The sequence below is a fragment of the Mesorhizobium sp. BR1-1-4 genome (assembly GCF_020165375.1).
Lineage (GTDB): Bacteria > Pseudomonadota > Alphaproteobacteria > Rhizobiales > Rhizobiaceae > Mesorhizobium > Mesorhizobium australicum.
The window spans coordinates 228,100-283,757 of sequence record NZ_JAIUIB010000005.1 but is presented as its reverse complement, the minus strand read 5'-3'; the positions used below and the strand labels follow the sequence as shown (position 1 = coordinate 283,757).

Sequence of the window (55,658 nt, the reverse complement as noted above, 5' to 3'; positions counted from 1 at the left end):
TCGCTTGTTGCCGGAGCGGCATTGGCGGCCGGCGCGGTGGTGGCGGCTTCCCTGGCTGCGATATCGGTGACTTCCTGGGCGAAGGACTGCGCCTCGGCAATCATCGTCTTCGCGGTCGCCCGCGCCCTGATGGACGACGAGTTCGCATCCTCGAATTGCTCGACGCGTGCCTCGAAATCCTCGATCAGCGGCTGCATGAGGCGTTGTGATGCGTCGGCGGCCCCCGAAAGCGCGCCCATCCAGACGCCGAACGCATGATTGGCGAGCCCCATGCCAAGCGCCGACATCGCCGCCGCACCCGCGACAGGGTGCGCGAAAAGGTTGACGGCGCTGGCCATCTCCTTCGGCATCATCCTGGTCAGGTCCTGGTTCATCTTCTCGATCTGGTCCAAATTGGGCATCAATGGGTAGGGTGTCGAATACGGCGCCATAGAGTTCTCCTGGTCGTTTCTTCGTTCGCCCCGCCCCGTTTCTTCCCGCGTTCAAAAGTTTCTTGTTATTCCGCCGCCACCATCACCGGTTCGGCCCGGTGCGCGTTGCGCGAAAACTCGTCGATGCGCCGCTCCACCTCGCCGCGGAAATGCCGCATCAGGCCCTGGATCGGCCATGCCGCCGCATCGCCCAGCGCGCAGATCGTGTGGCCTTCGACCTGCTTGGTGACGTCGAGCAGCATGTCGATCTCGCGCTTCTGAGCCTCGCCGCGCACCAGCCGCTCCATCACCCGCCACATCCAGCCGGTGCCCTCGCGGCACGGCGTGCACTGGCCGCAGCTTTCATGCTTGTAGAAGTAGGAAAGCCGCGCGATCGCCTTCACGACATCGGTCGACTTGTCCATGACGATGACGGCGGCCGTGCCGAGGCCGGACTTGAGATCGCGCAGCGCGTCGAAATCCATCGGCGTATCGATGATCTGCTCCGCCGGCACCAGTGGCACCGAGGCGCCACCCGGAATGACGGCGAGCAGATTGTCCCAGCCGCCGCGGATGCCGCCGCAATGGGTTTCGATCAGCTCGCGGAACGGGATCGACATCGCCTCTTCGACGGTGCACGGATTGTTGACGTGGCCGGAAACGCAGAACAGCTTGGTGCCGACATTGTTGGGCCGGCCGAAGGACGAGAACCAGGCAGCCCCCCGGCGCAGGATGGTCGGCGCCACCGCGATCGATTCGACATTGTTGACAGTGGTCGGGCAGCCATAGAGGCCGACATTGGCCGGGAATGGCGGCTTCAGCCGGGGCTGGCCCTTCTTGCCTTCGAGGCTTTCCAGCAGCGCCGTTTCCTCGCCGCAGATATAGGCGCCGGCGCCGTGATGCATGTAGATTTCAAAATCGTAGCCCGACGTGTTGTTCTTGCCGATCAGCTTGGCCTCGTAGGCCTCCTCGATCGCCCGCTGCAGCGCCTCGCGCTCCCGGATGAACTCGCCGCGCACATAGATGTAGGCGGCAATCGCGCCCATGGCGAAGCCGGCCAGGAACGCGCCCTCGACCAGCGTGTGCGGATCGTTGCGCAGGATGTCGCGGTCCTTGCAGGTGCCGGGCTCGGATTCGTCGGCGTTGATGACGAGATAGCTCGGCCGGCCGTCGCTCTGCTTGGGCATGAACGACCATTTCAGCCCGGTCGGGAAGCCGGCGCCGCCGCGTCCGCGCAGTCCCGACGCCTTCATCTCGTTGACGATCCACTCGCGCCCCTTGGCGACGATGCCGGGCGTGTTGTCCCAGGCGCCGCGCGCCATGGCGCCGGCCAGCGACTTGTCGAAGAGGCCGTATATGTTGGTAAAGATGCGGTCTTTGTCCTGAAGCATTTTTCGTCCCTCAGACCGGCTTCTTGGTCGGCTTGGCGGCAGGCTGCTTGGTCTCCGGCGCCTTGAAGGCGCTGCCCGGTTCGGCCCGGTTCTTCGGCCCATTGCGTTGTTTTGGAGTCGCCTCGACTTCAGGAGCGGCCTTGTTGGCGTTGGCGGCCGAGTGAAGGGGTGGCGCAACGCTAGCCGCGTTCTCGGTGACCGGCGCGACCTTGGCCGGCGACGGCGTCTTCAACGTCGGGTTGGTCTCTGGCGCGGCGGTCTTCGGCCTGCTGGATTTCGACGGAGCAACCGGACCAGGCGCAGCTGGGGCGGCCGGTGCCGGCACAGGCGCAGCGATGATCGCGTCGGGCGCTGCCTTCGCGGCCCTGGCCGCTTCCCGGGCTTCACGGTCGCGGGTCGACTTGAGGATCGCCTTTTCGCTCTTCAACGTGGTCAGGCCGGAGGCCGGCTCCGAGCCGGTGCGGCCGTTCTGCGGTCCCGGCGTCACCGAGGCGCCCTTGCCCGCATCGTAGAGATCGATGATTTCAGCCAGCCGTTCCGGTGTCAGATCCTCGAACGTATCCTTGAACACCATGACCATCGGCGCGTTGACGCAGGCGCCGAGGCACTCGACCTCTTCCCACGACAAGGTGCCCTTGTCGTTGGTGTGGAATTGGTCGTGATGGATCTTCGAGCGGCACACATCCATCAGCGCTTCCGAGCCGCGCAGCATGCAGGGCGTGGTACCGCAAACCTGGATGTGCGCACGGGTGCCGACGGGGTTCAACTGGTACTGCGTATAGAAGGTCGCGACCTCGAGGCCGCGGATACGCGGCATGCCGAGCATGTCGGAAATCGTCTCGATCGCCGCCTTGGTGACCCAGCCTTCCTGCTCCTGCGCTATCATCAGCAGGGGAATGATCGCCGACTGCTCGCGGCCCTTGGGATACTTCTTGATCCATTGCTTCGCCGCTGCCGCATTCGCCCGGTTGAAGGCGAAGGAGGCTGGCTGGACGCTGGCTTCTGCGAGACGGCGGACTGACATTTAGCGATCGACCTCACCAAACACGATGTCGAGGGAGCCGAGGACGGCGGTGACGTCGGCCAGCATGTGGCCGCGGCAGAGGAAGTCCATGGCTTGCAGATGCGCGAAACCGGGTGCGCGCAGCTTGCAGCGGTAGGGCTTGTTGGTGCCGTCGGAGACCAGGTAGACGCCGAACTCGCCCTTTGGCGCCTCGACCGCCGCATAGACTTCGCCGGCCGGGACGCGGTAGCCCTCGGTATAGAGCTTGAAGTGATGGATGAGCGCTTCCATCGAACGCTTCATCGCCTGGCGCTTGGGCGGCACCACCTTGCCGTCGAGGTTCGACACCGGGCCGGTGCTTTCCTTGCCGAGCAAGAGATCGATGCACTGGCGCATGATCCGTGCCGACTGGCGCATTTCTTCCATGCGCACGAGGTAGCGGTCGAAACAGTCACCATTCTTGCCGACAGGAATGTCGAAATCCATTTCCGAATAGCATTCATAGGGCTGCGACTTGCGCAGGTCCCACGGCGAGCCCGAACCACGGACCATGACGCCCGAAAAGCCCCAGGCCCAGGCGTCGGCCAGCGAGACGATGCCGATGTCGACATTGCGCTGCTTGAAAATGCGGTTGCCGGTGAGCAGCCTGTCGAGATCGTCGAGCGATTTCAGGAAAGGGTCGATCCACTTGCCGATGTCCTCGACCAGCTGGCGCGGCAGGTCCTGGTGGACGCCGCCCGGACGGAAATAGGCCGCATGCATGCGCGAGCCCGAGGCGCGCTCATAGAACACCATCAGCTTTTCGCGCTCGACGAAGCCCCACAGCGGCGGCGTCAGCGCGCCGACGTCCATGGCTTGCGTCGTCACATTGAGGATGTGCGACATGATACGGCCGATTTCGCAATAGAGCACGCGGATCAGCTGGCCGCGCCTCGGCACCTCGATGCCGAGCAGGCGCTCGGCGGCCAGCGCGAAGGCGTGCTCCTGGTTCATCGGCGCGCAATAATCGAGCCGGTCGAGATAAGGCAGCGCCTGCAGATAGGTTTTTGCCTCGATCAGCTTCTCCGTACCGCGATGCAAGAGCCCGATATGCGGATCGACGCGGTCGACGACTTCGCCGTCCAACTCCAGCACGAGGCGCAAAACGCCGTGCGCGGCAGGGTGTTGAGGTCCGAAGTTGATGTTAAAGTTGCGGACGGAGGTTTCAGCCATTACTGCTTTGCCTTCTCATCCCCTGGCAGCACGTAATCCGTGCCTTCCCATGGGGACAGAAAATCGAAATTGCGGAATTCCTGCTTCAGTTCCACCGGCTCGTAGATGACGCGCTTGGCTTCGTCGTCGTAACGCACTTCGACGAAACCGGTGAGCGGGAAATCCTTGCGCAGCGGATGGCCTTCGAAACCGTAGTCGGTCAGCAGGCGGCGCAGGTCCGGGTGGCCCGAAAACAGCACGCCATAGAGATCGTAGGTTTCGCGCTCGAACCAGTCGGCGCCGGGATAGACGCCGGTGATCGAAGGCACCATCGTCTCCTCGTCGGTCTGCACCTTGATGCGAATGCGCACATTCTGCTTCGGCGAAAGCAGGTGATAGACGACATCGAAGCGCTTGGCCCGCGACGGATAGTCGGCACCGCAGACATCGATGATCGAGATGAACTGGCAGCGCGCATCGTCGCGCAGGAAGGTCATCACCTCGATCAGGTTTTGAGGCTCGACGTGAACGGTGAGCTCGCCATAGGCGAATACCGCATCGCCGAAGCGGCCAGGCAGCTTCTCGCCGAGATAGGTCGACAGTTCGCTTAAGGAGGCGGCCATGGATTTACCGTTCGATCGTGCCGGTGCGGCGGATCTTCTTCTGCAGCAGAAGAATGCCGTAGAGCAGGGCTTCGGCGCTCGGCGGGCAGCCGGGCACATAGATGTCGACCGGCACAACCCGGTCGCAGCCACGCACCACCGAATAGGAATAGTGATAGTAGCCGCCGCCATTGGCGCAGGAGCCCATCGAGATGACGTAGCGCGGCTCCGGCATCTGGTCGTAGACCTTGCGCAGCGCCGGTGCCATCTTGTTGGTCAGCGTGCCGGCGACGATCATGATGTCGGACTGGCGCGGAGACGCGCGCGGCGCGACACCGAACCGCTCCGAATCGTAGCGCGGCATCGAGGTGTGGATCATCTCGACCGCGCAGCAAGCCAGACCGAAGGTCATGAACATCAGCGAGCCGCTACGCGCCCAGGTGATCAGCGCCTCGGTCGAGGTGACCAGAAAACCCTTGTCGGCAAGCTCATTGTTGATTTCGAGGAAGAAGGGATCGTCCTCCCCTACCGGCCTACCGGTGTTGGGGTCGATAATACCTTTGGGCTTCGGCGCGACGAGGGTGCCTGAACTGTCGTTCAATCCCATTCCAGCGCTCCTTTTTTCCATTCATAGGCAAAGCCGATGGTCAGCACTGCCAAAAACACCATCATTGACCAGAAACCGAGCATGCCGATCTTCGAGAAGGACACTGCCCAGGGGAAGAGGAAGGCAACTTCCAGGTCGAATATAATGAACAGGATCGACACCAGGTAGAAGCGGATGTCGAATTTCATGCGGGCATCGTCGAACGAGTTGAAACCGCACTCGTAGGCGGAAAGCTTTTCGGGATCGGGGTTGCGATACGCCACCAGGAACGGAGCCGCCAGCAGCGCCAGGCCGACGACCAGTGCCACGCCGATAAACAGGACGATGGGCAGGTACGAACTGAGAAGTGCGTTCATGCAGCGGCTTTCCGTTGGCGCCAATCCACTTTGACTACAGCACCGAACCTTAATGCGGAAGCGTGACAGATTAACCGCTGAACCGTTTTAAGGGGCCTATGCTGCAACGCGGCGAGGGTTAGCGCAGCACTTCCAGCGAAGCAAGTCAAACCTTGTTCAAAACACCGAGCTGGACGGCATTCCGGGAGAAACTGGTCCCATCCGCTCCTGTTTGATTTCCTTCGCTTTTAACTCCACTTTTGTCTCCTGACAGGGTTGCCGCCAAAACCCTGCTAGCATGGACGGGAATCACGCCGGGCAATGACGCCAGATAGGTCCATCAGGGACGCATACGCATGAAGGAAAAGATCTCGCTTGCCGCCGCCCGGCGCATCGCCCTCGCCGCCCAGGGATTTCTCGATCCCCGCCCCGCCGGCACGCCGGACCGCCGCCATTTCGCCCGCGTTCTGTCCCGCACCGGCCTGTTGCAGATCGATTCCGTCAGTGCGGTGGTGCGCGCTCATTACATGCCGCTCTATTCGCGTCTCGGCCCCTATCCCCTCGCTTTGCTCGACAACGCCGCCGTAACGCGCAAGCGCACCGTCTTCGAATATTGGGCGCATGAAGCCTCGTTCCTGCCGGTCGAGACCTACCCACTGATGCGCTGGCGCATGCAGCGCGCCGAGCAAGGCGATGAAATGTATCTGGGGCTGGCCAAATGGGGCCGCGAGCACGCCGCCTATATAGAAGAGATCTACCGCGAGGTCGTCGCGCGCGGGCCGATCGCCGCTTCGGCGCTCGAAGGCCAGAAAGGCTCCGGTGGCTGGTGGGGTTGGAGCCATGCCAAGCACGCCTTCGAATGGCTGTTCTGGGCCGGGCGCATCACCACCGCGCACCGGCGCGGCTTCGAGCGCTTTTACGACCTGCCGGAGCGCGTGCTGCCGCAGGCGATCCTCGATCTGCCGGTACCGACGCCTGAGGACGCGCACCGCGAATTGCTGCGCATTTCCGCCCGTGCCCATGGCGTGGCGATATCAGGCGACCTGCGCGATTATTTTCGGCTCTCGCCGGCCGACATGAAAGGCCGGCTGGAGGAACTGGTCGAACTCGGCGACTTGCTGCCGGTCCGTGTCGAGGGCTGGGACAAGCCGGCTTACCTTCACAAGGACGCCCGTATCCCGCGCAAGATCGAGGCCCGCGCTCTGCTGGCGCCGTTCGATCCGGTCGTCTTCGAGCGTTCGCGCTCGGAGCGGCTGTTCGACTTCCATTACCGCATCGAAATCTACACGCCGGCCGACAAGCGCCAATACGGCTACTATGTCCTGCCTTTCCTGCTCGGCGACAGGATCGTGGCGCGCGTCGACCTCAGGGCTGACCGGCCGGCCAGTGTCCTGCGCGTCCATGCCGCCTACGCCGAGCCCGGCGCACCGCCCGAAACCGCAGCCCAGCTCTTCGAGGAATTGAAGCAGATGCAGGGCTGGCTTGGCCTCGAGCGCATGGAAATAACGCCTGCCGGCGACCTCGGCCCGGCGCTGTCCGACATCGCGGTGTCGTAAGCTCGCGTTGACACCGCTGCCCGCAAGAGCCTAAATCCCATCCAGACGGTCTCCTCTCGGCAAAGAGAGGAGCCAAGAGGGAATGCGGTGCGGGATTGAAAATCCCAAATCCGCGGCTGTCCCCGCAACTGTGAGCGAAGAGCCAAGGCCGAAAGCCACTGGGATTGTCCCGGGAAGGCGGCTACCCAAGGCGATGACCCGCGAGCCAGGAGACCTGCCGTCTGGAATGCAAGAATCCGATCGCCTGGCGGGTTTTCCGGGCAAGGAGCCTGATGTGGATCGCGACAGCAGTTTTTCGGCTGAAACAACCGACATTTCGTCCGGCGGGGATCATCCCCTGGCCGGCATCACGGTCATTGTCTGCGCTTCCTGTCGCGACGAGACTGGATCCGACGCCCATCCCCGGGCCGGCGAACTTTTGGCCGAAGATACGCGCCAAGCCGCCTCGGGCGAGAAGATTCGCATCCGCACGGTCGAATGCCTCGGCAATTGCAAGCGCCGGCTGAGCGCCGCGATCCTGCGCGACGGCTGCTGGAGCTATGTGTTCGGCGATCTGACCGCGAGCAGCGGCGCCGATCTCGTCACTGGCGCGAAACTCTTCGCCACCTCGAGCGACGGCCTCATTCCCTGGCGGGGCAGGCCCGACAGTCTCAAGCGCGGCCTCGTTGCCCGCATCCCTCCCCTCGACATGCTGAAAGATTGATCATGACAACATCTCTGTCCCGCGTTCCCTGCACCGTCGTCACCGGCTTCCTCGGCGCCGGCAAGACGACGCTGGTCCGCCATCTCCTGGAAAACGCCGGCGGCAAGCGGATTGCCATCATCGTCAACGAGTTCGGCGACATCGGCATCGACGGCGAGATCCTCAAGGGATGCGGCATCGACACCTGCCCAGAGGAAAACATCGTCGAACTGGCCAATGGCTGTATCTGCTGCACCGTGGCCGACGATTTTGTGCCGGCGCTCGACAAGATCCTGTCGCTGACGCCGAAGGTCGACCATATCCTGATCGAAACCTCGGGCCTCGCTCTGCCCAAACCGCTGGTCCAGGCTTTCCAGTGGCCGACGGTGAAGAGCCGCGTGACCGTCGATGGCGTCATCGCCGTGGTCGACGGTCCCGCACTGGCGGAAGGCCGCGTCGCCAATGACATGGACGCCCTGCAGGCGCAGCGCGCGCAGGACGAGAGCCTCGACCATGACGACCCGGTCGAGGAAGTGTTCGAGGACCAGATTTCCTGCGCCGACCTGATCATCCTGTCGAAGAGCGACCTGATGGACGCCGCCGGTTCAGCCCGCGCCAAGGCCATCGTCAACGAACACTCGGCCCGCGCCGTAAAGATCGTGCCGACGTCTCATGGCAAGGTCGATCCCTCGGTGCTGCTCGGGCTCGGTCTCGCCGTCGAGGACGACATCGAGAACCGCAAGTCGCATCATGACGGCGCCTTCGACCATGAGCATGACGACTTCGACACGTTCATCGTCGACATTCCCTCGATCGCCAATCCGGACGAATTGGCCAAGCGCGTCGCCGCGGCCGCCGAACAGGAAAACGTGCTGCGCGTGAAAGGCTTCGTCGAGGTCGGCGGCAAACCTATGCGGCTCCTGCTGCAAGCCGTCGGCCCGCGCGTCAATCATTACTACGACCGCGCCTGGACCGCTGGGGACGACCGCCGCTCGCGGCTCGTCGTCATTGGCCTCAAGGGGCTGAACCGCCCGGCGATCGAACGTATCCTCGCCGGCTGATTTTCAGGCCCGGGCCGCGATGCACATCCTCACCACGACCTCCGCCTCGCTCGACGACCTCGCCGAGCCTGTCGATCTCAGGCAGGCGCCGGCGGATATCGTAGCCCTGTCCTTCACCGACAGCGATCTCGCCGGACTGGCTGCGGCGTGGAAGGCCGACGCTGGTCGCCTGCCCTCGATGCGGCTGGCCGCACTGCGCGACCTGCGCCATCCCATGTCCGTCGACCTCTGGATAGACAGCGTCGCCCGCCACGCCAAAGTCATCCTGGTGCGCATCCTCGGCGGCTACGACTGGTGGCGCTATGGCTGCGACCAACTGGCGGTGATTGCCCGCGAACGCGGCATCAAACTGGCGCTGCTTCCCGGTGAAAGCCACGACGAGGATCTCAGGCTGGTCGAAGCCTCGACGCTGCCCCGCGCCGAACTGGACGGCCTGCTCGGCTATTTCCGCGAGGGCGGCCCGGCCAATATGGGCGCGCTGGTGCACAGGCTGGCAGGCTTGGCTGGACAGGATGCGCCCGTCGCCAACCCGGTCAGCGTGCCGAAGGCCGGTTACTATCAGGCTGGATTGGGGGTCGCGGAAGAGCCGGCCGGTTCCAATAGCGGCACTCCCATTGTCCCGATTCTCTTCTACCGATCGATGCTGCTCGCCGCCGATGTCGCCCCGATCGATGCGCTGGCCGAGGCTTTGCGCTCCAGGGGATTGGCACCGGTGCCGATCTTCGTTTCCAGTCTGAAGGATCCGGTGTCGCTGGCGTTCGTCGAAAATGCCATCGCATCGCTGAAACCCGCCGCGATCGTCACCGCGACCGCGTTCGCTTCCGGCGCCGAGCCCGGCGTCGAAACCTTGTTCGACCGCGCCGGCGTGCCCGTCTTCCAGGTCATCGTCGCCACCACGCGCCGCGACATCTGGGAAAACAACCAGCGCGGCCTGGCGCCCGCCGACCTTGCCATGCATGTCGTGCTGCCCGAACTCGACGGCCGCATCCTCGCCGGCGCCATTTCCTTCAAGGCCGAGAGCGATATCGATCCGGCGCTTGGCCATCGTGCGTTGGCGAACCGCCCGGAACTGGATCGGGTGGAGCAAGTGGCGGGGCGAGTCGCGGCTTTCATCCGGCTGCGGGAGACGAAGCGGGAGGAGCGCAAGCTCGCGATCCTCATTCCCGATTATCCCAGTGCCCCTGGCCGCACAGGCTATGCGGTCGGGCTGGACGTGCCGTCCAGCGTGCTGGCCATGCTGCGCGACTTGAGCGAACAGGGCTATGCCGTTGACGGGATTCCGCAAACGCCGCGTGAATTGTTGGATTTGCTGGAGCATAGCAACGACGGATTGGCCCTACAGGAGTATTTGAGCTTCTCGAAGGAGTTGCCGCTCGCAGCAATCGCCGCGGTAGAAGCCGCTTGGGGAAACGCAGAGGGGACAGGTTTGCGCGAGGCGCCCCCCTCTGTCCTGCCGGACATCTCCCCCTCTAGTGGGGAGATCGAACTTGCGTCGCGGCTTTCGCCAACTACCAACATTGCAGAAGGAACGTCGGCCTGCGAACTGCCAATCTCCCTCCTAGAGGGGGAGATGTCCGGCAGGACAGAGGGGGGCGTGACAGAACGCCAGCCTCGCCATGCTATCGAAAAGAATTTCCCCTTCCGCGCCGCGCATTTCGGCAATATCACCGTGGCACTCGCCCCCGACCGGGGCCGCTCGGCCGACCGTCGCGCCGACTACCACGATCCGACCCTCCCGCCGCGCCATGCCCTGATCGCCTTTGGCCTGTGGCTGCGCAAATCGCTCGGCGTCGACGCTCTCGTCCATGTCGGCGCCCACGGCACGCTGGAATGGTTGCCCGGCAAGACCGTCGCGCTGTCGCAAACCTGCTTTCCCGAGATCGTCACCGGCGCATTACCAGTCATTTATCCCTTCATCGTCTCCAACCCAGGCGAAGCAGCGCAGGCCAAACGGCGCATCGCCGCCGTCACGCTTGGCCATTTGCCGCCGCCGCTGGCAGGCGCCGGACTGGACGAGGACCAGCACGAGCTCGAACGGCTGGTCGACGAATACGCCCAGGCCGACGGGCTCGACCGCCGTCGCCGGGACCGGCTCGCCAGGCTGATTGTCGAAACCGCGCAAAAGACCGGCCTTGCCTCGGAAGCCGGCGTCGCCCAGACCGACGCGCCCGACGAAGCGCTGCGCCGCATCGATGCCTGGCTCTGCGACCTCAAGGATTTCGCCATCAAGGATGGGCTGCACATCTACGGCCGCGTCCCCAACGACGAACCGGACTCCATGCGCCGGCAAAGCGCGGACGCCGAGAAAGCCTCCCTGCTCGCCGCGCTCGATGGCCGTCACGTCAAGGCGGGCCCGGCCGGCGCACCCGCGCGCGGGCGCTCCGATGTTTTGCCCACCGGCCGCAACCTGTTCACCTCGGATCCGCGCACCATGCCGACGCCGACCGCCTATGATCTTGGCAAAGCCGCGGCGGAAGAAGTGGTGCGCGGCTACATGCAGTCGCATGGCGACTGGCCGCGTTCGCTGGTGATCGATCTCTGGGGCTCGGCTTCGCTGCGCACCGGCGGCGAGGAGATCGCGCAGGGCCTGGCCTTGATGGGCTGCCGGCCGCAATGGGACACTGCCACCGGCCGCGTCACCGGCATCGAGGTACTGCCCCCGGCGGCGCTCGGCCGCCCGCGTGTCGACGTCACCTGGCGTATATCAGGTCTGTTCCGCGACATGTTCCCGACCCAGATTGCACTGATCGACGCCGCCGCCAAGGCCGTTGCCGCGCGCGACGAGGACGATTCGGAAAACCCGCTCGCCGCCAAAACCCGCGCCGACGGCAAGGTCAGCCCACGGATCTTCGGCACTTCGCCCGGCACGTACGGCGCCGGCGTCGAAGACATGCTGTCGAGTGGCGACTGGACGGCGCGCGAAGAGATCGGCCGCGCCTATCTCGACGCGACCTCGCATGCCTATGGCGGTGCCGGCGGCGAAGGCGTCTCGGCACCTGGAGCGTTTGAAGGCCGCATCGCCGAGGCCGATCTTCTCGTCCACACCGGCGACGACCCCGGCCGCGACATTCTCGAAGGCTCCGCCGACGTCGCTTTCATCGGCGGCTTCTCGGCCGCCTTGGCCATACTTGGCAGGAACGCCGACATCATCGTGCTCGACACCACGGATCCGCAGAGGCCGAAACCGCGATCGGTCGCCGAGGCGGTCTCGCGCGTGGTGCGCGCCCGTGCGGTCAATTCACGTTTCATATCGGGCCAGATGCGCCACGGCCCGCGCGGCGCCTCCGAATTCGCCGAAACCGTCGACCGGCTGGTCGGCTTCGCCGAGACCACCCATGCGATTTCAGGCGCGCTGATCGAGGCTGTGCACGATGCCTATCTTGGCGACGCCGACGTCCGCGCCTTTATCCTGCGCGAAAATCCCGCTGCCGCCAAAGTCATTGCCGAGCGCTTCCTGTCGGCGCGGCGGCGCGGCCTCTGGCATCCCTTGCGCAATTCCATCGACGACGATCTCGCCGCGCTGATCGCCGAGGCCAACGCGCTCGGGGTCGCCGCATGAACGCCTTCTCGCGCCGTGGCGCCTGCCCTGCTCTGTCCGCACCGATGCAGACAGGCGACGGCCTGCTGGTGCGGCTCAACCCGGTCGCTGGAGGTCCATCTTCCGGAGGGTTGTCCCCGAAGCTCTTGATCGCCCTGGCTGAGTCCGCCTCGCGGCACGGCAACGGCATCATGGAAGTGACGGCCCGCGGCAGCCTGCAGATCCGCGGCCTGACAACGGAAAGTGCCGCGTTGCTGGCGGCGGAGGTCGATGCGCTGGGCATCGCGGTGCGCACCGGCGTACCGGTCGAGACCGGCCCGCTGGCGGGTATCGACCCACACGAGATTGCGGATCCCCGGGCGATGGCTGAGCGGATCATGGCGGCGATCGAAGATGCCGGACTGGCACCAAGGCTGGGGCCGAAGGTTTCGGTGGTCGTCGACGGCGGCGGGCAACTCACGCTGGATGCGGTGACAGCCGATGTGCGGCTGAAGGCGGTTCGGGTCAGCGCTGGCACCCTTTGGGCCATATCAGTTGCCGGTGACAGCCAAAGTGAGAAGCGACTTGCGACGGCTGACGAAGATGCGGTGCGCGACATTGCTGTCGCAGCGCTTCGGATGGTCGCTGAGAAAGGTCGGGACGCACACACACGGGATTTGTCGGAGCGGCAGTTGGCCTCTCTCGCAGGTTGGCACTCTACGGCGCCCCCCTCAGAGGGGGGCGCCTCGCGCAAGCCTATCGGCCTTTTCTCCTTAGCCGGCGACATTTTCGCCTTCGGCATCGGCCTCCCCTACGGCAGCATGCCGGCGGACAAGATCATCGGCCTCGCGCAAAAAGCTCTTGCCCTCGGTACGTCAGAAATCCGCCTCGCCCCCGGCCGCGCCTTGCTTTTCCTCGGTCAACCGGCGGAAGCCAATCAATCCCTTCAAGATACCGCCGCCACCCTCGGCTTCGTCACCTCTCCCACCGACCCGCGCACGCGCATCGCGGCTTGCCCCGGCGCCCCGGCCTGCGCCTCCGGCCGGATCGCGACCCGCGACATCGCCGAGGCGATCGCCACCGAAAACGCCGACATCCTCGATTTCACGCTGCACGTCTCCGGCTGCGCCAAGGGCTGTGCGCATCCCGGCCCGGCAGCGCTCACAATTGTCGGCGGCGAAAATGGAGCCGGACTTGTCGTGAACGCGACGGCAAAGGCCCTTCCTGCCGGCTACAGGCCGGGTTATGACGCCGCGCGCGGCTTCAGCCGCGTCGCGGCGACGATCCGCGGCGCACGATATCAGGGCGAAACCGCCGCCGCTTGCCTGACAAGGCTTGGCACGGCAGCAATCGCCGAAATGTACCAACAGGAATGAGCATGGCCGCCTACGACTATATCCACGACGGCACGGCGATCTACGAGCGCTCCTTCGCCATCATCCGCGCCGAGGCCGATCTCTCGCGCTTTTCCGAGGCCGAGGCCGATGTCGCCATCCGCATGGTCCATGCCTGCGGCCAGATCGAGGCGGCAAGTCATTTCGTTTTCTCCCCCGATTTCGTCAGCGCCGCGCGCAAAGCTCTGGCGGCCGGCGCGCCGATCTTCTGCGACGCCGAAATGGTCTCGCATGGCGTCACCCGCGCCCGGCTGCCGACCGGCAATGAGGTGATCTGCACCTTGCGCGACCCGCGCACGCACGACATCGCGAGGCAGATCGGCAATACCCGCTCGGCGGCCGCCATCGACCTCTGGGGCGAGCGCATCGCCGGTTCGGTGGTCGCCATCGGCAACGCACCGACCGCGCTCTTTTATCTCCTGGAGAAGTTGCGCGATGGCGCGCCCAAGCCGGCAGCCATCATAGGCATGCCGGTCGGCTTCGTCGGCGCTGCCGAATCCAAGGACGCACTGGCCGAGAATTCCTATGGCGTGCCCTATGCCATCGTGCGCGGCAGGCTTGGCGGCAGCGCCATGACCGCCGCCGCGCTCAATTCACTGGCGAGGCCGGGTCTGTGAACGCGCTCCCCAAAGGCCGTCTCGTTGGTGTCGGCACCGGTCCCGGCGACCCAGAATTGTTGACGCTGAAGGCCGCGCGGGTGCTGGCCGAGGCCGATGTCGTGGCGTATTTCGCCAAACGCGGCAACAACAGCAATGCGCGCGCCATCGTCGAGGCGCGCTTCCGGCCCGACATGCTGGAACTGCCGCTGCTCTATCCCGTGACCACCGAGATCGAGAAGGACCACGACGATTACCGGTCGCAGATCACGGGTTTCTACGAGGAGTCGGCGGAACAGGTCGCCGAGCACCTCGACGCCGGCAGGGTGGTTGCCGTGCTGTCCGAAGGCGATCCCCTGTTCTACGGGTCCTACATGCATCTGCATGTCCGCCTTGCCCATCGTTTCCCCACCGAGGTCATCCCCGGCGTCACCGCCATGTCCGGTTGCTGGTCGCAGACCGGTGTGCCGATCGTCCAGGGCGACGACGTGCTGACCGTGCTGCCCGGCACGATGAGCGAGTTCGAGCTGACGCGCCGCCTCGCCGACACCGATGCTGCCGTCATCATGAAGGTCGGCCGCAACCTGCCCAAGATCAGGCGCGCGCTGGAGGCGACCGGCAAGCTGACGCGCGCCGTCTATGTCGAGCGCGGCACCATGGCCGGCAGCGTCTCGATGAAACTTGCCGACAAGCCGGACGACAAGGCGCCCTACTTCGCCATCGTGCTGGTTGCCGGCTGGTCCGGTCGGCCAGGCGCGGCTGGAGCCCAGATATGAGCGGCCGTCTCACCGTCATCGGCCTTGGGCCCGGCAATGCAGACCAGGTCACGCCGCAAGCCAGCCACGCTATCGCCGAGGCCAAGTTTTTTTACGGCTACAAGCCCTATCTCGACCGGCTCGACCTGCGCCCGGACCAGACCCGTGTCGCTTCCGACAACCGCGAGGAACTCGCCCGCTCCAAGGATGCCCTGACCAAGGCCGCCGAGGGCCACGACGTTGCCGTGGTGTCGGGCGGCGATCCCGGCGTCTTCGCCATGGCCGCAGCGGTCTGCGAGGCCATCGAGGCCGGCCCAGCCGAATGGCGCGCGGTCGATGTCGCTGTCGTGCCCGGCGTCACCGCTATGCTCGCGGTCGCCGCCCGCATCGGCGCGCCGCTTGGCCACGACTTCTGCGCTATCTCGCTGTCCGACAATCTGAAGCCTTGGGATCTGATCGAACTGCGTCTTCTGGCGGCGGCCGGCGCCGGCTTCGTCATCGCGCTCTACAATCCGATCAGCAAGGCGCGTCCCTGGCAGCTTGGCCGCGCCTTCGAATGCCTGGCCGCCATCCTGCCCGGCACGACGCCGGTGATCTTCGGCCGCGCCGCCGGCCGGCCGGACGAACGCATCGAGGTCTATCTGCTGGCCGATGTCGACGCCGAAAAGGCCGACATGGCGACCTGCATCATCATCGGCTCGCCGGAGACCCGGATCATCAAGCGCGGCGAAAAGCCAGCGCTGGTCTACACGCCGCGCTCGGCATCGGGCTCGACGAAATGACGGACCATCGCGGCCAGCGCTTCGACGGTCTCAGCCGAGGGCACATCCGGCAGGACGGGCCTGCGCACCATGATCACCTCGATGCCGAGCGTTCGCGCCGCGGTAATCTTCCCGTATGTCGCCGTGCCGCCGCTGTTCTTCGACACCACGACATCGATACGATGCTTTTCGAGCAGCACGCGCTCGTCGGTCTCGCCAAATGGCCCCCGCCCGAGCAGATAGTCGGCATCGGGCACAACCAGCTTCGGCTCGACCGGATCGACGCTGCGGATGAGGTAGTGGTGCTGGGGCGCAGCCTCGAACGCGGCGACCTCCTGCCGGCCCAGCGCCAGAAACACGCGGTGCGGCACATCGCCAAGCGCCCGCGCCGCGCCGGCAACGCTGTCGACCTCAAGCCAGCGGTCGCCCTGGACGGCTTCCCAGCCTGGACGCCGCAGGGCAAGGATCGGCACGCCGGTGGCGCGTGCCGCTTGCGCGGCATTGGCGGAGATACGCGCCGCGTAGGGATGCGTGGCGTCGATCAGAAGACCAGTGCCTGTCTCCCTGAGATAAGCGACCAAACCGTCGGCACCGCCGAACCCTCCACTTCGCACGGGCACGCCCTGCGCGACGGGGTTTTCCGTACGGCCGGCCAGCGACAGCGTGACCGAGCAATCGGCGCGTGCCGCCAGTTTTCCGGCCAGTTGCCGGGCTTCGGTGGTGCCGCCAAGGATCAGAATGCGGTGGGTCATCATGCCTGCTGAGGGTCCGCGCGCCGCCAAGCCCAACCCGAGATGGCTCACAATCGTCGGCATCGGTGAGGACGGTTTAGCGGGTCTCGGCGACGAGGCCAAGCGGCGGATCGCCGAGGCGGAGTTCATCTTCGGCGGCAAGCGGCACCTGGCGCTCGTCGCTTCCTTCACCAAGGGCAAGCCGCGTCCCTGGCCGGTTCCTTTCGATGCCGGGATGGCCGATGTCCTGGCGCTTGCCGGCAGGAACGTCTGCGTGCTCGCCTCCGGCGACCCGTTCTTCCACGGGGTCGGCGCCACCCTCGCCCGCAAGGTCAAGCCGCGCGAGATGCACGTCATACCAGCGCCGTCGGCGTTGTCGCTGGCCGCGGCGCGGCTTGGCTGGGCGCTACAGGATATCGAGACCGTCTCACTGCACGGCCACCCGATCGACCTGATCCGCCCGCTGCTGCAGCCCAATGCCCGCATCCTGGCGCTGACATCCGATGGCTTCGCTCCGGCGGCGATTGCCCGCCTGCTCGCCGAACTCGACTTCGGCACTTCGCGGCTGACGGTGCTGGAAGCGTTGGGCGGGCCGAAGGAGACGTTGCGCTCGGCTTGCGCCGATGCCTTCGACATCGAAAACATCAATCCGCTCAATGTCCTGGCCATCGAAATTGATTCGGCCCCGCAGGCGCGCGTGCTGTCGCTCACGGCAGGCCTCGCCGACCATCTGTTCGAGCATGACGGCCAGATCACCAAGCGCGAAATCCGCGCTATCACCCTGTCGGCGCTGGCGCCGAGGCGGGGCGAATTGCTGTGGGATGTCGGCGCCGGCTCGGGCTCGATCGGCATCGAATGGATGCTCGCCCACCCTTCGCTGCGCGCCATCGCCATCGAGGCCGACCCGGCTCGCGCCGCCCGCATCGGCCACAACGCCGTTGCCTGCGGCGTTCCCGGCCTTGTCATTGTGGAAGGCAGCGCGCCCAGGGCCCTGGCCAGACTGGAGACACCTGATGCCATCTTCATCGGCGGCGGCGGCAGCGACGCCGGCGTCATGAATGCCGCCATCAGAGCCTTGCGCGCCGGCGGCCGTCTCGTCGCCAACGCGGTGACGTTGGAAATGGAAGCCCTGCTCCTCGCCCAGCACACAAAGCGCGGCGGCGACCTCACCCGCATCGGCATCTCCCGCGCTTCGCCGGTCGGCTCCATGCAGGCATGGCGGCCGGCCATGCCCGTCACGCAATGGAGCTGGGTGAAGCCATGATGGTCGCGGGCATCGGCAGCCGAAGGGGCGTCACCGTCGAGGACGTGCTCGCGGCCATAGAAACCGCGCTCGAAACGCATGGCCTGGCGATGACAGCTCTTTCGGCACTGGCCACCGCGGCGCTCAAGAAGGATGAAGACGCCATCGCCGCCGCCGGTCGCAAGCTGAACCTTCCCGTCATTATCGTCGACGACGCAGCCCTTCAGGCCGCCTCGCCGGGGACGCTCAGCAGCTCCAGCCTCTCGCGGGAGCTGGCGGGCACGTCATCGGTCTCGGAAGCCTCCGCCCTTGCCGTCGCCGGCAAAGGCGCGACGCTGCTTGGGTCCCGCACCGTGCTCGGTCCGGTCACCTGCGCCATCGCCATCAGCGGAGACGCGCCATGACCGTCCATTTCATCGGCGCCGGCCCAGGTGCGGCGGACCTCATCACGCTGCGTGGCGCAAGGCTCCTGGCGAGTTGCCCGGTCTGCCTCCACGCCGGCTCCATCGTCGCGCCGGAACTGCTGCAACATTGCGCGCCGGGAACGAAGCTGATCGACACCGCGCCGATGTCGCTCGACGAGATCGAGGCTGAATATGTGGCCGCCCACATGGCCGGTCATGATGTTGCCCGCCTGCATTCCGGCGACCTGTCGGTGTGGAGTGCCGTCGCCGAGCAGATCCGCCGGTTGGAAAAGCATAACATCCCCTACACGCTGACGCCGGGTGTCCCTTCCTTCGCGGCCGCCGCCGCCGCACTTCGCCGCGAGCTGACCATCCCCGAAGTCGCGCAAAGCCTGGTGCTGACCCGCGTTTCCGGACGTGCGTCGAAAATGCCGCCGGGCGAAACCCTGGCCGGCTTCGGCCGCACCGGCGCCACGCTGGCCATCCACCTTGCCATCCACGCCATCGACCGCGTCGTCGCCGAGCTGACGCCGCACTATGGCGGCGATTGCCCGGTGGCGATCGTCTTCCGCGCCTCCTGGCCGGACCAGCGCGTGATGACCGGCACGCTGGAATCCATCGAGGCACAACTGGCGGCCGATCCGATGGAGCGCACGGCCATCATCTTCGTCGGCCGCTCGCTGGCGGCACAAGATTTCGGCGAGAGTTCATTATACGACGCCCACTATCAGCGGCGTTTTCGCGGACGGGACGGATTGTGAGCGCCAGCACTGGAAATAACGGCGAAAACGCCACACTCGAACAGGCGCTCGCACGGCTGAACTTCAAGCCGCGTCCGCTTGAGCCGGGGCATGTCTGGCTGGCCGGCGCCGGTCCCGGCGATCCCGGCTGCCTGACGCTGGAGGTGCTGGCGGCACTGGCCGAGGCGGATGCGCTGGTCTACGACGCGCTGGTTTCGCCCGATGTGGTTGCTGTTGCCGGAAATGCCGAGCTTTTCTTTGCGGGAAAACGCGGCGGCAAGCCCTCGATGAAGCAGGATGACATCACCGCTCTGCTGGTGCGGCTGGCGCGTGAAGGCCGCCGCGTCATCAGGCTGAAGGGCGGCGATCCCTATATTTTCGGCCGTGGCGGCGAAGAGGCGCTGGCGCTGGCGCGTGAGAACATCCCGTTCCGCGTCCTGCCAGGCCTCACCTCGGGTCTCAGCGCGCTCGCCGCCACCGGCATTCCCGCCACCATGCGCGGCATCAACAAGGCTGTCATTCTGGCGACCGGCCACGCCGCCGGCACCGATGACGATCTCGACTGGGCGGCGATCGCCCGCACCGGCCAGCCGGTCGTCGTCTACATGGGCATGGCCAATCTGCCTCTGATAGCAGCCGCCCTGCTCGACGGCGGACTGGCGCCATCGACACCGGCGGCCGTGATCGTCGCCGCGACGACGCCGCGGGAAAGGACCATCGTCGCCACGCTCGCCACCATTGCCGAGGCAGCGGCGGCGGCCGGGCTCGCCTCGCCGGCATTGATCGTCGTCGGCGGCATCGTCGCCATGCGCGCGGCAGTGGCGGGTGGGGCATGACGGCCCGGGCGATCATCATCGGCGCGCCGCGCTCTGGTTCGGGCAAGACCAGCGTCACCATCGGCATCCTGCGCGCACTCACCCGGCGTGGCCTGAAAGTGCGCGGCGCCAAGTCCGGCCCCGATTATATCGATCCTGGCTTCCACACCGCCGCCACCGGCCTGTCCGGCGTCAATCTCGACAGCTGGGCGATGTCACCGTCGCTGCTCAATGCGCTCGCCGCGCAAGCGGCCGACGACACCGATTTCGTCATCCTCGAAAGCGCCATGGGCCTGTTCGACGGCATCCCGGCCTCGCCTGGCCGCACCGGTTCGGCTGCCGATCTGGCCCGGCTCTACGGTCTGCCGGTGCTGCTGGTGCTCGACGTGTCAGGCCAGTCGACGACGGCGGCGGCCGTCGCCAAAGGTTTTGCCACGTACGACCCGGATGTGCGCATGGCCGGCGTCGTGCTCAACCGGCTGGGCAGCGAGCGCCATCGGAAGCTGTCCGGCGACGCCATCGAGGCGATCGGCCTGCCCGTCGTCGGCGCTATTTTGCGCGACCCCTCGCTCAATTTGCCCGAGCGCCATCTCGGCCTCGTCCAGGCCGGCGAATATGACGACCTGATGGCGCATCTCGACCGGCTCGCCGACACGGCGGAGAAGTCGCTCGACCTCGACGCGGTCATGGCCCTGGCAACGCCCTTCGCCCCGGCAGCAGGTTCCTTCGCCGACGCGCTGCGGCCGCCCGGTCAACGCATCGCGCTTGCCGAGGATGCCGCCTTCACCTTCCTCTACCCGCACGTCGCCGCCTATTGGCGCAAGGCCGGCGCGGAAATCGTCCCGTTCTCGCCGCTCGCCGACGAAGCGCCCGATGAGGATTGCGACGTCTGCTGGCTGCCCGGCGGCTATCCCGAGCTTCATGCCGGCAAACTCGCGGCCGCCGTGAATTTCCATGCGGGGATGGCACGTTTCGCCACGACAAAGCCGATCCATGGCGAATGCGGTGGCTTCATGGTGCTTGGTGAAGCGCTGGAGGATGCATCAGGCGAAACGCATCGCATGCTCGGCCTGCTCGGCCATTCCACCAGCTTCGCCAGGCGCAATATGAATCTTGGCTATCGCGAGGCACGGCTGCGCGCCGACTGTCCGCTGGGTTCGCAAGGCGCGCTGATCCGGGGTCACGAATTCCACTATGCGCAGATGACGGCCACCGGCAATGACGAGCGTTTGGCCGATCTCGCCGATGGCCAGGGCAATCCGCTCGGCGCCTCAGGCTACCGGCGCGGCCATGTCAGCGGCACCTTCTTTCATGCGATTGCGAGGAGCTAGGGCCATGAAGCTCCCGAAAATCACCCTGTCGCCCCGACAAGTCCTCGACGACATCGCGCTTTGCCTGGTCTTCTTCACCCGCCTGCCGCTGCCCGTGTTTGATTTTCGCGGCCGCAACCTCGCCGCCGCGATCTGGGCCGCCCCCATTGCCGGCCTTGTCGTCGGCCTGATCGGCGCCATCGTTTTTGCCACGGCGGAACGCTTTGGCCTTGCCATTGGGCCGGCGGCTGCCCTTGCCCTTGTTGCAACCGTGGCTACCACGGGCTGCCTGCACGAGGATGGATTGTCGGACGTTGCCGACGGCTTCGGTGGCGGCAAGTCGCGCGGCCGCAAGCTCGAGATCATGCGCGACAGCCGCATCGGCGCTTATGGCGCCATGGCGCTGGCGCTGGCGCTGCTGATCCGCTGGAGCGCGCTGTCGCAAGTGGTGGAACCCACACAGGCTCTGTTTGCGCTCGTGGCGGCGCACGCAGCCTCGCGTGGCGTGCTCGGCGCCTTCATGCATCTCTTGCCACCGGCGCGGTCCGACGGCCTGTCGGCTGGCGCCGGCGCCGTTTCGCTCGAAACGGCAATAGCCGGAGCCGTGCTCGGCGCGATACCACTGCTCCTGCTCGGGCTTGGCGGCGCCATTGCCGCGCTCATCCTGCTCGGCCTGTTCTTTGCCGCCTTCCACGCCCTTTGCCTCAACCAGATCGAGGGCCAGACCGGCGACACGGTTGGCGCCTTGCAGCAGTTGAGCGAAATCGCGGTGCTTCTCGTCGCTTCCGTCGCCCTTTCCTGACCCCTTGACCTGATTCCCTTCCGGAGACATTGCCCCCATGCCCTTCAAATCCCTCAATGAACTGCGCGCCGCCTGCCTCGACCTGCCTGCCGGCAGCGAAGTGGCCGCCAGTGCCGTCGCTCGCCGCCAGGACACGCTGACCAAGCCGCAAGGCAGCCTCGGCAAACTCGAAGCGATCGCCGCCTGGCTGGCGCGCTGGCAAGGCCGCGACATGCCAAGGCTCGACCGCGTGAAAGTCTTCGTCTTCGCCGGCAACCACGGCGTCACCGCGCAGGGCGTGTCGGCCTACCCCTCCGAAGTCACCGTGCAGATGGTGGCGAATTTTGCCGGCGGCGGTGCCGCCATCAACCAGCTCGCCCGCATCGCCGGCGCGGAACTCGACGTCATCCCGCTTGATCTCGACCATCCCACCGGTGACTTCACGCAAGTGCCGGCAATGGATGAGAAGGCCTTCCTCGCCGCTGTCTCGGCGGGCTATGACGCCGTGACGAAAGACCTCGACCTAATCTGCTTTGGCGAAATGGGCATCGGCAACACCACGCCCGCCGCCGCCATTTCGGCTGCCTTGTTCGGCGGCGGCGCCGAAAAGTGGACCGGGCGCGGCACTGGCGTCGACGATGCCGGCCTGAAGCGCAAGGTGGTCGCCATCGAAGCCGGCCTGAAGCGCCACGCCGCGGCCCTTGCCGACCCGTTGAGCGTCGCTGCCAGCCTCGGCGGGCGCGAACTCGCCGCCATCTTCGGCGCCACGCTCGCCGCCCGTCATCTCGGCGTACCCGTGCTGCTCGACGGCTTCGTCTGCACCGCCGCCGCCGCGCCGCTGGCGAAGCTGCACCCGACCGGCCTTGCCCATACGATCGCCGCCCATGTCTCAGCCGAATCGGGTCATCGCGGCCTGCTCGAAGCGCTCGCAATGCCGCCGCTGCTCAATCTCGGCATGCGGCTCGGCGAAGGCTCCGGCGCATGCCTCGCCGTCAACATCGTCCGCTCGGCGCTGGAATGCCATGCAGGGATGGCAAGCTTTGCCGAGGCTGGGGTTTCGGAGAAGTAATCCGTCAAACTTTTAACGTGATTGAGCCAAAATAATAACGTCGTTGTGATTGTTACATGAGATCAGTGGATCTCATGTGGAGATCAGGCGATGTATTTGAAGGCGATACCTGCCATTGCACTGCTTTTCGGCACTGCTGCGCCAGCTTTTTCGCAGTATGTCGATGAGAACGGCCGCTTCCGGCACGCGGGCGACGATGGACTGGCCAAGGTCCAGTCCAGCCTGACCATGACCCTTCCGGTCAAGGACGAAGAGGATGTCGCCACACAGCAGCAAACCGCGCTGCGTTCGTTCTACAAGGTCGCTGCCGCCAGTTGCGCCATGGTGCTCGATACCGTCGCCGACACGTGCGAGGTAACCAGCGTGACCACGAACGTCAACGCCAGGGATCGCAGCATGGGAGGCGCTGCGGGATCGCAGATGACGGTGACCGGGCAGATCGCCATGAAGGTCAAGTTCAAGGCCAGTATTGGCAAAGCGGCGCAGTGAACGGCCATTGCGGTCCGAGACGCGCCAAACGCGTCTTGCCTTCCAGGGTCTTTCCACCAAGTCTTCTAGGAATTTGGTGGGTGCGCACAGGATTGAACTGTGGACCCGCTGATTAAGAGTCAGCTGCTCTACCAACTGAGCTACGCACCCACTCGGCCGGCAAAAACCGGCGTTGGCGGGCATATAGCCGCCGATACCGGTCCTGTCCAGCCCTGCTGGAATCATTTCCCGACAAATCGACCGAGGCTCTCTCCAATCAGGCGAAAAGCTTGCCTTCCGCCACCTTGATCGCATGCCCGCCAATGCGCGCGGACGCCAGTTTTCCGCCTTGCACGGTCAGTTCGAGGCGGATGCGCGACGGCCGGCCCATCTCCAGTCCCTGTTCGATCCATAGCTGCGAAACCCCGTCCGTCGGACCGTCGAAATGCATGATGGCGCCGGCGAAGGCCGCCGCTGCCGAACCGGTCGCCGGGTCCTCATAGGAAGGCGTGCCGGGAACGATCATGCGGACATGGAAAGCGCTTTCGTGGTTCACCGTTTCGCGGCAATAGACGTACGGGCTGGCGAAGGCCCATTCGCTCTTGCGCGGCGCCAGTTCCGACCATGCCTGGTTGTCCAGCCGGATGCAGCCCGCCGCTTCGAGATTGGCGACAGGAATGGTCACATAGGGCACGCCGGCCGACCAGAAGGCGATGCGGTGATTCTCGAAGCCGATCTCGTGCGGCGCCAGGCCAAGGGCAGCGCCGATCGCCTCCGGATCGGCCTCCAGCTTCAGCGGCTCCGGCAATTTCGCCAGGTCGAACTCGGCGAAGGTGGCGCCGTCATGCGTGCTGACCGCGCAACGCACCGGGCCGATGTTCTCTTCAAGCACGAAGATGCCGGCGCCGCCCTCGCCCGCCAGTTCGGCCAACGCGATGGCCGAGCCCACCGTCGGATGGCCGGCGAATGGCATTTCATAATCGGGCGTGAAGATGCGGATGCGGTTGCGGTGCTTGGGATTGTCCGGCGGCAACACGAAAACCGATTCGGACAGGTTGAACTCGCGCGCGATGGCCTGCATCGCGGCCGTGTCCAGACCTTTGCAATCCAACACCACGGCCAGCGGGTTGCCAGCCAGTCGCTCGGTCGTAAACACATCGTAAAGCAAGTAATTCCGGGTTTGCATCCCTGCCTCAATCCCAACATGGGCGAAATTTAATTTGATATTCGAACCGGTAAGCCTGATCTGTGCACAGACAGGGACATTACGCATCATAGGGGTCCGACGTGGACCAGATTGTCAATCTGCCAAAGACGGAATCGGATTCCGCCATCGAGACGGCGCTTGGGCTCGACCAGACCGGTCGGCGCAGGACGCGCCGGCGTGGCTGGCTCTATGCGTTGCTGACCCTCATCGTGCTTGCCGCCGGCCTTGGCCTCTATCAATGGTATGCGGGCACGCCGACCAGGATTGACTACACCACGGTGCCGGCCGCCAAGGCCGACCTCACCGTCCAGGTGTCGGCGACAGGCACGCTGCAGCCGCTCACCCAGGTCGACATATCAAGCCAGCTCTCAGGCATCATACGCTCGGTCGCGGTCAACGAGAACCAGCAGGTGAAGAAGGGCGACGTGCTGGCGGCCCTCGACACCGCCAAGCTGCAGGTCCAGATCGAACGCGCCGAAGCGTCCGCCAAGGGAGCGGCCGCCAATGTGGAGGATGCCAGGGTGACGCTCGCCGAGAACGAGAGCGCGCTTGTCCGCGCCGCGGCCCTGACCAAGCGTGGCATGGCAACCGACCAGTCGCTCGAGGCGGCGACCGCGACGCGCGACCGTTCCAAGGCGGCACTCGATAGCGCCGAGGCCAATCTCGCCATCGCCAATGCCGATCTCAAGTCGCAGCAGACCGACCTTGCCAACAGCACCATCTACGCGCCGATCGACGGCATCGTGCTGACGCGTTCGGTCGACCCCGGCCAGACGGTCGCTTCCTCGCTGCAGGCGCCGGTGCTGTTCATCATCGCCGCCGATTTGAGGAACATGGAACTGGTGGCGGCGGTCGACGAAGCCGATATCGGCGCGGTCAAGTCGGGCCAGCATGCCCGTTTCACCGTCGACGCCTTCCCGGAGCGGCCGTTCGATGCCAAAATCCGCGACATCTCCTATGCCTCGGTCACGACGGACGGCGTCGTCACCTACAATGCGCGGCTCGAAGTCGACAACAACGAGTTGCTGCTGCGGCCCGGCATGACCGCCACCGTTTCTGTGGTCACGAGGGAAGCCAAGGGCGTGCTCACCGTGCCCTCGTCCGCTTTCCGCTATCGCCCGGCGCAGCAAGCGGCGCGCGGCTGGAGCCTGAGCGACCTGTTCACCGGCCGCATGGGCCGCGGCAATCGCCAGCGCCCGGTGGCGAAGGCCCCGACCGATGGTTCCCGCACGCTCTATGTGCTGGAGAACGGCCGCCCGCATCCGGTCAACGTCAAGATCGGTTCGACCGATGGCGAACTGACCGAGATCACCTCCGGCCTGGAGGAAGGCGCGCAGATCATCACCGCTTCGCAGTCGCGGAGCTGAGGCAGTGGCCGCGGGCGCCCCCCTCATCACCTTCGACAAGGTCTGGAAGAGCTACGGCCAGGGCGAAGCCAAGGTGCATGCGCTGGCCGGAGTCGACCTTGCCATCCGGCGCGGTGAATTCGTCGCCATCATGGGCCCATCGGGCTCCGGCAAGTCGACGGCGATGAACATCATCGGTTGCCTCGACACGCCTACGGCCGGAACCTATTCCTTCATGGGCGTCGATGCCGGCCGGCTCGACCGCAACCGCCGCGCCATGCTGCGCAACCTCTATGTCGGCTTCGTCTTCCAAGGCTACAATCTGCTGGCACGCACCACCGCGGCCGAAAATGTGGAACTGCCGCTGATCTATCGTGGTGTCGCCGCCCGCGAGCGCCGCGACCTCGCCATGCAGGCGCTGGCCGAGGTCGGCCTTGTCGGCCGCGAGCATCACACGCCGGCCGAACTCTCCGGCGGCCAGCAGCAGCGCGTGGCGATCGCACGCGCCATCGTCACCAGGCCGACGCTGCTCGTCGCCGACGAGCCGACCGGCAATCTCGACACCGCACGCACGCATGAGATCATGGAGCTGCTGACGCGTCTGAACAAAGAGCTTGGCCTGACCGTCACCATGGTCACCCACGAAGCCGATGTCGCCGAATATGCCGAGCGTACCATCCGCTTCCTCGACGGCCATGTCGCCTCCGACACCATGAATATGGAGGTGGCATGATCTGGGAAACCGTCCGCCTCTCGCTGCGCTCGATCCGCCGCAACGTGCTGCGCTCGTTCCTGACCTTGCTCGGCATCGTCATCGGCGTTGCCGCCGTCATTGCCATGCTGACCATCGGCTCCGGCACCACGCAAAAGGTCAAGTCCGACATTTCCAAGCTCGGCAGCAATCTTCTGGTCGTCCGAGCCGGGCGCCCGGCCGGCCCCGGCGGTCCGGGCGGGCTCGACCAGGCGGTGCGGCCGCTGGCGGAAAAGGATCTGGCGGCGCTGGTTGCGCATCTCACCGGTGCGCGCGCCATCTCGCCGGCGGTGCAGAAGCAGGTGCGCGTCATCTTCGGCACCGAGAGCCTGACCTCTGGCGTCACCGGCACCGACAGCGCCTATCTCGACGCACGCGACTGGAAACTGGTGTCCGGCCGCCCGTTCAGCGATTCCGAAACCCGCTCCGGCACCGGTGTGTGCCTGATCGGCGAGACGGTGCGCCAGCAATTCTTCGGCGCCGGCGATCCCGAGGGCGAGATCATCCGCGTCAACCGCACCTCCTGCAGGATCGTTGGGCTGCTCGAGCCGAAAGGCTACACCGGCTTCGGCCAGGACCAGGACAATGTCGTGCTGATGCCGCTCGCCGCCTATCAGCGCCGCATCGCCGGCAACCGCGACATCGACAACATCTACATCGCCGCCGACGACCGCACGCCGACCAGCGAATTGCAGCCGCGCGTCGAGGACATTTTGCGCGATGCGCGCCGCATCACGCCCGACCGCGAGAGCGATTTCGCCATCCGCGACATGACCCAGATCGCCGACGCCATGGCCAGCGCCACCACCACGATGACCGGCATGCTGGGCGCGGTCGCCGGTGTCAGCCTGCTGGTCGGCGGCATCGGCATCATGAACATCATGCTGGTGTCGGTCACCGAGCGCACGCGCGAGATCGGCATCAGGCTCGCCATCGGCGCGCATGAAAAGCACATCCTCATCCAGTTCCTGGTCGAGGCGACGGTGCTGTCGCTGCTTGGCGGCATCATCGGCATCCTGATTGGGCTGGCGCTGGCCGGCCTTGCCTCGGTGACGCTGACCATACCTTTCGCGCCTAGCCCGGCCGTCATTCTGCTTGCCGTCGGCTTCTCCGCGCTGATCGGCATGGTGTTCGGCTTCTTCCCGGCGCTGCGCGGCGCCAGGCTCGATCCGATCGACGCCTTGCGTCACGAGTAAAAGGGTAAGCTGCGAGGGCGTCCGGCACTCCGGGCCGGTTTTACACAACCTTCGACGTTTCCGCCTTGCCCAACCTATCGTCACTGTGTTGGCGATGTTATGCCAAGGCATATCTGGTCGAGGAGCGGCTGATGAGCAAGAAGGCGCGCGTGATCCTGGTGATGATCATCATCGAGGCCGCCCTTGCAGGCATCTGGTGGTATCTCGCCCGCTACGGCATGACCAATCCCGACCGCGTCACCGCCGATTTCCAGGCGGTCGTTGGCCAGACGATGGGAATGGCCATCGGTGGGTTGCTGGGTATCGGCTTCATCCTGTTCTTCGCCGCCGCGCGCAACGACCGCAAGGCACTCACAAGCAAGACATCATAGGGCCTGGCCGCTCCACGACATGATCGCGGCACCGACGTACGGTTTCAGTGGCAGGCGGGGCTACGACGCGCTTTCCCACGGATTGACGATGTTCAAACCGGCGGCCGCGAATGGACCGGTGTCACGTGTGGCGACAGTGAGACCGTGCGCTACGGCCGTCGCCGCGATATAACCGTCGGCGTTGCCGATCGCCTTGCCTGCGGCTCTCGCCTGTACCATGAGATCGGCATAGGCGCGCGACGCGTCGAGGTCGAACGGCAGAATGCGGCCCGCAAACAACGGCAACGCGTCCTGCTCAAGACGATCATGCAGGATCGTGCGGCGCTTGCCGGAAGGCATGGCCGCGATCCCGAAACGCAACTCAGCCACGGTGACGGCCGAAAGATATAGGGTTTCGACGGCCTGGGCGTCGATCCACGCGATGACGCGAGGATCGGGTGCAGGTCTCCATGGCTCAAACATGACGCTGGTGTCGATGAGGATCATTCGAACCGCACCGGCTCGCCCGGTGTTTTGTCGCGGAGCTGCTGCAAGGTATCGACATCCTCTTGCGACAATCCGGCCTCGCGGCCGATGGCGGCGAGCAGCGAACCGAGCTTGACCCGATTGGCCGGCCGCACGGCCGTTTCCAGGATCTCACGCATTTCGGCCTCAGTGCTGCGGCCATGATGCGCAGCCCGCACCTTCAAGGCGCGGAGCGTCTCCTCTGGCAAATTGCGGATCGTGACGGCGCTCATCGATATCATTCCAATCTACAATGATGTCACTGCTATCAACATAGAAAATCTGCTATCGATACAACTGGTACGCACCGATATTAGTCTGCGCGCGCGAAATGCCACTCGATCAGCGGCTTCATGTGCGGCGACAGGCCGTCCGGCAGGTCGCCGGCATGGCGGATGATCACCGGCCCCTCGATCTCCGGGTCGGCTTCGGTGGCGACGAAGGCCAAGATTTGGCGCGCGATCTCATCGGCGGGCGCGTCGACGTGATAGCGGCGGAAGATGACGGTGCCGCTTGCCGTCGACAGAGCGTGCCAGCGCACACCACGCCTGGCATCCGACAGGTCGATACCGGTCTCCTCGCGCACCTCGCGCATCATGTTGAAATCGACATCGACGAGACCGTCGCGGAAATCGATCGGCTCGAACGAACCGGCGGCGAAATAGACCCGGCCGGCACTGACGGTTCGCGGTCCCATGCGGATCGCCACCAGAGCGTTGTCCCCGGCCACCAGCACGGCATGGGCATAGGCGTGTTCGGCGCCGGAATTCTCGCGCCGCTTCCGCCACAGCATGAAGGTGGAGTAATTGACCGCATGGCAGCGGCCGATAAGGCTGCGGTCGCGATAGGCAAGCTCGGAAAGCAGCACCACAATGCCGTCGAACAGCGCCGGATTGGCAGCGATCTCGCGGCGCCAGTTCTCGGCAATCGCCGCGGCATTCTCCACCGCGAAGGGATGCGAGCCGGGATCGAGACGCACATCGATGGCATCTACCGGCAGGATGACGTTGCGCGGAAGATCAAAATTCATGTCGGCTCAGGCCATGTCCAGCGTGATCGCCACCGGGCAGTGGTCCGAAGCCTTGGGCCGGTCCCAGCCGGCGCGCGGGAAGCGCTCGACTTCCTGGCCCGCGGGAAAGATCGTGCGCCAGGGCTGGCCATTGCGGATGATGTCGGGAACTGCGGTGGCGTTCTTCGCCGCCAGCCCCTTCGACAGCAGGATATAGTCGAGCTGGCACAGATGCCGCTCTTGCGGCCCGCGTGTGTGATAGAAGGTCCAGCGGTTCATTTCCGGCCGCCGCTCGACCACATTTTCACAGAAGCCGCCCGCCGTCAGCACATTGATGCAGGACAGGTTCTCGTCGACCACCTCGAAACGGTAGCCGTCGACCTCATCGCCGGCGATCTTCACCCGCTGGCGGTAATCGTTCATGTCGCCGCAGATCGCCCAGCGCTTGTCGGCCGCGTGCTCCGCCCCGAAACGCTCCTCGATGATGCGCCGCACGGCCTGCGCCTCCGCGATGCGCACCGGCATTGTCGCCTCGCGTCCGTCGAGCCCGTTGCGGGGAGAGCCCATGGACTTGAAGTGCACGAGATAGAGCGTCATCGGCGCGCCGCCCACCTTGATGTCGACCTCCAGGCAGTCGCGCCGGAAGATGCGTTCATTGGGCTGGTTGCCGAGGGCCGCCAGCTCGGGCGTATGCAACCCGAACTGCTCGTAGGTGACATAGGCGTGGCTGGTCATGCGCACGAATTCGATCGGCTGTCCCTGCGCGGTCTCGTTGCGCATCATCACCGCGACATCGATGCCGCGCGAATCATTGCCCGACGTGGTGTATTTCTGGCGGTAGCCCTGCCCCACCATCTTGAACAGATAGCCGTACTCGAAGGCCTTCAAGGCCTCGATGTTGTCGACCTCCTGCATGCAGATGATGTCGGCACGGGCGGCTGCAATCGCCAACGCCGTCAGCTGGCGCGTGTCGTCGGATTGCGCGATGGCGCGCGCCTGTTCCAGCATCTTGTATTCGGCCTCGCTCTGGATATCGAAGAGCGCCAGCGTGCGATCCTCGTTGAGCTGGTTGCGAAAGCCGGAAAAATCGAACCTGTTCATCAGGTTCTCGACATTGAAGGTGGCAAGGCGCAGCGACATGCGCTGACCTTTGCCTGCAAGAGCGGCGGAAAACAAGATCGCAGGACCACAAGCAGGGATCCCTTGGTCCCGGTGGGTTTCACGCCATGGTTGACGGAACCTTTCCGTTCATCCGCCGTTCAGACGCAAAGGTCCACGGTAAGCCCATTCCCAGGGTAGGCGTGGGGCCTGTTCTCTTGGAGAAGTGCAATGAACGCGCTCTTTTCTTCCACTGTCAAATCCGGGCTGATAGCGCTCGGTATTGTCTCCGGCATCACGGCGCCATCCGCTGCCGCGCCGATTCTGCAGCCGGATGTGTCGATCCCGGCCAGCACCGCCGCGCCGACGGTCATCCCGGTCCGCGAGGGCTGGGCTGGCGGAAACAACGGCGGCGATTGGAGATGGCGCCGGTCAGGCAATTGGAACGGCCGCCATTGGAATGGCGGAGGCAACTGGAGCGGCCGCCACTGGAACGGTGGTGGCAACTGGAACCGCGGCGACAACTGGCGCTGGCGCCATGGCCGCCATCATTATCGTGGCGGACGCTACTACGATGATGGCGCTGCGGCGGTCCTCGGTCTCGGCCTGGGGCTCGGCCTCGGCAGCATGTACAACAACTACAACAACTACGATTACTATGCGCCGGCGCCGCGCCGCTATTATCGCGCCGGCCGGTTGTCGAACGCGCATGTGCAATGGTGCTATAACCGCTACCGCTCGTATCGCGCCTACGACAACACGTTCCAACCCTATAACGGCCCGCGCCAGCAGTGCTGGTCGCCCTATAGTTGAGTTGCCTGAGACTAGAAATGAAAACGGCGCCACGTGGCGCCGTTTTCATGATTGACAGCGGAGCGTGGTTCGCTCAGTTCTTGGCCTTGTCGACCAGCTTGTTCTTGGAAATCCACGGCATCATGGCGCGCAGCTTGGCGCCGACTTCCTCGATCTGGTGGCCGTCGTTGTTGCGGCGGATGCCCTTGAAGCGGGACATGCCGGCGCGGTATTCCTGCATCCATTCCGAGGTGAACTTTCCCGTCTGGATGTCCTTCAGCACGCGCTTCATCTCGGCCTTGGTCTCGGCGGTGATGATGCGCGGACCCGAGACATATTCGCCCCACTCGGCGGTGTTCGAGATCGAGTAGTTCATGTTGGCGATGCCGCCTTCATAGATCAGGTCGACGATCAGCTTGACCTCGTGAAGGCACTCGAAATAGGCCATTTCCGGCGCATAGCCGGCTTCCACCAGCGTCTCGAAGCCGGCGCGGATCAGTTCGACCAGGCCGCCGCACAGCACGACCTGCTCGCCGAACAGGTCGGTCTCGCATTCCTCGCGGAAATTGGTCTCGATGATGCCCGAACGGCCGCCGCCAACGCCGCAGGCGTAGGAAAGCGCGAGATCGAGCGCGTTGCCCGAGGCGTCCTGGTTGACGGCGACCAGGCACGGCACGCCGCCGCCCTTCTGGTATTCGCCGCGCACCGTGTGGCCCGGGCCCTTTGGCGCGATCATGACGACGTCGACGGTCGACTTCGGCTCGATGAGGCCGAAATGCACGTTGAGACCGTGCGCGAAGGCGATCGCGGCACCGTCGCGGATGTTCGGCGCGATTTCGTTCTTGTAGATGTCGGCCTGCAATTCGTCGGGCGTCGCCATCATCATCAGATCGGCCCATTTGGCGGCGTCGGCGACGCTCATCACCTTGAGCCCGTCGGCCTCGACCTTCTTGGCGGTCGCCGAGCCGGCCTTGAGACCGATGGCGATCTCCTTGGCGCCGGAATCCTTGAGGTTGAGCGCATGCGCCCTGCCCTGGCTGCCATAGCCAATGATGGCGACCTTCTTGCCCTTGATCAGGTTCAGATCGGCATCACGATCGTAATAGACACGCATTTTACTTCCTTCCCGTTTTGAAGATCAAAAGCCCTGAGGCCCGTTTTTTGCTCCGAAAAGAGCGAGAAACTGCTGCGTCGCGCGGACGGCATCGCCGCCGATCGTCGCTTCAGTCAATTCCAGCCGGTCGCCGAGCAGCAGGCGGATCTGCACGTCCCGGCCAACCAGCCCGAAAAAGGTACGGAACGCCGTCTCGGCATCCGTAAATTCAAGGAGCCCGGCCTGCCGGCCGGCTTCCAGCACGGGCTTCAGCCGCTTGGCCAGCGCAAAGCGCCCATTCTCCAGCACGACGGCGCCGAGATTGTCCTTCCCCGAACCGGCATGGCCGACCGCCACCCTATTGAGGGCGATCGACGTATCGCTGGAGATCACCTTCAACCAGTCGGAGGCAAAGCGCTCCAGGCTCGCCGTGAGCGAGGCAAGGTCAAGCCCCTTGCCGTCGACCGAAGCCACCCGCACTTTCGAGGCCTGCCACTGCACGGTCGCCGTCAAGAGTCCGTCGCGATCGCCGAACCATTTGTAGAGTGTTTCCTTCGAGCAGCTCGCGCGACGCGCCACGGCGGTCATGGTCAGATGATCGCCCTCCTCAACCAGCAGCCGCAAAGCCGCGTCCAGGACGGCCTGCTGCCGCTCCGTCAGCGCCGCGCTGTTGTCGATGTCGGGCACGCTGTGCAACACGCTCTTCCCTCGGCAAGACAAAGCTCACCTGGTCATCCAGAGAGCCGTACCGTACGTTACGGTTCGGAACTTCTATGACGTATTGTGTCGACGTATGCAAGCCCTTTCGCCGCAGCGAGCCCCGGGACGGGAAACCTACAAAGCCATGCTTATTGTAAATCTGGCGGTAATGCGGGAACGTTATTCCTGACCAAGCGCAACGTGAATTTCCGGACGAGCGATGCAGACTGTAACGCCATCCGACGGTGACCAATTCATAGTCATTCCAGGCGAGCCCACTTTCCGGAAATCCGTGGTCCCGCCAGCAGTGGTCCAGCTTCCGGTTACGGCATATGTGAACAGACGAATGACCATCTTCGTCGGCGCTGTCTGGACATTCGTTGCGCTCATAATGGCCATTGCCGCGGTGACGTTGTTTCTCGGCACTCCCCAGATCCACCGAACGTTATTTGAAGACATGGCATTAACGCTGTTTGGACTTTTCGCTCTTGGGATGGTCCCGCTTGCATCGGCTGCCGCGCTTTTTTCCTTCCAGGATACCCGATCGAATGAACCAGTTTTGATTATCGACAAACAGGGGCTGATCGACCATCGCTCTGGGTTGTCGGTCAAGTGGATGGATGTCGTGAGCGCGCGGCCAATCCATAACTGGGGCGCCACACTACAAATGCGCGACCCCTCCCTTTTGCCCAGATCCCTGCGGCTCGGATATCCGCTTCTGATCTGGCGCAAACCTTGCGAGGTCCATGTTCAGTCCAAATTCCTGAGCACACCGGAGCACGAAATCGTCAATTCAGTATTTGGGCTCGTCCGGCTAGGCGGAGGTCGGGTTTTGCCCAGCCGACTGTCCCGGCTACTCTGATTTCGAATAGGCGACAGAGATCAGCCCGCGGTTGGCGGATCGCGCAGCCGGCCGAGGATTGCCGAAAACGTGTTTAATTCGTCCGACGACAGCTTCGCGCCAACCAACTCCTCGATCGACCTGCCGTAGATCGCCCACATGCGGCGGCGCGTCTCCCGTCCCTTGGCCGTGACGCGGATGGTCTGGCCGCGGCCATCATCGGCCACCGGCAGTTTCTCGACCAGCCCGTCGGCCTCGAGCCGAGCCAATAGCCGCGAGATGTTGTACTGCGCGAACAGGGTGCGTTCGATCAGTTGAAACGGCCGCAAGCCGCCCTCGCCCGCCTCGGCAAGCTCGTGCAGCACATCGTACCAGGCGAGCGGCGGCAGGCCGCCCTCCTTCAGCGCGTCTTCGGCCCGTTCCATCAGTTGGCGCGAAACCCGCATCAGGCGGGCCCAGGCCTTGATGGCTTCAGGCGAAGGCTTGGCTTTTTCGGTCATGGCCCACCCTAGGCGATAGATGCAGATGCATCAAGCTTGACGTTCAATGCACATGCATCTACATAAATGCAATTTGCATCGACATTGAAAGGCACATTCCTATGAGACCCGCCGACACCCTTGTTCTCGTCAGCCATCCGCTCTGCCCCTATGTCCAGCGCGCCGCGATTTCGCTGGCCGAGAAAGGCGTGCCGTTCGAGCGGATCGACATCGACCTTGCCGACAAACCGGACTGGTTCAAGGCGATCTCGCCGCTCGGCAAGGTGCCATTGCTGCGCGTACGGCAAAATGGCGACGAGACGATAATCTTCGAATCCGCGGTCATCCTCGAATTCCTCGAGGAAACGCAGGCCAATCCCCTCCCACCCCGCCGACCCCTATGCACGCGCCCGGCACCGCGCCTGGATCGAGTATGGCTCAGCCATCCTCAACACCATCGGCCGGTTCTATTCAGCGCCGAGCGAGGCCGGCTTCCTCGCCGAAGCCAGCGCGCTGTCGGCAATGTTCGACCGTGTTGAGGCTGAACTGCCGGGCGGCGCCGGGCGGAGCGGGCCATGGTTCGCTGGCAGCCGCTTTTCCCTCGTCGATGCCGTTTACGGTCCGGTCTTCCGCTACCTCGACGCCTTCGATCGGATCGGCGATTTCGGTATTCTTGACGGCAAGCCGCTTGTCCAGGCTTGGCGCAGTGCGTCGAGTGACCGTCCGTCGATCAGGCAGGCCGTGGCGCCGGACTATCCGCAGCGCCTGCATGCCTTCCTGCGGGCGAAGGGATCATTTCTATCGAGCCTCATTCGGCAAGGCGATCCGGCCATAGCGCTTCGGCAAGCCCAGCCCGCCTGAACGGATCGATCACCGTGCCGGCGACCATGGAGGCCAGGAACCGCGGCGCCGGCGGGATCTTGGCGATCGTCGCCACCAGCCTGTCGCGGATGAAGGGCAGCGCCACCGAATCCGACTGGTAGAAGGGCGTGAACGCCAGCGACAGTGCCTGAAAGACCCTGACATGCCGGCGCCGCGCTCGCGCATAGGCTTCCAGCGCTGTCTCCACGCCGTCCGCTCGCGCCAGCGCATAGCTAAGTGCCGCGGCGTCGAGCAGCGCCATGTTGGCGCCCTGGCCAAGCTGCGGGCTGGTCGAATGGGCGGCGTCGCCGATCACGGCCAGCCGCCGGCAAACCGGAAACTTCATCGTGTGATGGCCGTAGCGGGCCAGCGAGAGCTGGTCGAAACTGTCGATCTGGTTGGTGAACGCCTCGGCCTGCGGCCACAGCCGCACCACCCGCTCCTTCCAGGCATCGATGCCGAAGCTGCGGACTATATCGGCATCCGCCGGTTTCAGGCTCCAGAAGAAGGCCGCCATCCTTTCGGCGCCCGGCTCGGGCCGCCCGATCGGCAGCACGCCGATCATCACGCTGGCCATGTCGTAGCGCTGCAGAAGCGCGTGCTCGTCAAAGCCCTCGCCGCGCCAGCCGAGCGATGCCCAGAACGCGCCATAGGTGAGTGGCCGCGGCGCTTCGGCACTACCGGCGCACCGCCGCAGCTTCGAGCGCGCGCCGCTGGCGTCGACAATTAGATCGAACGGCCCTTCCCTTCGGCCATGACCTCGGATCAGCGTCGCCCGCTCGCCGGTCTCCAGGGCCTCGATTTCGACGCCGGTCTCGATGGGGATCGCCTCGCGCCGGGCAGCGCGAAAGAGTACGCCGAACAGGGCGGCCCTGTGTACCGCCAGGCCGAAACGGTTGCCGCGCTGGGCATCGTAGCGGACATCGAGCACGGTGCGGCCGCTCGACGCATCGACCCCATGCAGTCGATCGATCCTGCTGCCTAGCGCCATTATATCGTCGAGCAGGCCGAGATCGGCGAGCACCGTCAGCCCAGTCGGCTGCAGGATCAGCCCGGAGCCGACCGGCCTCGGTTCCTCGAAGCGCTCGAAGATGGTGACGCGGTGGCCGGCGCGCTTGAGATAAAGCGCCGCGGCGAGCCCGGCCGGACCAGCGCCGGCGATTGCGATATCGTAGGAAATGCCGCTGCCCCCAAGCCGAACTGGCCGGGACAATCCTTCAGCCGCCGGATGAAATCAAGTCGCGACGCCGAGCGCTACCCGGTGGGTCAAGCCTGCGTCGAATCGAAGGCAGTGCGCGCGCCACGCACTGCGTCATGGTTGTTTTCGGCCCACTGCAGCAGACACTGCAAAGCGTCGAACATCGATCGCCCAAGGTCGGTCAGGCTGTATTCGACGCTGGGCGGCTTGGTCGGAAACACCTCGCGGCGCACATAGCCGTCGCGCTGCAGATCGTAGAGCGTCTGGGTCAACATGCGCTGCGAGATATCGGGAACCAGCCGCCGCAGCTCGCCGAAGCGATAAGGCTGCTCGGCCAGCGCCGCCGTCAGCAGCGAACTCCATTTGCCATTGAGTCCCTGGATGACATCGCGGACCGGGCAATCGGCAATGTTTCCGCCGTCGGTCATCGCTTTGTAGACTTCGAGTTTGGATTTCAGATTGACGGTCCGGCTGTCCATGGCTGGTTCCCTGCGTGTGCCTACCTCCCCAAAAACTGCCTTCTTTACGGCACCGGGTCAATTCCTATTTTAGTGTTGGTCTCTTTTTGAGACCACCACCCGAACCGCCCTTCCGGCGCAATGTCAGGATCCCCCATGACCGCAACTCTTCTCGTCACCGGCGCGTCCGGCCAGCTCGGCCGCAGCGTCATCAACCATCTGCTGGACACGTTCGAGGTGCCGGCGGCCCGGATCATCGCCACGACCCGCACGCCCGCCAATCTTGCCGACCTGTCGGCGCGCGGCGTCACCGTTCGCGAGGCTGATTTCGACGATCGGGCCTCGCTTGCCCAAGCCTTCGCGGGCGCCGACCGGGCGCTCATCATTTCGACCAACGAGCTGGCGATCCAGGGAAAGCGGCGCGAGCAGCAGCTTGCCGCCGTCGCGGCGGCCAGGCAGGCTGGCGTCGGCCACCTGCTTTACACCTCGTTGCCCAACACCGAACCCGGTTCCGCCGTGCTCTTTGCCCCCGATCATTACGACACCGAGCAGGCGATCAAGGCCAGCGGCATTCCCTACACGATCTTCCGCAACGGCTGGTACGACGAGAACCTGTTCATGGCGATGCCGCAAATCCTCGCATCGGGCCAATGGTATACGTCGGCGGCCGACGGCGCGATTTCCTATGGCGCGCGTGACGACCTCGCCGCGGCCATAGCCGCGGGGCTGGCTTCGGATAACACCGAAAGCACGACTTACACGCTGACTGGCCCCAAGGCCTATACATCAGCCGAAGTCGCGGTGCTCGTCACCGAAGTCACAGGCAAGCCGATCCAGGTCGTCCAGCTCTCCGATGAAGCGCTGACCGAAGGCATGAAGGCAGCCGGGCTGCCCGAGCCGATCGCCAGGCTCCTGGTGTCCTTCGACGCCGCCACGCGCGCCGGCGACCTTGGCATGGTAACGGATTCGGTTGAGACACTTTCCGGTCGGAAATCGGTACCGCTGAAGCAGTTCCTCGAGGCCAACAAGGCCGCCTTGGCGGGTTGATGTCAGCGCGGCGGGAAGTCTTTCTCCCGCCGCGCTATTTCGGGGTCTTGACCAGCCCGAGCCGGACCAGGCTTTCGGCGGTGGCGGCCAGCGCGTCCTCGCGCGAGCGCGGCCTCCAGCCGAGCATGCGCACCGCCTTGGCGTTGGTGGCGTTCTTGACCTTGCCGAGTTCCGTCACGAGTTGCGCGGCTTCCGCGTTGAACAGCCCCACCATCCGCACCAACCAATCGGGAAGCTCCCGCGTCGTGACCCGCGAGGCGGCCGCGCCGAGCCGCGTTTTCACCGTCTGGGCGATCTCCCGCACGGTCATGAAATCGCCGGCAACAGCCAGGAAGCGCTCGCCACTGGCGGCGGGATTGGTCATTGCGCGCACATGCAGGTCCGCCACGTCGCGCGCGTCGACCACGCCGAACGACAGGCGCGGCAACCCAGGCATCGCACCGTTCATCATGCGCTGAACAAATTCGGTGGAGGTCGAATGGTCGGACCCGAGCACTGGTCCGAAAATGCCGACAGGATTGACCACGGCCAACTCCAGCTTGCCACCCTCGGCGGCGATGAAATCCCAGGCCGCGCGCTCGGCGAGCGTCTTCGATTTCACATAGGCGCTGACCTTGGCCGTCGGATCGGTCCAGCTCTCCTCAGTGAAAGGCCGGCCGCCGGGCGGCATCTTGCCGTAGCCGATGGCGGCGAAGGACGAGGTCAGCACGACGCGTTTGACGCCAGCATCTCGCGCCGCCCTGAGCACGCGCAACGCGCCTTCGCGAGCCGGGATGATCAGGTCGTCCTCATGCTTCGGCACGCCGGGCGGAAATGGTGACGCGACATGCAGGACATAGTCGCAGCCGGCGACAGCGTCGGGCCAGCCGGCATCGCCCATGAGGTCGGCTATGGCAAAGGAAAGCCTGTCGCCCGGCTCGCTGCCGCCGGCCTTGAGCATGGCGATAACATCGGCTTCACGCCTGGCGGCGCGCACCGTCGTGCGCACGCGATAGCCCGCCTTCAACAGGGCAAGAATACAGTGCGCGCCGAGGAAACCCGATCCGCCGGTGACAAGCACCAATTCGCCGCCCAATGGCCGCCTCCCCGTTCAGGCCGAGGCGATCCAACTCGTCAGATCGCCACCTGCGTGCCGATTTCTACCACACGTCCGGTCGGGATCTGGAAATATTCGGTCGCGTCGGCCGCCGTGCGCGCCAGGCCGATGAACAGCCTGTCCTGCCACACCGGCATGCCTGAATTGGGCGAGGCTTTCAGCGACCGCCGCGACAGGAAGAACGACGTCGTCATGATGTCGAACTTCCAGCCCTGCTTGCGGCAGATCGCCAGCGCGCGCGGGATGTTGGGCTGTTCCATGTAGCCGAAGGTCAGCGTCACCCGCATGAACAACTCGTTGACCGTCTCCATCTTGACGCGTTCGCTGTCGGGCACGACCGGCTGCGGCGCGGTCACCACCGAAAGGATGACGTTCTGCTCGTGCAGCACCTTGTAGTGCTTGAGGCTGTGCATTAGGGCGGTCGGCGCGCTCAAGGGATCGCTGGTCAGGAACACCGCGGTGCCGGACACCAGCTGCGGCTTCTTCTTCAGCAGATTGCCGGCGAGGAAATCGAGCGGGATTTCGTTGCGGCGGGTCTTGTCGAAGAGATAGCGGCTGCCACGCACCCAGGTCCACATGCCCAGCACGATGGTGAAGGCCACCACCAGCGACGCCCAGCCGCCTTCGAACACCTTGACGATGTTGGAGGCGAAGAAGCCGACATCGATGAAAGCGAACAGCACGGTCAGCGGGACCGCCACCGACAGCTTCCACTTCCAGATACGGGTCATAACCACATAAAGCAGCACCGTCGTCACCAGCATGTTGCCGGTCACCGAGATGCCGTAGGCGGAGGCCAGCTTGCTGGACTCGCCGAAGCCGACCACCAGCATCATCACCACCAGCGCCAGCAGCAGGTTGACGCGCGGCATGTAGATCTGGCCGGACTGCTTTTCCGACGTGTGCAGGATTTGGAGCCTGGGCAGCATGTTGAGCTGCACCGCCTGGCGGGTCAGCGAAAAAGCCCCTGAAATGACCGCCTGGCTGGCAATGACCGTCGCCGCCGTCGCCAGCACCACCATCGGGATCAGCGCCCAACCCTCGTTCATTTCGAAGAACGGATGGCCGACCACGCCGTTCTTCGCCAGCACGAAGGCGCCCTGCCCGGCATAATTCAACAGCAGGCAGGGGAACACGATCGAAAGCCAGGCGAGCACGATGGGTTTGCGGCCGAAATGGCCGAGATCGGCGTAAAGCGCTTCCGCGCCGGTGACGGCAAGGAAGATGGCGCCGATGGTGACGAAAGCCACATCGGGCGAATGGATCAGGAAAGCGACGATATAGTGCGGGCTGACTGCCCACAGGATCTCCGGATCGGCGATGATGTGCTTGAGACCGGAAAGGCCGATGGCCAGGAACCAGATCGCGGTCACCGGGCCGAAGACCAGCCCGACGCCACCGGTGCCGAAACGCTGAACCGCGAACACCATGGCGAGGATGACCAGCGTCAGTGGCACGACGTAAGGTTGGAAGGTGGGGGTGACGACATTCATGCCCTCGACCGCCGACAGCACCGAAATCGCCGGCGTGATGACGGCGTCGCCGAAAAACAGCGAAGCGCCGACGATGCCGATGCCGAGCATCAGCGCCGAGCGTTTCGGAAAACTGCCGCGCGCCAGCGCCATCAGCGACAGCACTCCGCCCTCGCCGCGATTGTCGGCCCGCAGCACGAACATGATGTATTTGATGGTGACGATGATCGTCAGCGACCAGATGATCAGCGACAAAACGCCAAGAATGTCGCCACGGTCGGCAACTTGCCCGCCCGACGACGCGACCAGCGCCTCGCGGAAAGCATAGATCGGGCTGGTGCCGATATCGCCATAGACCACGCCGAGCGCGCCCAGCATCAACACCTTGGTGCTGTGCTGCTCGATTTCGGGATGGCTCGATTGGTCGACGGGTTCTGCCTCACTACCAGCACTGGCAAGGGCCATGTACGACACTCCGATAAACGCGCGGTGCTCTACGCTTGCTGCACTGCAATATCAAGTGCCGTAACGTTATGGCACTCATGTTGGCAGCGCGCGGCTTCTTGTGGGCGACTTCGAGCGAACGCCGGCCAATGCGACATTCGCGGGCTCATGTCCGGGCCTGTGGCAAAACCTGCGGGCCGGCGAGCACGTGTCTGTTAAATGGCGACCTGCGTGCCGATTTCAACGACGCGGCCTGTGGGTATCTGGAAATACTCCGTCGCGTCGGCCGCCGAGCGCGCCAGTCCGATGAACAGCCGGTCCTGCCACACCGGCATGCCTGAATTGGGCGATGCCTTGAGCGACCGCCGCGACAGGAAGAACGACGTCGTCATGATGTCGAATTTCCAGCCCTGCTTGCGGCAGATCGCCAGCGCGCGCGGAATGTTGGGCTGTTCCATGTAGCCGAAGGTCAGCGTCACCCGCATGAACAACTCGTTGACCGTCTCCATCTTGACGCGTTCGCTGTCGGGCACGACGGGCTGCGGCGCGGTCACCACCGAAAGAATGACGTTCTGCTCGTGCAGCACCTTGTAGTGCTTCAAGCTGTGCATCAGGGCGGTTGGCGCGCTGAGCGGATCGCTGGTCAGGAACACCGCGGTGCCGGACACCAGCTGCGGCTTCTTCTTCAGCAGATTGCCGGCGAGGAAATCGAGCGGGATTTCGTTGCGGCGGGTCTTGTCGAAGAGATAGCGGGTGCCGCGTATCCACGTCCACATGATCAGTCCCATCAGGCAGGCAACGGTGATCGAGACCCAGCCGCCTTCCACGATCTTCACGACATTGGCCAGGAAGAAGCCGCTGTCGATGACGCCGAACAGCAAGGTCAGCGCCAGGGCGAGCGCCAGCTTCCATTTCCACATCTTGCGCATCACCACGAACAGCAGGATCGTCGTCATCAGCATTTCGCCGGTCACCGAGATGCCGTAGGCGGACGCCAGCGAACTCGAACTGCCGAAACCGACCACCAGCAGCATCACACCCATTGCTATGAGCAGGTTGACGCGCGGCATGTAGATCTGCCCGGACTGCATTTCCGAGGTATGCTGCACCTCGATGCGCGGCAGAAGATTGAGCTGCACCGCCTGGCGGGTCAGCGAAAAAGCCCCTGAAATGACCGCCTGGCTGGCAATGACCGTCGCGGCCGTTGCAAGTCCCACCATCGGCATCAGTGCCCAGTCAGGCAGCATCTGGAAGAACGGATTGGTCGGTTTTCCGTCATTGGCGAGCACAAAGGCGCCCTGCCCGAAATAGTTGAGCAGCAGGCAGGGGAAAACCACGGAAAACCATGCCAGCACGATCGGCTTGCGTCCGAAATGGCCGAGATCGACATAAAGCGCCTCGGCCCCGGTTACCGCCAGGAACACGGCGCCGACGGTGACAAAGGCGGCGGTCGGTGTGCTGGCCAGATAAATGACCGCGTAATAGGGATTGATGGCAAGCAGGATCGATGGATCGTCCATCAAGTGATAGATGCCGGCAACGCCGATGGCCAGGAACCACAGCGCCGTCACCGGCCCGAACACCGCCGCCACCTTTCCCGTGCCGAAGCGTTGCACGGAGAACAGGATGGCAAGGATGACCAGCGTGATCGGCACGACATAGGCGTCGAGCGTTGGGGTCACCACGGTGAGGCCTTCGACCGCCGACAGCACCGAGATGGCCGGCGTTATGATCGAATCGCCGAAAAACAGCGCCGCGCCGCAAAGACCGATCACCAGAATCAGTCGAGCGCCTTTGGGATAGGCGCTGCGTGCCAACGACATCAGTGACAGCGTGCCGCCTTCGCCCTTGTTGTCGGCACGAAGCACGAAGGCAACATATTTGACGGTCACGATGATCGTCAGCGCCCAGACGATCAGCGACAGCACGCCAAGCACGTGAACGCGCGTATCGATGCCGGGCGAAGCGTGAAGCGCCTCGCGAAAGGCGTAGATCGGACTTGTGCCTATGTCGCCATAGACAACGCCGAGTGCGCCCAGCATGAGAACCTTGGTGCTGTGCTGCTCGACCCCGGCATGGCTCGATTGCTCGACGGTTTCAGCTTCGCTCCCGCTATTGGCAAGGGCCATCGACCACTCTCCGATAAGCGCGCGGATACGATATCAAATGCACGCGATGGCTGCCATATCAATACGAAGCATTGCCCCCTACCAGCCGCAGGCCCTGAGGAACCGGCCCACTGTGCCGGCCATGCCATACTCCAACGCGTCGGCTGTCAACCCATGTCCGATCGACACTTCGGCCAATGCCGGAATGCGCCTGGCCAGCGCGGGCAGATTGGCCACCGTCAGATCGTGCCCGGCATTGACCTGGAGACCGGCGGCAAATGCCGCGTCAGCGGTTTTTCCCAATCTTTCCAGTTCTTTGGCCGCCTTACCTGAATCGGAATGGTAGCTGCCATAAGGGCCGGTATAGAGTTCGATACGATCGGCGCCCGTGTCGCGCGCGGCCGCCATGCCGGCGGGGTCGGCATCGGAAAACAGCGAGACCCTGAAACCACCCTTCTTCAGGCGTCTGACGATCGGCGTCAGCAACGCCGCATCGGTGACGAAGTTCCAGCCATGGTCGGAGGTTGCCTGGGAGGGATCGTCGGGCACAAGCGTCACCTGTTCGGGCTGATGCTTCTCCACCAGCGCCAGGAAATCCTCGCTTGGGTAGCCCTCGATGTTGAATTCCGCCTGCGGGAACTCGTCGTCGATCAGCGCCCTGATCTCGGGCAGGTCGGAATGCCTTGTGTGACGTTCGTCGGGGCGCGGATGCACCGTCAGCCCATGCGCTCCGGCGGCAAGGGCGAGGCGTCCGACAGCGATCACATTGGGCCACGGCAGGTCGCGCCGGTTGCGCAGCATGGCGATGGCGTTGAGGTTGACGGAAAGCTTGGCTGGCATGGTTTGGCGTCCGTGAAACAGGCGATCGAGGCGCGCCACGCTCATTCGTTCCGGCACGGCGCATTTGAGACGGCGCATCTATAGCGTCTTTGACGGGAACAGATAGGGCCTTTCCGGTGTTCCAGAAGACCAACATACTCCACGAAAGGGAGGCACCACCTTGAATTTCCTCCAATCCGTGCCGGCGATCCGCCGCATCGAGACCAGCCGCGACGACCTCTTTGCCATCGATGTGGTCGGCCATGTCTCGGCCGCCGATGCCGAAAACCTGTTCGGCCTGCTGGAGGCGGCCTATTTGCTCCATCAGAAAATCGACGTGGCCGTGCGCATAGTCGATCATGAGGGCGTCGACTGGGCCGACATCTCGGACGAGACCATCAAGAAGGGTGCCGTCCATGCATTGGAACATATTGGCCGTTGCGCGGCGATCGGCGCCCCTGACTGGACGCCGAATGCACGACACGCCTTGCCGGCTTCCTCGCCCGTCGAATTCAGGCATTTCAAGGTCGAGGACGAAGCCGCTGCCTGGGAATGGCTCGGCGCGCGGCCGACGAGTGAGGAGGCGACCGCCGCTCCAGAAAGAGGATGAAACGGTTCTCCCGGCTACCCCCTTCTACCTGACGATGGTCAGGCGTTCGGCGGCCCGGGTGATAGCTGTGTAAAGCCAGCGCTGGCGCGTTTCCTTGAAGGCCCAGCTCTCGTCGAACAGCACGATCTCGTTCCACTGCGAGCCCTGCGCCTTGTGCACCGTCAGCGCATAGCCATAGTCGAAATCGTCGAAGCGCTTCTTCTGCTGCCAAGGGATTTCGGCGTCAGGATCCTCGAACGCCGCCTTCAGCAACTTGATTTTCGCGACGCCGCGATCCGGATCGTCCTCCTCGGGCGAAACCAGAAGATTGATCCCGGGCTTGACCGTCTCGCGCGACGAGGTCATCACCTTCCACAGCGAGCCGTTGAGCAAGCCCTTGGCGGGATCGTTGCGCAGGCACACCAGCTTGTCGCCGGCTTGCGGATAATCGGCATTGAAGCCCTTGAGCTCGCGCAGGCGCTGGTTGTAGCGCCGCCGCGTGCGGTTGGTGCCGACCAGCACCTGGTCCGCCCTCAGCACCAGTTCCTGATTGACGTCTTCCTTGCCGATCACCTTCGCGGTGCCGTAGTCGCCGCGCATGAATTCGCGGCCCTCGCGCACATCGAGCGCCAGCCGCAGGATCGGATTGTCGCGCGCCTGCCGGTGGATCTCGGTCAGCAGGAAGTCTGGCTCATGGTCGGTGAAGAAGCCGCCACCCGAGATCGGCGGCAACTGGCCGGGGTCGCCCAGCACCAGGATCGGCGTGCCGAAACTCATCAGGTCACGGCCAAGCTGCTCGTCGACCATCGAGCACTCGTCGATGACGACCAGTTTGGCGCGCGAGATCGGGCTCTGCCGGTTGAGTGAGAAGGTTGGCGACATCGAGGTCTTGCCGGTGACCTCGTCGGCCACCGATTCCTCGCCCTTGGGCCGGTAGATCAGCGAATGGATGGTGCGGGCGTTGACCGCGCCCTTGGAGCGCAGCACCTGGGCGGCCTTGCCGGTGAAGGCTGCGAACTGCACCTGGCCGTCGACATGTTCGGCGAAATAGCGCGCCAGCGTCGTCTTGCCGGTGCCGGCATAGCCAAACAGCCGGAACAGCTGCGGCGTGCCGGTCTTCAGCCAGCGGGCGACCGCTTGCAGCGCCTCGTCTTGTTGGGGTGAAAATTCCATCTGATCGTGTGACCGGATTCGCGAGGCAAACACAAGATCGCCGCCACCACCATCGACACGCCGGTGGCGAACTTCCCTGCTGTTCAGGCTATCAGCCGCAGGCAAGAACGTAAAGGGAACGAAAATTCAGTTGGCAGCGTGCGGATCGTTCTCCAGCAGGATCGGCTTGCCATGCGGTGTGGCGTGCGCGGCGCGCTCCCAGGCCCGCGCCATCGCATCGACGTCCGGCTTGGCAGCCAGCCCCTTGGAGGCGAGCAGCCCTTCCAGCGCCGCCAGCCAATGCTCGTAATAGTCATGGCCGTCCGCCGCGGCATCCGGCTTCTTCACCTCGGCTGACAGGGCATCCGCCCATTCGTTCCACGAAAACAGGCCCTTGTCGTGCAGTGCCACAGTCATGGCGAAGGCTTCGGCCTGCCATGGCTCGGCGAACACCGGTGCGTCGAAGCCGGCGGGCAAACTGGCGGCGGATCCCTTCGCTTCAGGCCGGCTCAAGATAGCTCTCCCAGGCGTCGATCGAGACGGTCAGTGTCGGGTCGGCGCCCTCGCCCCAGATTTCCGTGCCATCGAAAACCACGGTATAGACCCATTGCGGATTCTCGCCCTGCCCATGCGCGTTGCTGTCGGGAAAGACGAAGCCGTCGCGCACCGCCTCGATGGTGCCCTGCTTGTCGCGCGCATAGCGCGGCAGCCTGGTATGGCCGGTCGGGTTGAAGTTTTTCGTCCGCACCGAATCCCCGGCCTTGAATCGTGGCGCTGTCTCCACCGGCCGATCGCAAGGACCGCCCTTGGCCAGCACAGCGGGAACGTTTTCCGCCTTCAGCACTCTTTTGGGTGTCGCCGCCGGATCAATCGCCTCGCCCGCCCCGAGGTCGCGCTCGCTGACGAAACCATGCCGCTTGAGCAAGATCTCAAGCGCCTTGATCCATATCTGATAGTAGCTGGAGCCATAATATTCGGCCGGATGCAGCGATTCCCGTGCGTGCCGGCTCTCGTCGATGTTCCAGGCGCCCATGCCGCCGGCGCAGAGCGTCAAGCCGAGCGCCCGCCTCTCCCAGTCGGCATGGAAATACGGCTCGTCTCGTTCGGGCGCGACCGGCCCGAAACCCATCTGTCCGCCGAGATCCTGCGGCCCGTTCATGCCGGGTGACTCGCCAGAGCCGTGCCGATCATGGCATCGCGGCTCACCAGCTCGGCCAGCCGCTCCTCGCTCCAGCCCTCGGTGCCGTCGGGCCGCGTCGGCACGACGAGATAGCGCAGTTCCGCTGTCGAATCCCAGACGCGTATCTTCGTCCCGGCCGGCAGCACCAGCCCGAACTCCTCGAGCACGCCGCGCGGATCGATCACCGCGCGCGACCTGTAGGGCGGCGCCTTGTACCACACCGGCGGCAGGCCAAGCACCGACCACGGATAACAGGAGCACAATGTGCAGACGACGAGGTTGTGGGTATTCCCGGTGTTGAACACCGCCTGCATATGCTCGCCTTGCCGGCCGGTATAGCCCAGCGATTCGATCGCCGCCGTCGCGTCGCGCTTCAGCCACGCGGCAAAAGCGGGATCGCTCCAGGCCTTGGCCACCACCCGGGCGCCGTTGCGCGGACCGATCTTCGTCTCGTAGGTATCGACAATGACGTCGATCGCAGCCGGATCGATCAGCCCCTTGCGGGTCAGGATGGTTTCCAGCGCGCGCACCCGCGCGGCAAACGGATCGAGTTCGTTGTCGTGGTCATGATCGTGGGACATGACGGCAAACTAAAGTTCCGATCCGCCGGCCGCAAGTATGACGGCTTGGGCCAGCGGAACTCGGTGCGTGCCCGCTTGCTACTCGGCGGCGGTCTTCTGCGGCTCACCGGGGATGTCGTCATTGGTGCCGAACAGCGAGGGCTGGTCGCCCTCTTCGACCAAGTGCAACTCGGCCTTGCGCTTCGGCATCAGTCCGACCAGCCAGCCCGAGAAATTCTCCATGTAGACGTAGATCACCGGTGTCACGAACAGGGTCAGCGCCTGCGAGGCGAGCAGGCCGCCGACGACGGCAACGCCCAGCGGCTGGCGCAGTTCCGCGCTGGCGCCGGTGCCGAGCGCGATCGGGAACGTGCCCATCAGTGCCGCCAGCGTCGTCATCATGATCGGCCTGAACCGCATCAGGCAGGCTTTGTGGATGGAATCGGTGGCCGACATGCCCTCTCGTCGCAGTTCAAGCGCGACGTCGACCATCATGATGCCGTTCTTCTTGACGATGCCGATGAGCATCAGGATGCCGATCACCGCGATGACGGACAGATCCATGCCGGCGAAGCGCAAGGCGACAACCGCCCCGAGCACAGCCGACGGCAGGCCGGTCAGAATCGTCAGCGGGTGGATGAAGCTCTCATACAGAATGCCGAGCACGATATAGATGGTCAGGATGGCGCCGCCGACCAGCAGGCCCTGGTTGGCAAGAGAATCCTGGAAGGTCTTGGCGGTGCCGGCGAAGGTCGTGGAGATCGCCGTCGGCATGCCGATCTGCTCTTTCAGCGCGTCGATGCGTTTCACACTGTCGCCCAGCGCCACGCCCTGCGGCAGGTTGTAGGAGATCGTTACCGCCGGAAGCTGGCCGAGCTGGTTGACCGTCAAGGCTCCGGCCGTGCGGTCGACCCTGGCGAAGGCACCGAGCGGCACCAGGCTGCCGCTCGCCGTCCGCATCTGGATGGCAAGCATCCGCTCCGGCGACCATTCGATCTTGGGATCGAGTTCGGCGATGACTTCGTAACTGTCGGCCGAGCCGAAGATCGTTGAAACCTGGTCGGTGCCGAACCCGCCATAAAGCGCCGAGCGCAGCGTGTCGGTGTCGATACCGAGTTGGGCGGCCTTGTCGCGGTCCACCACCAGCGTCGCCTGCAAGGCGTTGTTCTGCAGGTCGCTGGTGACGTCGGTGAAGGTCGTGTGGTCGGCCGCCATCGCGTCATTCAGTTTCTGCGCCCACTGATCTGTCAGGCCGGTATCGAGGCCCTGAACCACAAGCTGGTAGGCACTGGCCGACGAGCGCGAGCCGAGCCGCAGATTCTGCACCGGCTGCATGTAAGTCTCGATGCCCGCCACGCCGGCCAGTTGCTTGCGCAGATCCGCAAGCACCTTCTCGATATCGGGACGCTGGTCCTTGCCCTTGAGCTGGACGAAGAGCTGTCCCTGGTTCAGCGCATTGTTACCGCTGCCCGCCGACCACGCCACATGGTCGACATAGGGTGACTTCGAGAACACGCTGGCCACCTGCCCTTGCAGCTTGGCCATAGCGTCGAACGAAATGTCCTGGCGCGCGATGGTGGTCACCGAAATCTGGCCGATATCTTCTTGCGGGAAGAAACCCTTCGGCGAAACCTCGATCAGCCACACCGAGGCTGCCGCGGTGCCGACGAAGACGAGGAACACCAGGAAGGTGTGCCGCAGGCAGAAGCTCAGAATCCGATCGTAGCCGCGCGTGAGGAAATCGCGCTTGTGGCCAGCACCATGTGCCTCGCGGTCGGCCTTGGTCACCGACAGCAGCCGCGAGCACAACATCGGCGTCAGCGTCAGCGACACGAACATGGAGGCCAGGATGGCGACGGTCACCACGACGGCGAACTCGTTGAAGATGCGCCCGATCACGCCACCCATCAGAAGCACCGGGATGAACACCGCCACCAGCGAGATCGAGATCGAGATGATGGTGAAACCGATTTCGCGCGCGCCCTTCAGCGACGCGTCGAAGGCCGACAGCCCATCCTCTTCCATATGGCGGAAGATGTTTTCGAGCATCACGATGGCATCGTCGACGACAAGGCCGACGGCGAGCGTCAGGCCCATCAGCGATATGTTGTCGATGGAAAAGCCGAACAGGAACATCGCGCCGAGCGTGGCGATCAGCGAGATCGGCACCGCCACGGCCGGGATGATGGTCGCCGTGACGCGACGCAGGAACACGAAGATCACCATCACCACCAGCGCGATGGTCAAAAGCAGCGTGAACTGCACGTCGTCGACCGCCTGGCGGATCGAGCTCGAGCGGTCGTTGAGCAGCTTGATCTGGGCTGCGGCCGGCATCTGGTCCTGGAAGGACGGCAGCATCGCCTTGACCTTGTCGACGACGTCGACCGTGTTGGCGTCCGGCTGGCGCTGCACCGCCATGATGATCGCGCGGGTACCGTCATACCAGCTTGCGGTTGTGGTGGTCTGCACCGAATCGACGACACGGGTCACCTCGCCCAGCCGCACCGGGTGGCCGTTCTTGGTGGCGATGATGAGGTTTGAGAAACCGGCCGCGTCGGTAAGCTGCGTGTTGGCGGTGATGGTGAGCTGCTGCTTGTTGTTTTGCAGAACGCCGAGCGGCGTGTTGCTGTTGGCGGACGCGACCGCCGCCTGCAGCTGATCGATCGAGATGCCGCGCGCGGCAAGCGCGGTCGGATCGATCTGGATGCGCACCGCGTATTTCTGCTGGCCGAAGATCGAGACCTGCGCGACGCCGTCGATGGTCGACAGCGACGGCGAGATGACGTTTTCGGCGAAGGCATCGAGGTCGGTCAGCGGCACCGTGTCGCTGACCAGCGACATCAAGAGGATCGGCGCATCGGCCGGATTGACCTTGCGGTAGCTTGGCGGCGCCGTCATCTGCGGCGGTAGCGATTTCTGCGTGCGCGCGATCGCCGCCTGGACGTCGGCGGCGGCCGCGTCGATGTTGCGGTTGAGCACGAACTGGATGGCGATCGAGGTCTGGCCGAGCGAGTTGGTGGTCGAAATGGAATCGATGCCGGCGATGGTCGCGAACTGCTTGATCAGCGGCGTCGCCACCGACGTGGCCATGGTTTCGGGCGAAGCGCCGGGCAGCGAGGCCGAGACGTTGACGACCGGGAATTCGGCGCTCGGCAGTGCCGCCACCGGCAGGAATTCGTAGGCGAACAGTCCGCCCAGCACGAGGGCGAACGACATCAGAAGGGTGGCGACCGGCCTGCGGATACAGAATTCGGAGATCATTGGGCCGCCTCGCCGGCGTTGGTCGCCTCGGCAACCTTCGGCGCGGCCGCCTTGCCTTCATGCACCGCGGCGCCGTTCTTCAGCCTTGTCTGGCCCTCGGTGACGACCTTCTCGCCGCTTTTCAGCCCCTGACTGATGGCGCTGTTTGCGCCTTCGGTCAGCACCACCTGCACCGGCCGCATCTCGACAGTGCTGTCCGGCTTGACCACGTACACGAACGGCCCCTTCTGGCTGGGCTGCACCGCCACGGTCGGAACCGAGGTCATCCGCGGCATGATGCCGGCGTCGAGCACGACATTCACATACTGGCCCGGCCAAAGGGAAAGATCGGCATTCGGAATGCTTGCCCGCGTCGCGATCGTGCCCGATGCGGTGTCGACGCTGGAATCGACGAAATCGAGCGTACCCTTGCCGATCGGCGTCGGGTCGCCGTTCTGGATCAACGTCACCGCGTTCTGCTGTGGATTGGCAAGCGCCTTATGAAGCAGCGCAAGGTTGCTTTCCGGCAGATTGAAGTTGACCTGCAGCGGGTCCATCTGGGTGATGGTTACCAGTGGCGTCGCCGTGCTGCTGTTCCCGTTGCTGACGGTGACGAGGTCGCCGACGGCGACATTCACGGCACCCAGCCTGCCGGCGATCGGCGCGGTGATGGTGGCAAAGCCAAGCTGGACATTGTCGGCGTCGATCGTCGCCTTGTCGGCATCGACGGTCGCCGCCGCCGCCTTCTGCGCGGCAACGGCCTGGTCGTAGGTCTGCTGCGTACCGGCCTGCTTGGCGACAAGGTCCTTGGCGCGCTGAAGGTCGGAGTTCGAGCTGGCAAGCAGCGCCTGGTCCTTGGCAAGCGCTGCCTGATCCTTGGCGAGTTGCGCCTTCAGCGCCCGATCGTCGAGCGAGAACAGGAGGTCGCCCGCCTTCACCATCTGCCCGTCCTTGACGTCGATCGACACGATCTGGCTGGAGACGCGCGCGTTGATGTTGACCACGGCCGGAGAGGAGACGAAGCCAATGGCATAGCGGCGGATCGGGAAATCCGCGGTCGTCGCCGTCGCCGAAACGATCGAGGCCGAACGGGCACCGTTGCCGCCACCCGCCGCCTTGTCCCCCGCCGCCGGCTTTTCGGTCGCTGGCTTGTCTGTCGCGGCGACCTGCTTTGCGCCGAGGAACTGCTGAGCCTTGTTCAGCGCGTCCGGCGACAGATAGAGCCAGGCCGCGCCGACACAGGCGACCGCCAGCAATGAAAGCATGACTTTTCCACGCATCGACAAAAGACCTCTCCGTCCGACACGCCATAGCCAGGTGGTCGTATTCTAGCGCAATTCCCGGCTCACTGCCGCGATTTCGCCGAATAGATAGGACGCGGGTTTGTCGGAAAAGGGCCAAAACACGGCATTACGAAGATTTAATGTGCACTGCACAATAGCTGTGCAGCCGGCTATCCTCAAAGCCGGAAGCCGGATGGGCTCCGAAAAATGGCCTCCGAGAGGGCAGCCTTATCTAGCGCAGCATCGGCCAAAGCGTCGCCGCCAGCAGCACGCCCATGGCGATGTTGAACCATTTCAACCGCACCGGGTCGGACAGGAAGCCGCGTAGTGCCGTGCCGAATCCGGCCCAGACCGAGACACTGGGAAGATTGACCACAGTGAAAGCCACGCCGATCAGAATGACGGACAAGAATGGCCGTTCGGGATTGGTATAGACGGCCATCGCGGTGATTGCCATCACCCAAGCCTTGGGGTTGACCCACTGGAAGGCCGCGGCATCGATGAATCGCATCGGCCGCGCATCCGTCTCGCCCTTGCCGCTGAGCGAGCGCGACATGGCAATCTTCCAGGCGAGATAGAGCAGATAGACGGCGCCGGCGATCTTAAGCCCGGTGTGCAGCGCGGGGAACGCGGTCAGCACCGCCCCAAGCCCGAAGCCGACGGCAAGCAAAAGGACGAGAAATCCGATGCTGATGCCGAGCATATGCGGGATAGTCCGCACGATGCCGAAATTCACGCCCGACGCCAGCAGCATAAAGTTGTTCGGGCCCGGCGTGACCGAGGTCACCAGGGCGTAGAGCAGCAGGGCAAGGAAGGCGTCGAGGGTCATGACGGCTCCAAAGGTCAGCAATACTGACTTAAATCGACCGGGCGCCGGACGCAACGTCATTCGAGTGGTCCAATGCGCGCCGCAGTGATCCGCCTGTACGGCCAGCGGCGCGTCTGGACCCCGCGTGGAAGAAGATCAGGTCCCAGAATCTGGTTGGATTATCCGCATAGGCAACCCATTCATTGCCTCGTAAGGCTGGGACTGTCATCGTCACCCAGCCGTGGGCAAGCACCCAGATCGAGTATGCGATCAGTGCGTACATCATCACATGTATCACCAGATCTTGTCGTGGGGTCATGCGCCACCAAGTCTCAGTTCGCTTTTCGGATCGCCTCGCCCGACCGTGATTGCTGAACTTTAATTTCGTATGACTGCTACATCCCCTGCGGGCCGCGGTTCATGGCTGCCACGCCGGTGCGGCAGATCTCGACCAGTCCGAGCGGCTTCATGATGGCGATGAACTGGTCGAGCTTGGAGCCCTTGCCGGTGATCTCGAAGATGAAATGCTCGGTGTTGGCGTCGATGACGCTGGCGCGGAACGCGTCGGCGAGCCTGAGCGCCTCGACCCGGGCCTCGCCGGTGCCGGCAACCTTGACCAGCGCCAGTTCCCGTTCCAGCGGCCGCTCCTGTCCGAACTCGTGCGAACGCACGGTGAGATCGACCACGCGATGCACCGGCACGATGCGCTCGAGCTGATGCTTGATCTGCTCCAGCACATGCGGCGTGCCGCGCGTCACGATGGTGATTCGCGACAGGTGTTTTTCATGCTCGGTTTCCGAGACGGTCAGGCTCTCGATGTTGTAGCCACGCCCGGAAAACAGGCCGATGACCCGGGCAAGCACGCCCGGTTCGTTATCGACCAGCACGGAAAGCGTGTGGTTTTCCGGCCGTTCCGTTTCCTTGGCGATGAAGTAGGCGGAACCGGTGGGTTGAAGGTGCTGTGCGTTCATGACATGAATCTCAAACTCTTGATCTAACTATCTGTTTCCGCACGGCTTATCTTGACAAGCCCTGCCCCGGTCCGTCGTCTACACCAGTTCCCTGCCCTTGGCGTCGATTGCATTGGCCACTACCTCGTCGGTGGCCTCGTCCGGCAACAGCATCTCGTTATGCGCCTTGCCAGACGGGATCATCGGGAAGCAGTTGGCGAGCGTCGCCACGCGGCAGTCGAACAGCACCGGTTTCCTGACCGAGATCATCTCCTTGATCGCGTCGTCCAGTTCGTCTGGCTTGTCGCAGCGAATGCCATGGCCGCCATAGGCCTCGGCCAGCTTGACGAAGTCGGGCATCGCTTCGGTGTAGGAATGCGACAACCGGTTGCCGTGCAGCAGCTGCTGCCACTGGCGCACCATGCCCATATACTGGTTGTTGAGGATGAAGATCTTGATCGGCGCGTCGTGCTGCACGGCGGCGCTCATCTCCTGCATGGTCATCTGCACCGAAGCATCGCCGGCAATATCGACGACCAGCGCATCGGGATGCGCGATCTGCACGCCGAGCGCGGCAGGCAGGCCGTAGCCCATCGTGCCCAGCCCGCCCGAGGTCATCCAGCGGTTCGGCTTCTCGAAATGATAATGCTGCGCCGCCCACATCTGGTGTTGGCCGACCTCGGTGGTGATGTAAGTGTCCATGTCCTTGGTCAGCTCGTAGAGCCGCTGGATGGCGTATTGCGGCATGATCACGTCGTTGTTCATCTTGAAGGCGAGTGAATCGCGCCCGCGCCATCTGGCGATCTGCTCCCACCAGGGGTAGAGCGCCTTCTTGTCGGCCTTGGCGGTTGCACGCCACAGCCGCACCATGTCTTCCAGCACGCGCCCGACATCGCCGATGATGGGCACTTCGGTGTGGACGTTCTTGTTGATCGAGGACGGATCGATATCGATGTGGATCTTGCGCGAGTTCGGCGAGAACGCATTCAGCCTGCCGGTGATACGGTCGTCGAAGCGCGCGCCGATGCAGAGCATGACGTCGCAGTCATGCATGGCCATGTTGGCTTCGTAGGTGCCGTGCATGCCGAGCATGCCGAGCCAGTTCTTGCCCGACGCCGGGTAGGCGCCGAGCCCCATCAGCGTCGAGGTGATCGGGAAACCGGTGAGGTCGACCAGTTCGCGCAAGAGATGGCTCGCTTCCGGGCCGGAATTGATGACACCGCCGCCAGAATAGATCACCGGTTTCCTGGCGCCGGCCATCAGTTCGACCGCAGCCTTGATCTTCTCCAGGTCGCCCTGGACCTTGGGCTGGTAGCTGGTGCGCGGCGCGATCTGCGGCGGCACATAAAAGCCCTTGGCGAACTGCACGTCCTTCGGGATGTCGACCACGACCGGACCGGGACGGCCGGTCGTCGCGACATGGAACGCCTCGTGGATGGTCGCGGCGAGTTCGTTGACGTCCTTCACCAGCCAGTTGTGCTTGGTGCAGGGCCGCGTAATGCCGACCGTGTCGCATTCCTGGAACGCATCGGAGCCGATGAGCGAGGTCGGCACCTGACCGGTCAGGCAGACCAGCGGGATCGAA

Annotated in this window: 54 protein-coding genes, 1 tRNA gene, 2 pseudogenes and 1 riboswitch (2 of these 58 only partly in view); of the genes and pseudogenes, 25 read left to right on the top strand and 32 right to left on the bottom strand. The window is 64.4% G+C overall.

What is annotated here, in order from left to right:
- The 7 genes and pseudogenes from LB571_RS13135 to LB571_RS13105 all read right to left on the bottom strand — a co-directional run.
- Nucleotides 1–431: the 5' portion of an NADH-ubiquinone dehydrogenase gene (locus tag LB571_RS13135; RefSeq protein WP_224594950.1), read on the bottom strand. It extends 265 nt beyond the left edge of the window; only the first 431 of its 696 coding nucleotides appear in the window; the start codon lies at nt 429–431; its stop codon lies beyond the left edge, outside the window.
- A gap of 65 nt (nt 432–496) precedes the next feature.
- The gene (gene nuoF / locus LB571_RS13130; RefSeq protein ID WP_015317342.1) at nt 497–1,801 is read right to left on the bottom strand and encodes an NADH-quinone oxidoreductase subunit NuoF; all 1,305 of its coding nucleotides are present in this window, start codon (nt 1,799–1,801) and stop codon (nt 497–499) included.
- Between the two features lie 22 nt (nt 1,802–1,823).
- Nucleotides 1,824–2,825 (bottom strand): annotated as a pseudogene (nuoE, locus tag LB571_RS13125) (NADH-quinone oxidoreductase subunit NuoE); the annotation flags it as partial.
- The gene (locus LB571_RS13120) at nt 2,826–4,016 is read right to left on the bottom strand and encodes an NADH-quinone oxidoreductase subunit D (protein WP_015317340.1); all 1,191 of its coding nucleotides are present in this window, start codon (nt 4,014–4,016) and stop codon (nt 2,826–2,828) included.
- Nucleotides 4,016–4,618: an NADH-quinone oxidoreductase subunit C gene (locus LB571_RS13115; RefSeq protein WP_140661000.1), complete on the bottom strand. Its 603-nt coding sequence runs from the start codon at nt 4,616–4,618 to the stop codon at nt 4,016–4,018. Before LB571_RS13115 ends, LB571_RS13120 begins: the two co-directional genes overlap by 1 nt.
- Nucleotides 4,619–4,622: 4 nt before the next feature.
- The gene (locus LB571_RS13110) at nt 4,623–5,204 is read right to left on the bottom strand and encodes a NuoB/complex I 20 kDa subunit family protein (protein WP_015317338.1); all 582 of its coding nucleotides are present in this window, start codon (nt 5,202–5,204) and stop codon (nt 4,623–4,625) included.
- Nucleotides 5,195–5,560, bottom strand: a complete 366-nt coding sequence (locus LB571_RS13105) for an NADH-quinone oxidoreductase subunit A (RefSeq protein ID WP_010910112.1) — start codon at nt 5,558–5,560, stop codon at nt 5,195–5,197. Before LB571_RS13105 ends, LB571_RS13110 begins: the two co-directional genes overlap by 10 nt.
- Before the next feature lie 335 nt (nt 5,561–5,895).
- Here LB571_RS13105 and LB571_RS13100 point away from each other — a divergent pair, with 335 nt between their 5' ends.
- The 8 genes from LB571_RS13100 (at nt 5,896) to LB571_RS13065 (ending at nt 15,882) form a co-directional block, all read left to right on the top strand.
- Nucleotides 5,896–7,095 (top strand): winged helix-turn-helix domain-containing protein, encoded by a 1,200-nt coding sequence (locus tag LB571_RS13100; protein ID WP_224594947.1) that lies wholly within the window; start codon nt 5,896–5,898, stop codon nt 7,093–7,095.
- Between the two features lie 29 nt (nt 7,096–7,124).
- Nucleotides 7,125–7,332: riboswitch (cobalamin riboswitch) on the top strand.
- A gap of 37 nt (nt 7,333–7,369) precedes the next feature.
- The gene (locus tag LB571_RS13095; RefSeq protein ID WP_140822406.1) at nt 7,370–7,798 is read left to right on the top strand and encodes a DUF1636 family protein; all 429 of its coding nucleotides are present in this window, start codon (nt 7,370–7,372) and stop codon (nt 7,796–7,798) included.
- A gap of 2 nt (nt 7,799–7,800) precedes the next feature.
- Nucleotides 7,801–8,838 (top strand): cobalamin biosynthesis protein CobW, encoded by a 1,038-nt coding sequence (gene cobW / locus LB571_RS13090; RefSeq protein ID WP_224594944.1) that lies wholly within the window; start codon nt 7,801–7,803, stop codon nt 8,836–8,838.
- Nucleotides 8,839–8,857: 19 nt separating this feature from the next.
- Nucleotides 8,858–12,397 carry a cobaltochelatase subunit CobN gene (locus tag LB571_RS13085; protein WP_224594941.1) on the top strand — a complete coding sequence of 1,180 codons (3,540 nt, stop codon included), beginning with the start codon at nt 8,858–8,860 and terminating at the stop codon, nt 12,395–12,397.
- The gene (gene cobG, locus LB571_RS13080) at nt 12,394–13,731 is read left to right on the top strand and encodes a precorrin-3B synthase (protein ID WP_224594937.1); all 1,338 of its coding nucleotides are present in this window, start codon (nt 12,394–12,396) and stop codon (nt 13,729–13,731) included. The genes LB571_RS13085 and cobG overlap by 4 nt, the downstream gene beginning before the upstream one ends.
- A 2-nt stretch (nt 13,732–13,733) precedes the next feature.
- Entirely contained in the window at nt 13,734–14,366 is a 633-nt protein-coding gene (locus LB571_RS13075; RefSeq protein ID WP_224594935.1) for a precorrin-8X methylmutase, read from the top strand.
- Nucleotides 14,363–15,121, top strand: a complete 759-nt coding sequence (locus tag LB571_RS13070; protein WP_224594930.1) for a precorrin-2 C(20)-methyltransferase — start codon at nt 14,363–14,365, stop codon at nt 15,119–15,121. The genes LB571_RS13075 and LB571_RS13070 overlap by 4 nt, the downstream gene beginning before the upstream one ends.
- Complete coding sequence (locus LB571_RS13065; protein ID WP_224594928.1) at nt 15,118–15,882, top strand: precorrin-3B C(17)-methyltransferase; 765 nt, start codon at nt 15,118–15,120, stop codon at nt 15,880–15,882. The genes LB571_RS13070 and LB571_RS13065 overlap by 4 nt, the downstream gene beginning before the upstream one ends.
- On the opposite strand, the gene LB571_RS13060 is transcribed toward LB571_RS13065, so the two are convergent.
- Nucleotides 15,846–16,613 (bottom strand): cobalt-precorrin-6A reductase, encoded by a 768-nt coding sequence (locus tag LB571_RS13060; RefSeq protein WP_224594926.1) that lies wholly within the window; start codon nt 16,611–16,613, stop codon nt 15,846–15,848. The genes LB571_RS13065 and LB571_RS13060 overlap by 37 nt on opposite strands.
- 1 nt (nt 16,614) lies before the next feature.
- Between LB571_RS13060 and cbiE the strand changes: the two genes are divergently transcribed.
- From cbiE to LB571_RS13020, 8 genes are all read left to right on the top strand, one after another.
- Nucleotides 16,615–17,856, top strand: a complete 1,242-nt coding sequence (gene cbiE, locus LB571_RS13055; protein WP_224594924.1) for a precorrin-6y C5,15-methyltransferase (decarboxylating) subunit CbiE — start codon at nt 16,615–16,617, stop codon at nt 17,854–17,856.
- Nucleotides 17,853–18,239 (top strand): cobalamin biosynthesis protein, encoded by a 387-nt coding sequence (locus LB571_RS13050; protein ID WP_140660991.1) that lies wholly within the window; start codon nt 17,853–17,855, stop codon nt 18,237–18,239. Before cbiE ends, LB571_RS13050 begins: the two co-directional genes overlap by 4 nt.
- Entirely contained in the window at nt 18,236–19,000 is a 765-nt protein-coding gene (gene cobM / locus LB571_RS13045; RefSeq protein WP_140660990.1) for a precorrin-4 C(11)-methyltransferase, read from the top strand. Before LB571_RS13050 ends, cobM begins: the two co-directional genes overlap by 4 nt.
- A complete protein-coding gene (gene cobA / locus LB571_RS13040) occupies nt 18,997–19,815 on the top strand; it encodes a uroporphyrinogen-III C-methyltransferase (RefSeq protein ID WP_224594923.1) in 819 nt (272 codons plus the stop codon). The genes cobM and cobA overlap by 4 nt, the downstream gene beginning before the upstream one ends.
- Nucleotides 19,812–21,125, top strand: a complete 1,314-nt coding sequence (locus tag LB571_RS13035) for a cobyrinate a,c-diamide synthase (RefSeq protein ID WP_224594921.1) — start codon at nt 19,812–19,814, stop codon at nt 21,123–21,125. Before cobA ends, LB571_RS13035 begins: the two co-directional genes overlap by 4 nt.
- 4 nt (nt 21,126–21,129) lie before the next feature.
- Nucleotides 21,130–21,906, top strand: coding sequence for an adenosylcobinamide-GDP ribazoletransferase (gene cobS, locus LB571_RS13030; RefSeq protein ID WP_224594918.1), 777 nt, complete (start codon nt 21,130–21,132; stop codon nt 21,904–21,906).
- Between the two features lie 37 nt (nt 21,907–21,943).
- Nucleotides 21,944–22,954, top strand: coding sequence for a nicotinate-nucleotide--dimethylbenzimidazole phosphoribosyltransferase (gene cobT, locus LB571_RS13025; protein WP_224594917.1), 1,011 nt, complete (start codon nt 21,944–21,946; stop codon nt 22,952–22,954).
- A gap of 90 nt (nt 22,955–23,044) precedes the next feature.
- Nucleotides 23,045–23,443 carry a hypothetical protein gene (locus tag LB571_RS13020; RefSeq protein WP_140788719.1) on the top strand — a complete coding sequence of 133 codons (399 nt, stop codon included), beginning with the start codon at nt 23,045–23,047 and terminating at the stop codon, nt 23,441–23,443.
- Nucleotides 23,444–23,517: 74 nt separating this feature from the next.
- On the opposite strand, the gene LB571_RS13015 is transcribed toward LB571_RS13020, so the two are convergent.
- Nucleotides 23,518–23,593, bottom strand: a tRNA-Lys gene (locus LB571_RS13015).
- 106 nt (nt 23,594–23,699) lie between these two features.
- Nucleotides 23,700–24,608 (bottom strand): PhzF family phenazine biosynthesis protein, encoded by a 909-nt coding sequence (locus tag LB571_RS13010; protein ID WP_224594914.1) that lies wholly within the window; start codon nt 24,606–24,608, stop codon nt 23,700–23,702.
- 101 nt (nt 24,609–24,709) lie between these two features.
- Between LB571_RS13010 and LB571_RS13005 the strand changes: the two genes are divergently transcribed.
- The 4 genes from LB571_RS13005 to LB571_RS12990 all read left to right on the top strand — a co-directional run bounded on the left by LB571_RS13005 (nt 24,710) and on the right by LB571_RS12990 (nt 28,293).
- Entirely contained in the window at nt 24,710–25,996 is a 1,287-nt protein-coding gene (locus LB571_RS13005; RefSeq protein ID WP_140660983.1) for an efflux RND transporter periplasmic adaptor subunit, read from the top strand.
- A 4-nt stretch (nt 25,997–26,000) separates the two neighbouring features.
- On the top strand, nt 26,001–26,708 hold the full coding sequence (locus LB571_RS13000) for an ABC transporter ATP-binding protein (protein ID WP_140714721.1): 708 nt from the start codon (nt 26,001–26,003) through the stop codon (nt 26,706–26,708).
- Entirely contained in the window at nt 26,705–27,922 is a 1,218-nt protein-coding gene (locus LB571_RS12995) for an ABC transporter permease (protein WP_224594912.1), read from the top strand. Before LB571_RS13000 ends, LB571_RS12995 begins: the two co-directional genes overlap by 4 nt.
- 131 nt (nt 27,923–28,053) lie before the next feature.
- A complete protein-coding gene (locus LB571_RS12990) occupies nt 28,054–28,293 on the top strand; it encodes a hypothetical protein (protein ID WP_224594909.1) in 240 nt (79 codons plus the stop codon).
- 60 nt (nt 28,294–28,353) lie between these two features.
- Here LB571_RS12990 and LB571_RS12985 read toward each other — a convergent pair whose 3' ends face one another.
- From LB571_RS12985 to LB571_RS12970, 4 genes are all read right to left on the bottom strand, one after another.
- A complete protein-coding gene (locus tag LB571_RS12985) occupies nt 28,354–28,779 on the bottom strand; it encodes a type II toxin-antitoxin system VapC family toxin (RefSeq protein WP_224594908.1) in 426 nt (141 codons plus the stop codon).
- Nucleotides 28,776–29,030 carry a FitA-like ribbon-helix-helix domain-containing protein gene (locus LB571_RS12980; RefSeq protein WP_140615778.1) on the bottom strand — a complete coding sequence of 85 codons (255 nt, stop codon included), beginning with the start codon at nt 29,028–29,030 and terminating at the stop codon, nt 28,776–28,778. Before LB571_RS12980 ends, LB571_RS12985 begins: the two co-directional genes overlap by 4 nt.
- Before the next feature lie 80 nt (nt 29,031–29,110).
- Nucleotides 29,111–29,827, bottom strand: coding sequence for a hypothetical protein (locus tag LB571_RS12975; RefSeq protein ID WP_224594907.1), 717 nt, complete (start codon nt 29,825–29,827; stop codon nt 29,111–29,113).
- 6 nt (nt 29,828–29,833) lie between these two features.
- Nucleotides 29,834–30,946: an endonuclease/exonuclease/phosphatase family protein gene (locus LB571_RS12970; RefSeq protein WP_015317313.1), complete on the bottom strand. Its 1,113-nt coding sequence runs from the start codon at nt 30,944–30,946 to the stop codon at nt 29,834–29,836.
- Nucleotides 30,947–31,135: 189 nt separating this feature from the next.
- Here LB571_RS12970 and LB571_RS12965 point away from each other — a divergent pair, with 189 nt between their 5' ends.
- A complete protein-coding gene (locus LB571_RS12965; RefSeq protein ID WP_140788739.1) occupies nt 31,136–31,717 on the top strand; it encodes a BA14K family protein in 582 nt (193 codons plus the stop codon).
- A 73-nt stretch (nt 31,718–31,790) separates the two neighbouring features.
- Here the strand turns inward: LB571_RS12965 and ilvC are convergent, their stop codons facing one another.
- Together ilvC and LB571_RS12955 are read right to left on the bottom strand one after the other, a co-directional pair.
- A complete protein-coding gene (ilvC, locus tag LB571_RS12960) occupies nt 31,791–32,810 on the bottom strand; it encodes a ketol-acid reductoisomerase (protein ID WP_140788742.1) in 1,020 nt (339 codons plus the stop codon).
- Nucleotides 32,811–32,834: 24 nt separating this feature from the next.
- Complete coding sequence (locus LB571_RS12955; protein ID WP_224594906.1) at nt 32,835–33,488, bottom strand: TetR/AcrR family transcriptional regulator; 654 nt, start codon at nt 33,486–33,488, stop codon at nt 32,835–32,837.
- Between the two features lie 346 nt (nt 33,489–33,834).
- Between LB571_RS12955 and LB571_RS12950 the strand changes: the two genes are divergently transcribed.
- Nucleotides 33,835–34,350 carry a hypothetical protein gene (locus LB571_RS12950; RefSeq protein ID WP_224594905.1) on the top strand — a complete coding sequence of 172 codons (516 nt, stop codon included), beginning with the start codon at nt 33,835–33,837 and terminating at the stop codon, nt 34,348–34,350.
- 20 nt (nt 34,351–34,370) lie between these two features.
- On the opposite strand, the gene LB571_RS12945 is transcribed toward LB571_RS12950, so the two are convergent.
- Nucleotides 34,371–34,829, bottom strand: a complete 459-nt coding sequence (locus tag LB571_RS12945) for a MarR family winged helix-turn-helix transcriptional regulator (protein WP_224594904.1) — start codon at nt 34,827–34,829, stop codon at nt 34,371–34,373.
- Between the two features lie 101 nt (nt 34,830–34,930).
- Between LB571_RS12945 and LB571_RS12940 the strand changes: the two are divergent.
- Nucleotides 34,931–35,669: pseudogene (locus tag LB571_RS12940) on the top strand (glutathione S-transferase family protein).
- Here LB571_RS12940 and LB571_RS12935 read toward each other — a convergent pair.
- Together LB571_RS12935 and LB571_RS12930 are read right to left on the bottom strand one after the other, a co-directional pair.
- Complete coding sequence (locus LB571_RS12935; protein WP_224594903.1) at nt 35,617–36,882, bottom strand: FAD-dependent oxidoreductase; 1,266 nt, start codon at nt 36,880–36,882, stop codon at nt 35,617–35,619. The pseudogene LB571_RS12940 and the gene LB571_RS12935 sit on opposite strands and share 53 nt — an antisense overlap.
- 53 nt (nt 36,883–36,935) lie before the next feature.
- Nucleotides 36,936–37,346, bottom strand: coding sequence for a winged helix-turn-helix transcriptional regulator (locus LB571_RS12930; RefSeq protein ID WP_140724094.1), 411 nt, complete (start codon nt 37,344–37,346; stop codon nt 36,936–36,938).
- 135 nt (nt 37,347–37,481) lie between these two features.
- Here LB571_RS12930 and LB571_RS12925 point away from each other — a divergent pair, with 135 nt between their 5' ends.
- Nucleotides 37,482–38,372: an SDR family oxidoreductase gene (locus LB571_RS12925; protein ID WP_140724097.1), complete on the top strand. Its 891-nt coding sequence runs from the start codon at nt 37,482–37,484 to the stop codon at nt 38,370–38,372.
- Nucleotides 38,373–38,406: 34 nt separating this feature from the next.
- Here the strand turns inward: LB571_RS12925 and LB571_RS12920 are convergent, their stop codons facing one another.
- From LB571_RS12920 to LB571_RS12905, 4 genes are all read right to left on the bottom strand, one after another.
- Nucleotides 38,407–39,447 carry an SDR family oxidoreductase gene (locus LB571_RS12920; protein WP_224594902.1) on the bottom strand — a complete coding sequence of 347 codons (1,041 nt, stop codon included), beginning with the start codon at nt 39,445–39,447 and terminating at the stop codon, nt 38,407–38,409.
- 38 nt (nt 39,448–39,485) lie between these two features.
- A complete protein-coding gene (locus tag LB571_RS12915) occupies nt 39,486–41,405 on the bottom strand; it encodes a potassium transporter Kup (RefSeq protein ID WP_140660970.1) in 1,920 nt (639 codons plus the stop codon).
- Between the two features lie 194 nt (nt 41,406–41,599).
- Nucleotides 41,600–43,513, bottom strand: a complete 1,914-nt coding sequence (locus LB571_RS12910; RefSeq protein WP_015317303.1) for a potassium transporter Kup — start codon at nt 43,511–43,513, stop codon at nt 41,600–41,602.
- Nucleotides 43,514–43,591: 78 nt separating this feature from the next.
- On the bottom strand, nt 43,592–44,332 hold the full coding sequence (locus tag LB571_RS12905; protein WP_140724207.1) for a pyridoxine 5'-phosphate synthase: 741 nt from the start codon (nt 44,330–44,332) through the stop codon (nt 43,592–43,594).
- Nucleotides 44,333–44,492: 160 nt separating this feature from the next.
- On the opposite strand from LB571_RS12905, the gene LB571_RS12900 reads away from it, so the two are divergent.
- Nucleotides 44,493–44,921 (top strand): STAS/SEC14 domain-containing protein, encoded by a 429-nt coding sequence (locus LB571_RS12900; protein WP_224594900.1) that lies wholly within the window; start codon nt 44,493–44,495, stop codon nt 44,919–44,921.
- A 24-nt stretch (nt 44,922–44,945) separates the two neighbouring features.
- Here LB571_RS12900 and LB571_RS12895 read toward each other — a convergent pair whose 3' ends face one another.
- The 9 genes from LB571_RS12895 to LB571_RS12855 all read right to left on the bottom strand — a co-directional run.
- Nucleotides 44,946–46,073, bottom strand: a complete 1,128-nt coding sequence (locus tag LB571_RS12895; protein ID WP_140714693.1) for an ATP-dependent RecD-like DNA helicase — start codon at nt 46,071–46,073, stop codon at nt 44,946–44,948.
- Between the two features lie 126 nt (nt 46,074–46,199).
- A complete protein-coding gene (locus LB571_RS12890) occupies nt 46,200–46,565 on the bottom strand; it encodes a nitrile hydratase accessory protein (RefSeq protein WP_015317299.1) in 366 nt (121 codons plus the stop codon).
- Nucleotides 46,552–47,211 carry a nitrile hydratase subunit beta gene (gene nthB, locus LB571_RS12885; RefSeq protein WP_224594897.1) on the bottom strand — a complete coding sequence of 220 codons (660 nt, stop codon included), beginning with the start codon at nt 47,209–47,211 and terminating at the stop codon, nt 46,552–46,554. Before nthB ends, LB571_RS12890 begins: the two co-directional genes overlap by 14 nt.
- A complete protein-coding gene (gene nthA, locus LB571_RS12880) occupies nt 47,208–47,813 on the bottom strand; it encodes a nitrile hydratase subunit alpha (RefSeq protein ID WP_140724106.1) in 606 nt (201 codons plus the stop codon). Before nthA ends, nthB begins: the two co-directional genes overlap by 4 nt.
- 78 nt (nt 47,814–47,891) lie before the next feature.
- Nucleotides 47,892–51,053: an efflux RND transporter permease subunit gene (locus LB571_RS12875; RefSeq protein WP_224594894.1), complete on the bottom strand. Its 3,162-nt coding sequence runs from the start codon at nt 51,051–51,053 to the stop codon at nt 47,892–47,894.
- Nucleotides 51,050–52,312: an efflux RND transporter periplasmic adaptor subunit gene (locus tag LB571_RS12870; RefSeq protein WP_224594890.1), complete on the bottom strand. Its 1,263-nt coding sequence runs from the start codon at nt 52,310–52,312 to the stop codon at nt 51,050–51,052. Before LB571_RS12870 ends, LB571_RS12875 begins: the two co-directional genes overlap by 4 nt.
- 235 nt (nt 52,313–52,547) lie before the next feature.
- A complete protein-coding gene (locus tag LB571_RS12865; protein ID WP_015317294.1) occupies nt 52,548–53,144 on the bottom strand; it encodes a LysE family translocator in 597 nt (198 codons plus the stop codon).
- Between the two features lie 374 nt (nt 53,145–53,518).
- On the bottom strand, nt 53,519–54,094 hold the full coding sequence (gene ilvN, locus LB571_RS12860; RefSeq protein ID WP_013894763.1) for an acetolactate synthase small subunit: 576 nt from the start codon (nt 54,092–54,094) through the stop codon (nt 53,519–53,521).
- A 78-nt stretch (nt 54,095–54,172) separates the two neighbouring features.
- Nucleotides 54,173–55,658 carry the 3' portion of an acetolactate synthase 3 large subunit gene (locus LB571_RS12855; RefSeq protein ID WP_224594887.1) on the bottom strand. It continues 311 nt past the right edge of the window, so the window shows 1,486 of its 1,797 coding nt (coding positions 312–1,797); the start codon falls outside the window, past its right edge — the gene reads right to left on this strand; it ends in the stop codon at nt 54,173–54,175.

What these genes read in the sequence shown, in the direction of transcription:
- cobS (WP_224594918.1), top strand. Translation starts at nt 21,130, where the DNA reads ATGAAGCTCCCGAAAATCACCCTGTCGCCCCGACAAGTCCTCGACGAC.
- LB571_RS12950 (WP_224594905.1), top strand. Translation starts at nt 33,835, where the DNA reads ATGACCATCTTCGTCGGCGCTGTCTGGACATTCGTTGCGCTCATAATG.
- LB571_RS13065 (WP_224594928.1), top strand. Translation starts at nt 15,118, where the DNA reads ATGAGCGGCCGTCTCACCGTCATCGGCCTTGGGCCCGGCAATGCAGAC.
- LB571_RS12895 (WP_140714693.1), bottom strand. Translation starts at nt 46,073, where the DNA reads ATGGAATTTTCACCCCAACAAGACGAGGCGCTGCAAGCGGTCGCCCGC.
- LB571_RS12945 (WP_224594904.1), bottom strand. Translation starts at nt 34,829, where the DNA reads ATGACCGAAAAAGCCAAGCCTTCGCCTGAAGCCATCAAGGCCTGGGCC.
- LB571_RS12965 (WP_140788739.1), top strand. Translation starts at nt 31,136, where the DNA reads ATGAACGCGCTCTTTTCTTCCACTGTCAAATCCGGGCTGATAGCGCTC.
- LB571_RS12975 (WP_224594907.1), bottom strand. Translation starts at nt 29,827, where the DNA reads ATGAATTTTGATCTTCCGCGCAACGTCATCCTGCCGGTAGATGCCATC.
- LB571_RS12905 (WP_140724207.1), bottom strand. Translation starts at nt 44,332, where the DNA reads ATGCCAGCCAAGCTTTCCGTCAACCTCAACGCCATCGCCATGCTGCGC.
- LB571_RS12875 (WP_224594894.1), bottom strand. Translation starts at nt 51,053, where the DNA reads ATGATCTCCGAATTCTGTATCCGCAGGCCGGTCGCCACCCTTCTGATG.
- ilvN (WP_013894763.1), bottom strand. Translation starts at nt 54,094, where the DNA reads ATGAACGCACAGCACCTTCAACCCACCGGTTCCGCCTACTTCATCGCC.
- ilvC (WP_140788742.1), bottom strand. Translation starts at nt 32,810, where the DNA reads ATGCGTGTCTATTACGATCGTGATGCCGATCTGAACCTGATCAAGGGC.
- LB571_RS12915 (WP_140660970.1), bottom strand. Translation starts at nt 41,405, where the DNA reads ATGGCCCTTGCCAGTGCTGGTAGTGAGGCAGAACCCGTCGACCAATCG.
- LB571_RS12995 (WP_224594912.1), top strand. Translation starts at nt 26,705, where the DNA reads ATGATCTGGGAAACCGTCCGCCTCTCGCTGCGCTCGATCCGCCGCAAC.
- LB571_RS13085 (WP_224594941.1), top strand. Translation starts at nt 8,858, where the DNA reads ATGCACATCCTCACCACGACCTCCGCCTCGCTCGACGACCTCGCCGAG.
- cobT (WP_224594917.1), top strand. Translation starts at nt 21,944, where the DNA reads ATGCCCTTCAAATCCCTCAATGAACTGCGCGCCGCCTGCCTCGACCTG.
- LB571_RS13120 (WP_015317340.1), bottom strand. Translation starts at nt 4,016, where the DNA reads ATGGCTGAAACCTCCGTCCGCAACTTTAACATCAACTTCGGACCTCAA.
- cobM (WP_140660990.1), top strand. Translation starts at nt 18,236, where the DNA reads ATGACCGTCCATTTCATCGGCGCCGGCCCAGGTGCGGCGGACCTCATC.
- nthA (WP_140724106.1), bottom strand. Translation starts at nt 47,813, where the DNA reads ATGTCCCACGATCATGACCACGACAACGAACTCGATCCGTTTGCCGCG.
- LB571_RS13010 (WP_224594914.1), bottom strand. Translation starts at nt 24,608, where the DNA reads ATGCAAACCCGGAATTACTTGCTTTACGATGTGTTTACGACCGAGCGA.
- LB571_RS12985 (WP_224594908.1), bottom strand. Translation starts at nt 28,779, where the DNA reads ATGATCCTCATCGACACCAGCGTCATGTTTGAGCCATGGAGACCTGCA.
- LB571_RS12910 (WP_015317303.1), bottom strand. Translation starts at nt 43,513, where the DNA reads ATGGCCCTTGCCAATAGCGGGAGCGAAGCTGAAACCGTCGAGCAATCG.
- LB571_RS12970 (WP_015317313.1), bottom strand. Translation starts at nt 30,946, where the DNA reads ATGTCGCTGCGCCTTGCCACCTTCAATGTCGAGAACCTGATGAACAGG.
- LB571_RS13100 (WP_224594947.1), top strand. Translation starts at nt 5,896, where the DNA reads ATGAAGGAAAAGATCTCGCTTGCCGCCGCCCGGCGCATCGCCCTCGCC.
- LB571_RS12865 (WP_015317294.1), bottom strand. Translation starts at nt 53,144, where the DNA reads ATGACCCTCGACGCCTTCCTTGCCCTGCTGCTCTACGCCCTGGTGACC.
- LB571_RS13075 (WP_224594935.1), top strand. Translation starts at nt 13,734, where the DNA reads ATGGCCGCCTACGACTATATCCACGACGGCACGGCGATCTACGAGCGC.
- nthB (WP_224594897.1), bottom strand. Translation starts at nt 47,211, where the DNA reads ATGAACGGGCCGCAGGATCTCGGCGGACAGATGGGTTTCGGGCCGGTC.
- cobG (WP_224594937.1), top strand. Translation starts at nt 12,394, where the DNA reads ATGAACGCCTTCTCGCGCCGTGGCGCCTGCCCTGCTCTGTCCGCACCG.
- LB571_RS12990 (WP_224594909.1), top strand. Translation starts at nt 28,054, where the DNA reads ATGAGCAAGAAGGCGCGCGTGATCCTGGTGATGATCATCATCGAGGCC.
- LB571_RS13105 (WP_010910112.1), bottom strand. Translation starts at nt 5,560, where the DNA reads ATGAACGCACTTCTCAGTTCGTACCTGCCCATCGTCCTGTTTATCGGC.
- LB571_RS12930 (WP_140724094.1), bottom strand. Translation starts at nt 37,346, where the DNA reads ATGGACAGCCGGACCGTCAATCTGAAATCCAAACTCGAAGTCTACAAA.
- LB571_RS13050 (WP_140660991.1), top strand. Translation starts at nt 17,853, where the DNA reads ATGATGGTCGCGGGCATCGGCAGCCGAAGGGGCGTCACCGTCGAGGAC.
- cobW (WP_224594944.1), top strand. Translation starts at nt 7,801, where the DNA reads ATGACAACATCTCTGTCCCGCGTTCCCTGCACCGTCGTCACCGGCTTC.
- LB571_RS13115 (WP_140661000.1), bottom strand. Translation starts at nt 4,618, where the DNA reads ATGGCCGCCTCCTTAAGCGAACTGTCGACCTATCTCGGCGAGAAGCTG.
- cbiE (WP_224594924.1), top strand. Translation starts at nt 16,615, where the DNA reads ATGCCTGCTGAGGGTCCGCGCGCCGCCAAGCCCAACCCGAGATGGCTC.
- LB571_RS12925 (WP_140724097.1), top strand. Translation starts at nt 37,482, where the DNA reads ATGACCGCAACTCTTCTCGTCACCGGCGCGTCCGGCCAGCTCGGCCGC.
- LB571_RS13035 (WP_224594921.1), top strand. Translation starts at nt 19,812, where the DNA reads ATGACGGCCCGGGCGATCATCATCGGCGCGCCGCGCTCTGGTTCGGGC.
- LB571_RS12980 (WP_140615778.1), bottom strand. Translation starts at nt 29,030, where the DNA reads ATGAGCGCCGTCACGATCCGCAATTTGCCAGAGGAGACGCTCCGCGCC.
- LB571_RS13020 (WP_140788719.1), top strand. Translation starts at nt 23,045, where the DNA reads ATGTATTTGAAGGCGATACCTGCCATTGCACTGCTTTTCGGCACTGCT.
- nuoF (WP_015317342.1), bottom strand. Translation starts at nt 1,801, where the DNA reads ATGCTTCAGGACAAAGACCGCATCTTTACCAACATATACGGCCTCTTC.
- LB571_RS13060 (WP_224594926.1), bottom strand. Translation starts at nt 16,613, where the DNA reads ATGACCCACCGCATTCTGATCCTTGGCGGCACCACCGAAGCCCGGCAA.
- LB571_RS12870 (WP_224594890.1), bottom strand. Translation starts at nt 52,312, where the DNA reads ATGCGTGGAAAAGTCATGCTTTCATTGCTGGCGGTCGCCTGTGTCGGC.
- LB571_RS13110 (WP_015317338.1), bottom strand. Translation starts at nt 5,204, where the DNA reads ATGGGATTGAACGACAGTTCAGGCACCCTCGTCGCGCCGAAGCCCAAA.